At 33.1% G+C, this 57671-nt stretch carries 51 protein-coding genes (1 of these 51 running past the window's edge); 4 read left to right on the forward strand and 47 right to left on the reverse strand.

Annotated features, from left to right (window positions below):
- Nucleotides 1-862 precede the first annotated feature (862 nt).
- Nucleotides 863-1147, forward strand: coding sequence for a hypothetical protein (locus tag DR980_RS12380; RefSeq protein ID WP_113636619.1), 285 nt, complete (start codon nt 863-865; stop codon nt 1145-1147).
- A gap of 890 nt (nt 1148-2037) precedes the next feature.
- Here DR980_RS12380 and rfbC read toward each other — a convergent pair.
- From rfbC to recR, 31 genes are all read right to left on the reverse strand, one after another.
- Nucleotides 2038-2586 carry a dTDP-4-dehydrorhamnose 3,5-epimerase gene (rfbC, locus tag DR980_RS12385; RefSeq protein WP_113636621.1) on the reverse strand — a complete coding sequence of 183 codons (549 nt, stop codon included), beginning with the start codon at nt 2584-2586 and terminating at the stop codon, nt 2038-2040.
- A 411-nt stretch (nt 2587-2997) separates the two neighbouring features.
- Nucleotides 2998-5349 carry a GumC family protein gene (locus DR980_RS12390; RefSeq protein ID WP_113636623.1) on the reverse strand — a complete coding sequence of 784 codons (2352 nt, stop codon included), beginning with the start codon at nt 5347-5349 and terminating at the stop codon, nt 2998-3000.
- Between the two features lie 9 nt (nt 5350-5358).
- Entirely contained in the window at nt 5359-6132 is a 774-nt protein-coding gene (locus tag DR980_RS12395) for a polysaccharide biosynthesis/export family protein (protein WP_113636626.1), read from the reverse strand.
- Between the two features lie 541 nt (nt 6133-6673).
- Nucleotides 6674-8593, reverse strand: a complete 1920-nt coding sequence (locus DR980_RS12400) for a polysaccharide biosynthesis protein (protein WP_113636814.1) — start codon at nt 8591-8593, stop codon at nt 6674-6676.
- A gap of 431 nt (nt 8594-9024) precedes the next feature.
- Nucleotides 9025-10173: a DegT/DnrJ/EryC1/StrS family aminotransferase gene (locus DR980_RS12405; protein ID WP_113636628.1), complete on the reverse strand. Its 1149-nt coding sequence runs from the start codon at nt 10171-10173 to the stop codon at nt 9025-9027.
- Complete coding sequence (locus tag DR980_RS12410; RefSeq protein ID WP_244199300.1) at nt 10166-10786, reverse strand: acetyltransferase; 621 nt, start codon at nt 10784-10786, stop codon at nt 10166-10168. Before DR980_RS12410 ends, DR980_RS12405 begins: the two co-directional genes overlap by 8 nt.
- Nucleotides 10776-11378, reverse strand: coding sequence for a sugar transferase (locus DR980_RS12415; protein ID WP_113636630.1), 603 nt, complete (start codon nt 11376-11378; stop codon nt 10776-10778). Before DR980_RS12415 ends, DR980_RS12410 begins: the two co-directional genes overlap by 11 nt.
- Nucleotides 11371-12534, reverse strand: coding sequence for a glycosyltransferase family 4 protein (locus DR980_RS12420; RefSeq protein WP_113636632.1), 1164 nt, complete (start codon nt 12532-12534; stop codon nt 11371-11373). Before DR980_RS12420 ends, DR980_RS12415 begins: the two co-directional genes overlap by 8 nt.
- Nucleotides 12482-13678, reverse strand: coding sequence for a glycosyltransferase family 4 protein (locus DR980_RS12425; protein ID WP_244199301.1), 1197 nt, complete (start codon nt 13676-13678; stop codon nt 12482-12484). The genes DR980_RS12420 and DR980_RS12425 overlap by 53 nt, the downstream gene beginning before the upstream one ends.
- A 14-nt stretch (nt 13679-13692) precedes the next feature.
- A complete protein-coding gene (locus DR980_RS12430) occupies nt 13693-14805 on the reverse strand; it encodes an acyltransferase family protein (RefSeq protein WP_167400564.1) in 1113 nt (370 codons plus the stop codon).
- 501 nt (nt 14806-15306) lie between these two features.
- Nucleotides 15307-17193 carry an acyltransferase family protein gene (locus tag DR980_RS12435; protein WP_113636638.1) on the reverse strand — a complete coding sequence of 629 codons (1887 nt, stop codon included), beginning with the start codon at nt 17191-17193 and terminating at the stop codon, nt 15307-15309.
- Complete coding sequence (locus tag DR980_RS12440; protein WP_113636640.1) at nt 17193-18302, reverse strand: glycosyltransferase; 1110 nt, start codon at nt 18300-18302, stop codon at nt 17193-17195. Before DR980_RS12440 ends, DR980_RS12435 begins: the two co-directional genes overlap by 1 nt.
- On the reverse strand, nt 18299-19171 hold the full coding sequence (locus DR980_RS12445) for a glycosyltransferase family 2 protein (RefSeq protein ID WP_208630808.1): 873 nt from the start codon (nt 19169-19171) through the stop codon (nt 18299-18301). Before DR980_RS12445 ends, DR980_RS12440 begins: the two co-directional genes overlap by 4 nt.
- A 2-nt stretch (nt 19172-19173) precedes the next feature.
- Complete coding sequence (locus tag DR980_RS12450; protein WP_113636644.1) at nt 19174-20160, reverse strand: EpsG family protein; 987 nt, start codon at nt 20158-20160, stop codon at nt 19174-19176.
- Nucleotides 20161-20225: 65 nt separating this feature from the next.
- Complete coding sequence (locus DR980_RS12455) at nt 20226-21401, reverse strand: glycosyltransferase (RefSeq protein WP_113636646.1); 1176 nt, start codon at nt 21399-21401, stop codon at nt 20226-20228.
- A 102-nt stretch (nt 21402-21503) separates the two neighbouring features.
- Nucleotides 21504-22619: a glycosyltransferase gene (locus DR980_RS12460; protein ID WP_113636648.1), complete on the reverse strand. Its 1116-nt coding sequence runs from the start codon at nt 22617-22619 to the stop codon at nt 21504-21506.
- Nucleotides 22620-22631: 12 nt separating this feature from the next.
- Nucleotides 22632-23747: a glycosyltransferase family 4 protein gene (locus DR980_RS12465; protein WP_113636650.1), complete on the reverse strand. Its 1116-nt coding sequence runs from the start codon at nt 23745-23747 to the stop codon at nt 22632-22634.
- A gap of 230 nt (nt 23748-23977) precedes the next feature.
- Nucleotides 23978-25597, reverse strand: a complete 1620-nt coding sequence (locus tag DR980_RS12470) for a glucosamine inositolphosphorylceramide transferase family protein (protein ID WP_113636652.1) — start codon at nt 25595-25597, stop codon at nt 23978-23980.
- A 4-nt stretch (nt 25598-25601) separates the two neighbouring features.
- Nucleotides 25602-26591: a glycosyltransferase family 2 protein gene (locus tag DR980_RS12475; RefSeq protein ID WP_167400565.1), complete on the reverse strand. Its 990-nt coding sequence runs from the start codon at nt 26589-26591 to the stop codon at nt 25602-25604.
- A 12-nt stretch (nt 26592-26603) separates the two neighbouring features.
- Nucleotides 26604-27743, reverse strand: coding sequence for a polysaccharide pyruvyl transferase family protein (locus DR980_RS12480; protein ID WP_113636655.1), 1140 nt, complete (start codon nt 27741-27743; stop codon nt 26604-26606).
- Entirely contained in the window at nt 27743-28768 is a 1026-nt protein-coding gene (locus tag DR980_RS12485; protein ID WP_208630809.1) for a nitroreductase family protein, read from the reverse strand. Before DR980_RS12485 ends, DR980_RS12480 begins: the two co-directional genes overlap by 1 nt.
- Nucleotides 28769-28772: 4 nt before the next feature.
- Nucleotides 28773-30290: a lipopolysaccharide biosynthesis protein gene (locus DR980_RS12490; RefSeq protein WP_146779240.1), complete on the reverse strand. Its 1518-nt coding sequence runs from the start codon at nt 30288-30290 to the stop codon at nt 28773-28775.
- Nucleotides 30291-30769: 479 nt separating this feature from the next.
- Complete coding sequence (locus DR980_RS12495) at nt 30770-31777, reverse strand: mannose-1-phosphate guanylyltransferase (protein ID WP_113636818.1); 1008 nt, start codon at nt 31775-31777, stop codon at nt 30770-30772.
- Nucleotides 31778-31948: 171 nt separating this feature from the next.
- Nucleotides 31949-32296, reverse strand: coding sequence for a four helix bundle protein (locus tag DR980_RS12500; RefSeq protein ID WP_113636661.1), 348 nt, complete (start codon nt 32294-32296; stop codon nt 31949-31951).
- Between the two features lie 198 nt (nt 32297-32494).
- On the reverse strand, nt 32495-33778 hold the full coding sequence (locus DR980_RS12505) for a nucleotide sugar dehydrogenase (protein WP_113636663.1): 1284 nt from the start codon (nt 33776-33778) through the stop codon (nt 32495-32497).
- 380 nt (nt 33779-34158) lie between these two features.
- Entirely contained in the window at nt 34159-34629 is a 471-nt protein-coding gene (locus tag DR980_RS12510) for a UpxY family transcription antiterminator (RefSeq protein ID WP_317047937.1), read from the reverse strand.
- Between the two features lie 319 nt (nt 34630-34948).
- Nucleotides 34949-36340 carry a UDP-glucose 6-dehydrogenase gene (locus tag DR980_RS12520; protein ID WP_113636664.1) on the reverse strand — a complete coding sequence of 464 codons (1392 nt, stop codon included), beginning with the start codon at nt 36338-36340 and terminating at the stop codon, nt 34949-34951.
- Between the two features lie 117 nt (nt 36341-36457).
- Nucleotides 36458-37444: an SDR family oxidoreductase gene (locus DR980_RS12525; RefSeq protein WP_113636666.1), complete on the reverse strand. Its 987-nt coding sequence runs from the start codon at nt 37442-37444 to the stop codon at nt 36458-36460.
- Nucleotides 37445-37469: 25 nt separating this feature from the next.
- Entirely contained in the window at nt 37470-39938 is a 2469-nt protein-coding gene (locus tag DR980_RS12530) for a polysaccharide biosynthesis tyrosine autokinase (protein WP_113636668.1), read from the reverse strand.
- A gap of 16 nt (nt 39939-39954) precedes the next feature.
- Nucleotides 39955-40746, reverse strand: a complete 792-nt coding sequence (locus DR980_RS12535) for a polysaccharide biosynthesis/export family protein (protein WP_113636670.1) — start codon at nt 40744-40746, stop codon at nt 39955-39957.
- Between the two features lie 73 nt (nt 40747-40819).
- Nucleotides 40820-41440: a recombination mediator RecR gene (recR, locus tag DR980_RS12540; RefSeq protein ID WP_113636672.1), complete on the reverse strand. Its 621-nt coding sequence runs from the start codon at nt 41438-41440 to the stop codon at nt 40820-40822.
- Nucleotides 41441-41583: 143 nt separating this feature from the next.
- Between recR and DR980_RS12545 the strand changes: the two genes are divergently transcribed.
- On the forward strand, nt 41584-43092 hold the full coding sequence (locus DR980_RS12545; RefSeq protein WP_113636674.1) for a sodium:solute symporter: 1509 nt from the start codon (nt 41584-41586) through the stop codon (nt 43090-43092).
- A 99-nt stretch (nt 43093-43191) separates the two neighbouring features.
- Here DR980_RS12545 and DR980_RS12550 read toward each other — a convergent pair whose 3' ends face one another.
- Complete coding sequence (locus tag DR980_RS12550) at nt 43192-43557, reverse strand: CoA-binding protein (RefSeq protein ID WP_091173917.1); 366 nt, start codon at nt 43555-43557, stop codon at nt 43192-43194.
- 146 nt (nt 43558-43703) lie between these two features.
- Here DR980_RS12550 and DR980_RS12555 point away from each other — a divergent pair, with 146 nt between their 5' ends.
- Nucleotides 43704-44333: a MarC family NAAT transporter gene (locus tag DR980_RS12555; protein ID WP_113636676.1), complete on the forward strand. Its 630-nt coding sequence runs from the start codon at nt 43704-43706 to the stop codon at nt 44331-44333.
- A 61-nt stretch (nt 44334-44394) separates the two neighbouring features.
- Here DR980_RS12555 and ctlX read toward each other — a convergent pair whose 3' ends face one another.
- The 4 genes from ctlX to eno form a co-directional block, all read right to left on the reverse strand.
- Nucleotides 44395-45330 carry a citrulline utilization hydrolase CtlX gene (gene ctlX, locus DR980_RS12560; RefSeq protein ID WP_113636678.1) on the reverse strand — a complete coding sequence of 312 codons (936 nt, stop codon included), beginning with the start codon at nt 45328-45330 and terminating at the stop codon, nt 44395-44397.
- Between the two features lie 76 nt (nt 45331-45406).
- Nucleotides 45407-46321 (reverse strand): dimethylarginine dimethylaminohydrolase family protein, encoded by a 915-nt coding sequence (locus tag DR980_RS12565; RefSeq protein WP_113636680.1) that lies wholly within the window; start codon nt 46319-46321, stop codon nt 45407-45409.
- A 65-nt stretch (nt 46322-46386) separates the two neighbouring features.
- Nucleotides 46387-47670: a citrate synthase gene (locus DR980_RS12570; protein ID WP_113636682.1), complete on the reverse strand. Its 1284-nt coding sequence runs from the start codon at nt 47668-47670 to the stop codon at nt 46387-46389.
- 155 nt (nt 47671-47825) lie between these two features.
- The gene (gene eno / locus DR980_RS12575; protein ID WP_113636684.1) at nt 47826-49118 is read right to left on the reverse strand and encodes a phosphopyruvate hydratase; all 1293 of its coding nucleotides are present in this window, start codon (nt 49116-49118) and stop codon (nt 47826-47828) included.
- A gap of 374 nt (nt 49119-49492) precedes the next feature.
- Between eno and DR980_RS12580 the strand changes: the two genes are divergently transcribed.
- On the forward strand, nt 49493-50830 hold the full coding sequence (locus tag DR980_RS12580; protein ID WP_113636687.1) for an erythromycin esterase family protein: 1338 nt from the start codon (nt 49493-49495) through the stop codon (nt 50828-50830).
- Between the two features lie 81 nt (nt 50831-50911).
- Here the strand turns inward: DR980_RS12580 and carA are convergent, their stop codons facing one another.
- From carA to rpmD, 11 genes are all read right to left on the reverse strand, one after another.
- Complete coding sequence (gene carA / locus DR980_RS12585; RefSeq protein WP_113636689.1) at nt 50912-52012, reverse strand: glutamine-hydrolyzing carbamoyl-phosphate synthase small subunit; 1101 nt, start codon at nt 52010-52012, stop codon at nt 50912-50914.
- A 371-nt stretch (nt 52013-52383) separates the two neighbouring features.
- Nucleotides 52384-52869, reverse strand: a complete 486-nt coding sequence (rplQ, locus tag DR980_RS12590) for a 50S ribosomal protein L17 (RefSeq protein ID WP_113636691.1) — start codon at nt 52867-52869, stop codon at nt 52384-52386.
- 31 nt (nt 52870-52900) lie between these two features.
- Nucleotides 52901-53893 carry a DNA-directed RNA polymerase subunit alpha gene (locus DR980_RS12595; protein WP_039110214.1) on the reverse strand — a complete coding sequence of 331 codons (993 nt, stop codon included), beginning with the start codon at nt 53891-53893 and terminating at the stop codon, nt 52901-52903.
- Between the two features lie 21 nt (nt 53894-53914).
- Nucleotides 53915-54520, reverse strand: coding sequence for a 30S ribosomal protein S4 (rpsD, locus tag DR980_RS12600; RefSeq protein WP_113636693.1), 606 nt, complete (start codon nt 54518-54520; stop codon nt 53915-53917).
- 92 nt (nt 54521-54612) lie between these two features.
- A complete protein-coding gene (rpsK, locus tag DR980_RS12605; RefSeq protein WP_024981527.1) occupies nt 54613-54996 on the reverse strand; it encodes a 30S ribosomal protein S11 in 384 nt (127 codons plus the stop codon).
- Nucleotides 54997-55004: 8 nt separating this feature from the next.
- On the reverse strand, nt 55005-55379 hold the full coding sequence (rpsM, locus tag DR980_RS12610) for a 30S ribosomal protein S13 (RefSeq protein ID WP_091203660.1): 375 nt from the start codon (nt 55377-55379) through the stop codon (nt 55005-55007).
- A gap of 2 nt (nt 55380-55381) precedes the next feature.
- On the reverse strand, nt 55382-55498 hold the full coding sequence (gene ykgO / locus DR980_RS12615) for a type B 50S ribosomal protein L36 (RefSeq protein ID WP_008992256.1): 117 nt from the start codon (nt 55496-55498) through the stop codon (nt 55382-55384).
- A 12-nt stretch (nt 55499-55510) separates the two neighbouring features.
- Nucleotides 55511-55726: a translation initiation factor IF-1 gene (gene infA, locus DR980_RS12620; protein WP_007136545.1), complete on the reverse strand. Its 216-nt coding sequence runs from the start codon at nt 55724-55726 to the stop codon at nt 55511-55513.
- Between the two features lie 4 nt (nt 55727-55730).
- Nucleotides 55731-57077: a preprotein translocase subunit SecY gene (gene secY / locus DR980_RS12625; RefSeq protein ID WP_066081004.1), complete on the reverse strand. Its 1347-nt coding sequence runs from the start codon at nt 57075-57077 to the stop codon at nt 55731-55733.
- Nucleotides 57078-57090: 13 nt separating this feature from the next.
- Nucleotides 57091-57543 carry a 50S ribosomal protein L15 gene (rplO, locus tag DR980_RS12630; RefSeq protein WP_066081007.1) on the reverse strand — a complete coding sequence of 151 codons (453 nt, stop codon included), beginning with the start codon at nt 57541-57543 and terminating at the stop codon, nt 57091-57093.
- A gap of 11 nt (nt 57544-57554) precedes the next feature.
- Nucleotides 57555-57671: the 3' portion of a 50S ribosomal protein L30 gene (gene rpmD / locus DR980_RS12635; RefSeq protein ID WP_035668100.1), read on the reverse strand. 66 nt of this gene lie beyond the right edge of the window; 117 of the gene's 183 nt are visible here — the last part of the coding sequence; the start codon falls outside the window, past its right edge; it ends in the stop codon at nt 57555-57557.

Here is a 57671-nt window from a genome sequence, read left to right on the forward strand (position 1 = left end):
GCCGGGGCAAAACGAAAATTTCAAACAAAACGTCCTCGCTCACCACTCCTACCCCCGCCCTTAAATAAAAAGCATAAAAAACAACGAAAAAGTAAAGTGTCAGCAGTCCGCGAGTTGAGCTTAAAAAGCGAACGGCTCGGGCTGCGGAACGGCACTTTGAGGTAGTTTTTAAGCTTTGTATTTTCAGGCTTGATCTTTTGTTTCTTTTGCATCAAGGCAAAAGAAAAAGAACATCTTTAAATGCACTAAACCCTCTTTTTTTTCCTTTCCCAACCCTAAAGGGAGGGAAAAAGAAACACCAAGATATTATTTTAAAACGCACTAAACTTTCGTCTCCCTTTAGGGCCGGGGCAAAACGAAAATTTCAAACAAAACGTCCTCGCTCACCACTCCTACCCCCGCCCTTAAATAAAAAGCATAAAAAACAACGAAAAAGTAAAGTGGCAGCAGTCCGCGAGTTGAGCTTGAAAAGCGAACGGCTCGGGCTGAGGAACGGCACTTTGAGGTAGTTTTTAAGCTTTGTATTTTCAGGCTTGAAATCGAAGATTCATGAATACAAAAAAAACAATAGAAACCCGTGAATAATTTTTGTTTCTTTTGCATCAAGGCAAATCAAAGATTCAGTGAACACCAGTTAAAATAAAATTTTAGTGAACTAAAAGAAAAGATTATTCTTGAGTAAACTATATAGCGTTGATAACCCATGAATATCTTTTGTTTCTTTCACATCTCAAGGCAAATCGAAAATTCAGACACCCGAGCGAAGCGAATAGGCGAAGCAAACACCAGTTAAAGTAAAATTTTAGTGAGCTAAAGAAAAAATCGTTCTTCAGAAATAATAATAATAATAATAATTCCGTAAATGCTCTTCACACCACTCCTACCCACGCCCTTAAATAAAAAGCATAAAAAAACAACGAAAAAGTTAAGTGGCAGCAGTCCGCGAGTTGAGCTTAAAAAGCGAACGGCTCGGGCTGCGGAACGGTACTTTGAGGTAGTTTTTAAGCTTTTTATTTTCAGGCTTGATCTTTTGTTTCTTTTGCATCAAGGCAAAAGAAAAGAATATCTTTTTATGCAGCAACAGTTCTTAAAAAAACTCCTTTCTCCGCCCTTAAATAAAAAGCATAAAAAAACAACGAAAAAGTAAAGTGGCAGCAGTCCGCGAGTTGAGGACGAAGGACGAACGGCTCGGGCTGCGGAACGGCACTTTGAGGTAGTTTTTAAGTTTTTTATTTTCAGGCTTGAAATCGAAGATTCATGAATACAAAAAAAACAATAGAAACCCGTGAATAATTTTTATTTCTTTTGCATCAAGGCAAAAGAAAAGAACATCTTTAAATGCACTAAACCCTCTTTTTTTTCCTTTCCTAACCCTAATGGGAGGGAAAAGAAACACCAAGATATTATTTTAAAACGCACTAAATTTTCGTCTCCCTATAGGGCCGGGGCAAAACGAAAATTTCAAGCTAAAGGTCCTCGCTCACCACTCCTACCCCCGCCCTTAAATAAAAAGCATAAAAAAACAACGAAAAAGTAAAGTGGAAGCAGTCCGCGAGTTGAGCTTGAAAAGCGAACGGCTCGGGCTGCGGAACGGCACTTTAAGGTAGTTTTTAAGCTTTTTATTTTCAGGCTTGATCTTTTGTTTCTTTTGCATCAAGGCAAAAGAAAAGATTATTCTTGAGTAAACTATATAGTATTAATAACCCATGAATATCTTTTGTTTCTTTTGCATCAAGGCAAATCGAAGATTCAGACACCCGAGCGAAGCGAACAGGCGAAGCAAACACCAATTAAAATAAAATTTTAGTGAGCTAAAAGAAAAGTTTGCTCTTATTTTCTACTTTAAAATAAAAATCTTTAATACTACAATTTAAAGTCTCCTTATTACTACCAAAATAGTTAAATTCTAAATAATCGCTCCCTCTGCGACGGGCTTAAATAAAACTAAGATTTCATATCTTATTACTATTAACTTATCACAACGTTAAACTTTAAACGTTAAACGTTAAACTTTAAACGTTAAACTTTCAACATCTACTAAACCTCCCAATCAATAGCATCAAAACCCGGCAATATCAAATCCTTATCGGACACCAGTATTTCCTCGGGACGCAACTGCCAATCGATTGCCAAAGTAGCATCATCATAGCGAATCCCTCTTTCACTCGCTTTATCATATGCACCATCAACCTTATACAGCACGGAAGCCGTTTCGCTCAAAACCGAAAAGCCATGGGCAAAACCATGCGGAACCATCAATTGTTTTTTATTCTCAGCACTCAAAACAACACTAAAATGTTGTCCGTATGTAGCGGAATTTCTTCGCAAATCAACCACCACATCAAGAATTTCTCCTTGTAAAACACGAACTAATTTGGCCTGTGCAAAAGGATTAATTTGCAAATGCAAACCTCGAATCACCCCCCTGATGGAAAAAGACTGATTGTCTTGTATAAATTCATAAGCTAATCCATTTTCTAAAAATTTAGCTCGGTTATACGCTTCAAAAAAATACCCGCGCGAATCTTCAAAAACGGTTGGAGTAATTAGTATTAAATCTTGTATGGTTGTTTTTTCAAAGGTCATACTTAAATTATATATTTAAATGATTGGATGTGGTTCTCTATTTTTTAGAAACTAATATTTCCCTGCCAACAAACAGGAAAATAAAATAAATTTCGTTTGCTAAGATTTTAGCAATGATATAATAAATTATAAATAGTTCATTTGGAAGTACTAACGAAATCTATGACGGAATATATTGTAATAATATTTTTCAATAATAATAATAATAATAATAATAATAATAATAATAATAATAACAGAAGGAAATAGTAAACAGTACTACAAGTCAACCTTAGCTATATTTTTATGGACAACAAAAATGAAGTACAGCAAAGTGTACAACGAATAATTACTAAACTAAAAAAAGTCTACAAAATAAAAAATCTTGTAAACTTTTAGGTTGTACTGTCTTTGTAACAGTTTGTATAGAAATTAAAACACCTTTTTATACCATGGTTTTTTTTCCACTTTCACTCCATAACCATAGCCATAACCATAGCCTTTTGTCGAATCAGTATCATTGAGCAGCAAACACATATTGGGTAATTTTTGCTCTTTGTACAATGTATTAGGGATATTTAACATTCGTTTTTCTAAGAAATTAGCACGCGCGACATATATAAAACAATCAGCATACTTGGCAATTAATAAGGTATCAGTAACTAAGCTTACCGGAGCAGTGTCAACGATAATATAATCGTACTGGTTTTTTAGAGTTTCAAAAAGAGTATCCACTTTCTTATTCATCAATAATTCCGCAGGATTAGGAGGGATAGCACCGGCAGGTAGCACATGGAAATCTTCAAACCCATTATATTTAACAATCAAATCTTCCAAAATTAAATTTTTAGAAGACAAATAATTAGTCACGCCACGATCTGGCAAGGTCAAATATTCATCCAACCTTGGATTCCTTATATCCATTCCAATCAGCAATACTTTTTTACCGGAAAGTGCAAAAGTAGCAGCCAAATTAGCCGAAACAAAAGTCTTTCCTTCCCTAGGAAAAGTAGACGTTAAAAAAATAGTTTTGGCTTGACCATCAGGAACCTTACTGACCATAAATTCTAAATTAGTGCGAATGATACGCAACGCCTCCGCTGAACTGCTGCGACTTTCAGATTGTATCAGTTCCGATGGTGTATCTGATGTAGGTACATCTCCAATAAAAGGAATCAATGTTTTTCCCTCTAAATCCAAACGGCTTTTTATTTTTGTATCCAATAAATCTATTAAATAAACAATACCAAATGGTACCAAAAGTCCCAATAGTAAAGCCCCAAGATAAATAATACTCTTTTTAGGCGAAACAGGAGCTTTTGATCCTTTAGCTGCATCTACTACTCTGGCATTAGGCTCTGTAGCGGCTAATAAAATAGCTGTCTCTTCTCTTTTTTGAAGCAAATACAGGTACAATTCTTCTTTTACTTTTTGTTGTCGGGCAATGACTCTGAACTGACGTTCCTGAACTGGTATTTTGCCAATTTTACTATTAAACTGTCCTTCCTGACTGTTCAAATTTCTTTTTTGGATATTTAAATTAGACTGCATGCGACTCAAGCTTGACGCAACAGTTGATTTTAAAGAGGAAAGTTGATCATCTATTTTAATCACGGTCGGATTGGCCTCAGTAGCTGATTTTAAAATACGATTGCGATCTAAAACCAATTGATTGTAGGAACCAATCAACTCAGTTGCTTCTCCACTTACTATGTTAGTTGGTAACAAGTCTGATCTTTTACTTTTCTTAATAAAATCAAGCATTGAGGAAATAATATTCAATTGAATATCAGCTTCAACTCCTAACTTATCATATTCACTGGAGCTTTCTATAAAAAGCTTGGCTTCCGTCTCAATATCAGTTAATTGATTGCTGTTTTTAAAGTTTTCAACACTTTTCTCAACACCATCCAGTTCATCTGTAATTAAAGCCAAACGATTAGCAATAAATCTGGAAGTATTTTCGGAAATAAAATTCTTATCAGCTGCAGCATCGGCATTATAATTTTGAACCAAATTATCTAAAAAATCTTCCGCTTTTTCAAGTACGGGATCCACAAGTGAAAGTTCAACAATACTGCTCGTTTTACTCAATGGTGCAACAACCAATCTCGCTCTAAAACTTCCGGCTACATCTTCCAGCGGGCTGATAATGATCTGAATTGGCTGACTATTTTCTAAATAGGTAGTAGCATTCTTTAGCGATTTATTGATAACCAAAGTACTATATTTCGTGGCTATGGGTTGACCATAACTATATTCTTTCTTAGGTTGTAAAATGATTCCCTCACCGCTTAAATCGTCCAATGTAAACCTAGTAGCAGAAATGGGTGTAAATTGATAAGACCGCGCTTTCGAATAAAACTCTGATTTTTGATTTATAAAATTGACTACTATAGGTGCGCCTTTATATAGGTTTGTACTCAATATTTTTCCTTGGGCAACAAAGGCAACATTCAAATTCATTTTGCGAACCGTATTTTCAATTAAGGTTCTGGATTTGAGTATTTCAATCTCATTATCAATATTATTTTTCCCGCCTCCGATACCCATGTCAGCAAAAGCAGCTAGTTCAGAAGACAACCCGCCTTTCTTTTCGTCTTTCATCAAAATAGTGGTCGAAGCACGGTATTGAGGTATAGTATAGCGTAAGTAGAGATATGCTATAGAGAAACTGATGCATGCCCCTAAAACAAACCATTTCCAATGTGAAGCATATTGATCGAATATAGCCCTAATTTGAAAATCCTGTTCTGAAGTTTCATTTAACATATTATTTTCCATGAAAACGTTTTATTTTGAAGTAGTAATGATTAGTGTGGTCAAAGTAATCAAAATAGATAAGACCGAAAATATCAAGCCAGTACTCGGATTGACTGCTGCCCCATTTATTTTATTTTGGTTGGGCTCAACATAAACCACATCATTTTGAGCTAAGTAATAAAAAGGAGAATTCATAAACTGGGCTTTGGTAATATCTACCCTATTAAATGATTTGATACCGTCTATTTCACGAATAATTAAAATATTATCTCTTTTTCCATAAACACTCAAGTCACCAGCGAGAGTAAGAGCTTCAATCAAAGTAATTCGCTCGGATGCTATGGGGTAGGTACCAGGGGCATTAACTTCACCTTGCACTGAAACTTTAAAATTCGTAATGCGCAAACTGACAATCGGTTTTTTTATGTATTGAGATAATTTAGTATCTAATAAATGAAGAACTTCAGTTCTAGTGAATCCACTAACTTTAATCTTACCCAAAGTCGGAAAATCAATAAAGCCGTAGGCATCTACCAAGTAAACCGATCCCGAACCTCCAGCAGTTGCTGTCTCACTGGACGTATTTAAACTAAAAGCTTTAGCAATCTCAGGATCTTCAGCAAAAACTGCAATCATTAATAAATCATCGGGCTGTATTTTAATTTCATATGAAGGTGATTTCTCTTGTGCTCCCAAAGCATCAATGTCTTGGTAATAAATCATGTCTTTTTTCGAAGCGCACGAGAACAACAACACTATGAACAAAATTGGAAGTGTTCTTTGTAGTAAAAAAAAGTATTTCATGTATTTTTATTTTTTTTAGGGAGCAAATATAGACATTCCCTTATTGGTTATAATTAACTTTTCTTAATAATTTTAAATACGGTCCATGACACAATACAAAGCACTTTTTGGACTAAATTGATCTAAATTAACAGTTACTACATCAAAAAAGAATAAATATTTAGCAAAATAAAACTTCAAACCGCAAAACAGTCCGCAGAGCGGGCCAAATCTATTAATTTAATCAGTGAAAATCCGCCTAATCCGTATAATCTGTGGCAAAAAAACTTTAATAATTACAAACGGTACGCAGAGCGGGCCAAAACTATTTGTTTAATCAGTAAAATTCTGCCTAATCCGCGTCCCAAAAAAACATCCCTCAAACCACTAAACAGTCCGCAGAGCGGGCTAAACCTTTCTTTTTAATCCGTGAAAATCCGCCTATCCGTTTAATCCGCGTCCCACAAAAACAACTCATCAAATCACTACACAATCCGCATAGCAGACTAAATCACCTACCTTCAAGGAACAATAAAACCCCTCAAAGCTATCCCAGTAAAAATTAACCTTTCTCGTCTAACACTTCATAAACCGAATTCATACTTTTGAACTCAGGAACAATCTTTTTCATTTGCGAAACAATATTGTCATTACTAAACAAATCCGCTAAACGGATTAGCTCATTAATATCAGCGTGCAACGTCTCAAACTCTTCCTGAATTTCTTGCGCAATCATAATTTTAGCATGATGTGTTGGAATTGATTTTGAAGTATCATTGAGCAGCTCTTCATACAATTTCTCCCCTGGTCTCAGGCCAACAATCTGAATATTGATATCTTTTTCTGGAATAAATCCTGCGAGCTTAATCATCTTGCGAGCTAAATCAATAATTTTAACAGGCTTACCCATATCAAAAATATAAATTTCGCCTCCATTACCCATAGCTCCAGCCTCTAAGACCAGTTGACAGGCCTCCGGAATAGTCATAAAATATCGAATAATGTCTTTATGAGTAATCGTCAACGGTCCCCCTTCAGCAATTTGCTTAGTAAATAAGGGAACGACGGAACCATTTGACCCTAAAACATTACCAAATCGGGTCGTAATAAATTTTGTGGCAGCAGCACCTTTCTCCTGATGATCTCTCAGCTGTAAAGATTGCACATATTTCTCCGCTATTCGCTTACTCGCACCCATGACATTACTCGGGTTTACCGCTTTGTCTGTAGAAACCATGACAAATTTTTTAACCTTATACAAACAAGACAAGTCGGCTAAATTGCGAGTTCCTTTGATATTGGTAAAAATTGCCTGACAAGGATTCTCTTCCATCAGTGGCACATGTTTATATGCAGCAGCATGAAAGACCACCTGAGGCTTATACATTTTAAACACCATATCCATAGCCTCTTTATTGCGAATATCAGCAATTACGGTTCGAATTATTGCCGTTGTGGCGATACTTTCGGTCTCTAATTTTAAATGGTGAAGTGGGGTCTCGGCTTGATCGAGTATAATAATCTTTTTTGGATTAAAAGCGAGCACTTGCCGCACTATTTCACTACCGATGGAACCTGCTGCTCCAGTAATTAAAATCACCTTATCTTTCAATTGTTTTGAAATAGCCTTGTTATCCAGTACAATTGGTTTTCTTTCCAGAAGATCTTCAATTTGAATCGTTTTTACTTTTTGGGAAATCTCTTTTTGATTTTCCCAGTCTGAAATTAAAGGCACTGTAAACACCTTATAATTATACTCTAAACATTGATCAACGATAATGATTTGCTCTTCTTTAGACAAAGCTTTGTCAGCAATAATAACACTTTCTGCTCCAATGGAACGCATCATCGCTGGTAGCTTTTTCTTTAGAACCAAAATGGGTAAATCCAACATCCTTTTTGAACCATTCTGATTGTTTTTGTCTACAAAACCAACAATTTTAAAACGGGTTGGAGTTTCAAATTTCAATGCATTGGCTACTGATATGGCGTTCGCGTCGGTTCCATAAATTATTGTGCGAATCAGTTGATTATTATTTTTTTTCTCTGAAAAATAATGTTCAAAAGTTTGTTTAACCACAACCCGGTACAAAAATAAACCACAAAAAGAGAGGACAATATTAATAAAAAGAGCAGTGTTCAAATAGGGTTTTTGCTTAAGAAAAATTTGAGCTATCAAATTAAAAGCAAGAAAGATAATCAAAACAGAAATTTGAGAAAACAGCAATTTAACGGCATCAATGTTAGAGGAATGCCTAATGATACCCGAATAGGTTCGAAATAACCAAAAGAAAAATAAATTGATTCCAAATAAGGAACTTATAAATAGGATACTATATGGCGTGGTAATATAATCCAACCCCATTCCTTTAAAAATCAAATACGTAAAAAAGAATGAAAGCATCAAAACGAATAAATCAATGCATACGATTAGCCATCTGGGCAAATAGCCTAAATTATGCATATTGAATCTGCTATTCATTTTTGAAAAGATTTCAGAAATGAACTGTGTTACTTTTTTATTTACAGGAATGCTCAATGTAATTGGTGTTTTTTTTAAGTGATACGTTGTAAATGTTAAATTTGAATCAAATGTAAGTAAAAAAGCAATTACTACATCATTAGATGTTGTTCCAAAAAACGAATAATTTGGAAATAAAGTATGCGCTACTATTTATTAAAACAGAACTCTAAAGGTGCAATTAGATTCCAATGATAATTTTTAGTCCGTTTGGGTCATTTTCTCCCGAAGCCTTGGGAATAAAATTGTATGGAGAACAAGAAGAATTTCATTAAAACGGTTCTCAATGCATTTTTTATTCCTTCTTATTACACAAAAAAATACTCAACCTAACTTTTTTTAAAATTATACCCAACAATTAATAATAATAATAATAATAATAGAAATATGAATTACGCTTTCTTACCAAACAAATGCAACAAAACGCTTTTTATTCTGTTCCTGTCATCATCTGTCAGATTAGAACCAGAAGGCAGACAAAGTCCGTTTTCGAATAACGTTTCAGAAACTGTAGTACCATAATACGGATATTTCTCAAAAATAGGTTGCAAATGCATTGGTTTCCATAGCGGTCGGGACTCAATATTTTCAGCTTCTAATGCCAATCGCATCGTTTCCCTTGTCATGCCATTAGTTTTTTCAGGATCAACCAATATGGCACTCAGCCAATAATTCGCATAATAATCCGCATTAGGAACCGTAAAAACAGTTACACCCGGAATATCGTTAAAAATAGCCACATAAAAATCATGCATCGCTCTGCGATTTGCTACATGATCGTCCAAGACTTCCATCTGACCGCGGCCAATGCCGGCACATATATTACTCATACGGTAATTATACCCTATTTCACTGTGTTGATAATGTGGAGCGACATCTCTGGACTGCGTGGCAAAAAATATCGCTTTTTCTTTAAGCGCTGTTGTAGGAGTTACAATAGCTCCGCCGCCTGAAGTAGTGATGATTTTATTGCCATTAAAAGACAAAACACCAATGTCACCAAAAGTACCGCATTTCTCTCCTTTATAACTGCTTCCCAAAGCTTCAGCTGAATCCTCTAAAATAGGAATACTGTAGGCATCTGCAACAGCACGAACCGCTTCAATTTGATAAGGCACACCATATAAATGAACGGCGATAATGGCTTTGGGTTTGATTCCTTTTACAATTTCACTGATAATAGCTTTTTCTAACGCTACAGGACATAAATTCCAAGTATCTAATTCACTGTCAATAAAAACAGGAGTGGCACCTTGATATAATATAGGGTTTGCTGATGCAGAAAAAGTCATACTCTGACACAAGACAGTATCCCCTGCTTGCACCCCTAACAACACAAGTCCCAAATGAATCGCTGCTGTTCCTGAACTCAAAGCACCTACAGCCGAACCATTGGCCAAATACTGTTCTAAATCCTGTTCCATACCGGTTACATTAGGTCCCAACGGGGCAACCCAGTTGGTATCAAAAGCTTCTTGTACATACTTTTGCTCGCTTCCGCCCATGTGTGGAGAAGAAAGCCATATTTTTGATTTATTCATGTTCTTTGTTATATTTTATAATTTTACCTGGATTCCCTACCACAATGGCATAATCTGGCACATCATTAAGAAGTATTGCTCCTGCTCCTATTGTTACCCATTTTCCAATTTTAATTCCCTGAATAACTATTGCTCCTATTCCTATATGTGTACCTTCTCCAACTGTCACTCCTCCAGCCAAAGCTGCATTAGGCGAAACGTGGACAAAGTTACCAATTTTACAATCATGTTCAATTACGGCTGCAGTATTGATAATACAATGCTGTCCAACTACTGCATCAGCATTAATTATTGCTCCGGCCATAATCACGGAACCTGCACCAATTGTTGAAAATTCTGAAATGACCGCTGTAGGATGCAAAGCAATGTGGTAATCGCTAACAATTCTATGTACTATTTTTTTTCGAATGGCATTATCTCCAATCGATACTATAAACTTTTGCCCGGGTTCCTTGACAAAAGCACCGGAATAAATAACCGGAATTGTAAAAATTTGGTTCATTTTGGGAACATCGTCAATAATAGCGATAATAGCCTGTTTATTAGATTGCAAAACATCGATAATTACTTTACAATGTCCGCTAGCTCCATATAAATAAATATTATTTTCCATTAAATGGCTCTATTGTGGCGGTATCAGCCGCATTAATCCCTTCACTTTTGATGACTTTCAGAACAGTTTTAAATAGAATTTTTACATCTAAAATAAAGGAGAGATGATCGACATACCAAACATCATATTCAAATTTTTTATCCCATGATATTGCATTTCGCCCATTCACTTGTGCCCAACCGGTTATTCCCGGTCGAACATCATGCCTCCTTTTTTGAAAATCAGAATACAAATCCAGATAATGAACCAATAACGGTCTTGGCCCTATTAAACTCATCTCCCCTTTCAATACATTAATTAATTGGGGGATTTCATCAAGGGATGTTTTCCTAACAAAACTTCCTATGGGAGTCAATCGCTGGGCATCTGACAATAAATTACCATTTGCATCTTTATTGTCATTCATGGTTTTAAACTTAATAATCTTGAAAATTACCCCGTCTTTGCCCGGTCGCAACTGAAAGAAAAAAGGTTTACCTTGGTTTGCAAAAAATAAACCAACGGTAGCGAAGAAAAAAATTGGGCTTAATACTACTAAGCCAAAAAATGCAGCCAGACAATCTAAGACTCTTTTAAAAAAAGATTTATACATTTTGTTCTAATAGTTTATATTCTGATAAAATACCCTCCCATACAACTTGTTGTTCATAACGTGAAACAATCATTGCTCTGGCATTGCGTTGCAAATGACTGTAAAAATCACAATCGCTCATCATTTTCATCATCGCATCATGAAGTTCAGTAGTATTCTTTACGGGAACAATAACGCCATTTTGTCCATTAATGATAATTTCATTGCTACCGTTGATATTAGTGACTATACTTGGCAATCCCATGGCACCTGCCTGAAGCACAACATTAGGCAAACCTTCCCGATAACTAGGAAATGCAAGACAATCGCTAATGGCAAGATAAGGTCTTACGTCTTTTTGAAAACCAACTGAAATAATATTGGAATTGGATGCTATTTCTTGTTGTGTAGCTGGTGTCAGTGGATCTAATTCTGATTCAAAAGTCCCAACTAACAGCAACCTGACATCCTTAATTTCTGAAGATTTGTTTTTGAAAGCCTCAATTAATTCATTGATGCCTTTGTCACCTACCAAACGCCCTATGAAAATAAAAACAAAGTCACCTGCATTTATACCTAACTTACTTCTAAAATTCTGGTTTTGTTGCGGTGAAAAATTTTCAGGATTAAAATAAGCGGTGTCAATCCCGTTAGAACTACCGTTACCCAGCACTTTTAGTTTATTAGGTTTACAGAATTCTTCTTGAAGGATGATATCCTTTAGCCCAAACGAATTTGGATAAATTTTAGTGGCGCAAGCATATGTCGCTCTTTCAACGACATTTAACACTTTTCTTTTACCTCCCGTAGACTCTAATAATGGCAATCCAGCCACAGTGTGTAGCCGATGCGGAACCCCTGCTAATTTAGCAGCGAACATCCCAAGGGTTCCAGCTTTTGGAGTATGCGTATGTACAATAAATGGTTTTTCTTTTTTAAAAAAACAAAACAATTGCCACAGCGATTTTAAGTCTTGCCAAGGTGAAATCACTCGGGTCATCTCAATGGGTACTACTTTAATTCCTTCGTTTTTTGCTACATCAAATAATTCTGAATTCCCAGAAGACACTCCTATTACCTTATAATATTGTGATATAAAACGATGCTGTCCTTTCAGCAATATTTTAAGCGATAAAGGAACCGTAGTTACACGGATTAATTTTTGTGTTTTCTCCATTCTCCTTTCTTTTGTATTCTAACAATAAATGCTCCCAAACCATTTTTTGTTCATAACGAGAGGTAATAAACTCTCTCGCATTAAATTTCAGTATTTCGTACAAGCGCTTATCTTTCATGAGTTCCTGCATAGCCTGTTGGAGAGCCACCTTATCTTTTGCTTCAATTATTAAACCATTTATCCCTGGCTTTATAATTTCATTCGAACCATTAATATTGGTAACAATAGCAGGTAAACCCATAGCCCCAGACTGAAGTACAACATTTGGAAATCCTTCACGATAACTTGGAAACACTAAGGCATCACTAATAGCAAAATAAGTACGAACGTCCTTTTTAAAACCAACTGATAGTATAGCATCATTATTTTCTATTTCTTTCAAAGTTTGAGAATTCAAACGATCTAAATCTGATTCCAAAGGACCTACCAATACTAATTTTACGTTCTTGTTTTGGTATGTAACCTCCTTAAACACGGACACCAACTCATTGATTCCCTTATCGCCAACTAAACGGCCAACAAAAATAAAAACAAAATCATTACTATCAATACCCAGCTCTTTTTTTAAGTCTTCCCGTTCTGATAACAAAACCTGATCTTCAGAAAAATAAGCGGTATCTATACCATTTACATTGCCATTAGCAATAATTTTTAATGGTTTAGAGGTTATTTTATATTTAATCAAATCGCTTTTAACGCCCTCCCCTTCAGGGAAAATATCAGTCGCGCAAAAACAAATTAAGCAATCCATTAGGATTAAAATCTGTTGTAAAAAACCTCTTTTTTCGGGAAATATTAACCCGGTAAAAGTATGAATTCGTATTGGAACCCCCGCCATTTTAGCTGCCAACATAGAAAGCAGACCGGCTTTTGGTGTAATGGAATGTACAATCTGTGGCTTTTCTTTACGGAATAAAAAGTACAATACCCAAAGTGATTTTAAATCTTTCAATAGACTTATATTTCGTTGGATTTTAACATTTTCAGTGCGTACATTTTCACGCTCACGTACTTCATGCAAATGATGATCCTCTCCGGATACCGCAATGACCTCGTAGTGCTCGTTTAAAAACGACAACTGCCCTTTGAGAAGGTAATTTAATGACATCGCTACTGTAGCGGTACGGATTAGTTTAGTTTTCACTGATAAATATTATTTTATTTATTCGGTCTTGAAGCAGAACTTTTTACAACCGCAAAATTATTCTTCAATTTTATAAAATATTTTTCAAAATATTCATATGATATATAGGCTAATATAATTGAAGCCGAAATCACAGAACCATAAACCAAAAAAAGCTTATAATTCTCTTGAAGGTCTATGTATTTAAATAAATTCGAAAAAATAAAAATTATCAACATGTGGTAAACATAAATTCCATAAGATATTTTTCCAATAAAGTTAAAAAAGGGTAACTCTAGATTAATCAACCTATTTTTAACGTTGATTTGACCTACGATTAAAATTAAAGAAATAGCTGTAACTATAGTGGTATCAACAATAGAATTAATAAACTTAATATTAAAAGCCATCAGTATCATTATAATCCATGCCAAAAGTTGCGTGATTTTATTATCAAATAGTTTTAAAAAAAAAGTATTTTTTTCATAAAAAAGTATTGCTCCTAAGCCTCCTACCATCATACAATCAAATCTATTTACTATAGAAAAAATAGCACTATCCGAAAAAGGATATTTCCACCATAAAAAATACCTAATAACATTGATGACTATTACCGTAGACAAAATAATAGTAAAACTATTTTGTTTTGTTTTTTTTATCAACCATGGCCAAAATAAGTAAAACTGCTCTTCAACACCTATAGACCAAAAATGAGCAAGAAACGGCAAAGTAAATTCAAAAACAAAAGGGATATTTGCCGCAAAGAACAAATAATAAAAAAAAGCATCTAAGCCAATGTTTTCTCCTAGTGATAATATTATTAAAATACATACAAAAAAATACATATAATACACAGGCCAAATTCTTAAAACACGGCGGATATAGAATTTTCTAATACTAATTGGTGCTTTTTTCCTCTCGAGTAATAATAAATAGGTAATTAGAAACCCACTTAGCACAAAAAATATTGTAACTCCATTTGAACCCAAATTCCAACCATTCGGCAATCCGTTTTTATTTATTCCAAATAAATAAATTTTCACATTAAACCCATTAATCGACCCGGCGATATGGGAAATGACAACGGATAAGGCTGCAATCGATCTTAAACCGTTTAATCCAGAAAGATATACTATATTATTTTTCATTTGTTGATTCGTATAATTAAACATGTTTATCTTCTATAACTTGAATGACTAAAAATTAATTCTTTCTTGGCGAGTATCTTCTATTGATTGATAATAATCACTCTCTTTGAGTAATTTTTTAATTTCTACTGTCAATAATTTAGCATTTCCTTGTTCAAGTAGCGCACCAACATACCCACTATTTCAGATAAACCAAAAACATTAGTGTATACAAAATGTTTTGCTGAAGGCATACTTTAAATACTGGACAATGACAAACTCTAACATTTAGAAGACAGGACAACGAAATCTGCAGTTTTCAATAACTACTAAATATCTATACGTTGGACTAAAAATAAAACTCTGTCCTGTGGTTCCAAACCTCGTGCGCATTTTCTACTATCTTTATCTAACACTTTTCATCTACCAAAATTATTTTATACTCAAAGGCAAGAAGGTCATTGCTACTTTCACCGTTTTCTGATCTTTTCTCAAAAATTTTGTGTGTCAAAAAATTAATAATCAAAAATATTTGTTTTTTAACAAATAATCTACTATTTGATCTGTCCCATATTTTGTAAAATGGTTGTCATCGAACATATATGGAATATTTTTATTAGAATCAAATTTTGTTATTCCTTTCAAATTATATAAATCAACATAATTTTTATCAGGAATTATAGTTTTTAAAAAGATATTCATAAAAGCTGTTTCATTTGAAAAGTATTTCGAAAATTCATTGTTATCGTTGATTTTATTGAAAGCTACTACTCGCGGGAAAGTGGTTGTATATGATTCCGTCTGACCTAAAATTAAAAATTTGATACCAAATTTTGAATAATAGTTAGTCATTTCTAAAAGTTTCGTTTTAATTTCTTCTTTTTCATAACCCATAACGCTTTGTTTTGCCATCATCCAATGAACGGATATTAAAACTACATCAATATCCGATGCGTTTTTAGGAATAAAGTCACTGTATAAAAAACTCATTAAATCCCTTGAATCTTTTAAACCTTTAGGATTTGGAAAAGGAAATGTATAACCCGCACTAACTTCAATTAAATTATAATCTTTTAACTTTTCTCTCAAAGTTTGAGAAAATTGAGCTGAATGACTATCACCAATCAATAACATATTTTTTTTGCTCTTATCAATTTTCAAACATTTCTCTTTATTAAAATCTTTTATATTGTCTCCTCCTGTTATAAAACAACCACAAGGATTAAACTGCTTATCTTTTTCTGCCTTATGAGCTTCATTATAATTAGCTATTTCAAAGGTTGATGCATCATAAATTGACACTAACTTTGAAAACTTATTGGTTGGATAATAAAATAAATAAACGGACGACAACGAAATAATTAAAAATAATGGTATTATTACTTTATAAGTAGAAAAACTCTTGTTTTGCTCAATAAAATAAAACGACAATACAGAAAAAATTAAAGACAAAAGACACATTGGAATTATGTTTAGCTCATTAGCCACACCATAATACTTAAAAATAATATAAATTGGCCAATGCCACAAATACAAAGAATAGGATATATTCCCTATAAACTGAATTATTTTATTTTGGAACAATAAAAATTTAATATCCAATCCTAAAATAAAAAAGGTCGTAATTACAGGTATTAAAGTATATGCCGATGGCCAAATAAAACTCTCATTAATAAGCGGATTACAGAACATCAAAACTGTAAAACAAATGATTACCAGAGTTTTTTTCAGAATATCGGACATACTTTTCTTAAGGAAATCGCTATAAAGAAAAGCTAAACCACCGAACATCATCTCCCAAGCACGGGTAGGAAACATATAAAATGAAAAATTATTATGTTCTTTTGTAATTAAAAGAGTAAGAATAAAAGAAGCTAACAATATTCCAAAGTAAATTAATAAAAATTTTCTTCTAACAGATTTATATGTTTTTTTTAATAGTAATAAAACAAGTGGATATAGTATATAAAACTGCCATTCAACTGACAATGACCAAGTATGTAATAAAATATTGGCCTGTGAAGAAAGATCGAAATAATTGATATAAAGCCAATAATAAACATTTGAAATAAAAAAAAGACTCAAAAATGAATATTTACTGTTAAGTCGCGAATCACTTGCAAAAAAGAAAATGTTCGAAAGAAGGATAACAAATAATAACAAAACAAGTAACGCTGGCATTAATCTTTGTACCCTTTTTTCATAAAAAATCTTTAAACTAAAATTTTCTTTGGTAAAACCCTCTAAAATAATTTTAGACATCAAAAAACCAGAAATGACAAAAAAGACATCAACTCCCATAAAGCCACCTGTAAAAAAAGGAACTTTGAAATGGTATAAAACAACACTTAATACAGACAAAGCTCTCAGAGCCCCAATATCATATCTAAAAATTTTTATTTTGTTCATTATTGTAACGCTACTATTTTATATAAATCTATATGTTTTTGAATCATAACTTGGATATCATATTGCTTGGATTTTTCCTGACAGGCACGTACAACTGAATCATAGTACATTTTATCATCCAAGAGTCTTTCAATCCTCGTTGCCAATTCTTTTGCATTACCACATTCAAAAAGGACTCCTACTCCTGCTACAATATCCGATAAGCCCGGTACATCCGAAGCGACAAAAGGTTTTCCTGAAGCCATCCCTTCAATACTGGATAAGGAAAGCCCTTCATATTTAGAAGACAACACAACAATATCAGCCGTTTTTAAGAGTTGTGGAATGTCCATTCGCTGCCCTAAAAACAAAACTCTCCCTTGTAATCCCAATGCTTCTGTGAGTTCTTCACATTCTTTTTTTAATACACCATCACCTACCAAAATTAATTTGACTTCTGATGGCAATAATTTTAAGGCTTTTAATAATGTAGCATGATCCTTTGGTTCTCTGAATGAAGATACCTGAATTATTAGTTTATCATTTGTAGAATCTGTTTCAAAAAAAACCGTTTTAAAGTAAGGTTTAGAATCTTTAATTTTTTCAATCGATACTCCATTAAGTATTACTTTTATTTTATTTTTATTTATAAGCGTATGATTTCTAACAATATCAGCTACTTGAATAGTTATAGCCACAACTACTGAAAATTTTCTATAAATAAGTCTGTCAAAAAAACGGTATAAAAAGCTCCCTTCTATTCTTCTGTTAGAAACACTGTGCTCTGTAAAAATCAACTTACAGTCACTACCCCCCAATATTTTAGCCACAACGGTATAATACTGTGCCGGAAATAAATGCACGTGCACCACATCGTATTGTTTTAAATAAGGTCGTAATTTCCAAATGTGAGACAAAGCATAAATATCCTTGTAATTATCCGACTCTTTTAAAACGATTACTTTACAGCAATCTAAAGCTTTTAACGCTTTGATAAACTGATGGTTATTGTTCCAAAATACTAATACGTCCATATCGATACCTGCCTTACGGTATAATGGAATGGTATCCAGCAATAATTTTTCGGCCCCTCCTGTACCTAACGAATTTATAATTTGCAAAATTTTCATTTATTTTTTCTTAAATCATTTAAATACATAAAAAAACCGACAGGAAAGCCTATAACACTATTCATAATATTCACACTTTCTATTTTCTCTCTAATACCTTTATTGGAATTAAAAGAAAATCGCCAAAAATTGATGTTTGCCTTAATTTTTTGGGTAAAAGGAATATCATATCTTTCTAATTCCGAATAACAAAACATTGCTCCTAGAGGTGATTTCATCCTTATTTTTACGATATTAGAAGTTAATCCTCCCGGCAAATACTCCGTTGTGTAAATTCCTTTATTAAAAAATAATATGTTATATTTTTGAGCTATCCTGTTCCATACCAATGACTCGGCACAAAATTTTTCATTTTCAATCTCGGGAAATTGAAACTGCTTTAAAACATCTGTTCGGAACACCTCTACCAAATCGCCGGTAACGTTGTATTTGTATCGGATATCAAGAGAATTAGATCGTATTTCATCAAAATTAGAACTGCCAACGATTTCACCTGAATCGTACATTCTACGCCCTGCAACAGCCGCTATAGAAGGGTCTTCTTTTACCTTCTCATATTGATTAATCACCAATTCGAGCGCATCAGCCGGAAGAAAATCATCACTGTCTAAAATAAAGAAAAGAATTCCCTTAGCAAAAGATAGTCCTTTATTTATGGCATAGTGCTTGCCTTTATTTACCTGAAGATGATAAATTATAGCCAATTTATTTTCTAAAATACATTGATTTATGAATTCTTCAGTAGAATCCGAACTGCCATCATCTACTATTAGCCATTCAAAATTTTGATTTGTTTGCCTTAATAGACTGTTGTACAGTCTTGGCAATAAATTGGCTCTATTATAAGTGGGTGTAAAAACTGTTATCATTATTATCTCAGTATGTAAATTGTAAATACAATATTATAAATCAGAATTAATGCAATTAGTCTTGATTGCTTTTTAAACAATTGTTGATTTAATAACGGATACAAGAGTACAACCATATAAATATACCACGATAAATAGGCAAATCTATCAGAAAAGTTCGCTCGAATTACGAGTACCCAAAAAGCATTTGCAATGATATATGAATTATAGATAACAGAATATAATTTATCTTTATAATTCTTTTTAAAAATGTAATAATAGCCTGCTACAATTGGAATTAGACTATAGAGAATAAAGTCTATTCTGAAACCCATATTATAATCACTTTCCTGTTTTGTAAGATAATCTACAAATCGTTCATCCTCTACAAAAGATGCCATAACTAATTGTAGTTGAGCTCCAAAAACAAAACTAAGGGGTATACAGAAAATCCAGAAATAATAATAATATTTGGTTGCATTATATCTTCGAGCCAATAGTATAGCCGAAACAGGCAAGAGCATCGAATTATGAAAACCTACAGAAAGTAATAAAAAAAAGTAAAACAGCTTTTTATTATCAATCTTAGATAAGGCTAATAATAAAAAAGAAGAAGCCAATCCTGCCCTTACAGTATTTATCCCGTAAGCAAAAAAAACAAAATTGGTGATTAATCCTAGGAAAAGTATAAAATGGTTTCGGGTAATTTTCTTTGAGAAATAATAAAAATTTAATGTATAAATTAAAGATGTCAATACAAACCAAACTTGCACATTCATAAATAAGGTACAAAATTTCATATACGCTGAAAATAACTTGTCCTTTAAAACCATATTTAAACTGGCTTGCTGCAGTTCCCTATACTGGTCAAAGTATGAATCGCGATCCTCTACTTCATGTATAGGAAACGTCCCTATCAATAAAATTAGAGTCACTATATAAATGAAAGAAAGTCCGTTAAAAGAAGTGTATTTTAGATTGTTTTTTGTGAATATTGTTAATATTACCATAAAACTAAAAAATATTATTCCGAAATAAATGCTATTATATAAAGCTATATTGTCCAATGCGTATATTATTTAACCGAATTAAAAATAGCTTCTAACTTTTTTATCTCGCTTCTGTTATCACTAAGCTCTGATTCTAAAGCCGATATATATTTGCCTCTTAGTTTTTCATTTATCATCAATTCTTCTATTTTATCAGCCAAATCTTTAGCATTCATTTCACAAATACTGGCATTAACACGATTCGTAAACTGATCATTTACAGTAGAAAAATTAGTAACCACTATTGGTTTACATACTATTTTTGCTTCGTCCAAGGCAATTGATTTACCTTCAAACTGAGATGGTAAGACAAACATATCAGTCTGATTCAAATAAGGGTAAGGATTTGATTTTAATCCCATAAAAGTAATCTCATTGATTAAATCGTTTCCTTTTACTTTTTGACTATAATGTTCAGGATTATCTATTGCACCAATAAAATACCATTTGAATTTAATATTCTTTAATTTTAAAATAGACATTGCATCAATAGCAAAATCGGTTCCTTTAGCCTTACATACATGCCCAATAGTTAAAATACTAAAAACGTTTGCATCCAAAGGATCTTTAACTTCCAATTTAGATTTTAGTCTAATTTCGTCTATGGACACTATGTTTTCCATTAACTTAATTTTATTCGACTCCGAAGGAAATCGCTTCTTCAATGATTGTACACAGTGTGGAGAAACAGTAAATATATGATCTGCTTTAGGATAATACTTCTTGTCAGCGCTATAGTAATAGTCCCATTTTTCGTAGTCACTGTGAAAAAAAGTAATTTTTTTTATGGCATCAACGCTATCGATTAAATAATATAATAAATGTTGTCCTTGATAATCAATAGCCACATCATATTTCTTATTCATTTTGGGTATCAATTTTGACAATAGAATTCCTCCGTAACCTTTGTCAAATAAAGATATTAATATCTGAAATAATCTTAAAAAGAGTCGAAAAGGTGCTATAAATAATAACTTGGACAATGATTTTATATTAAGATGAAATATAGCATCTAATTCAGAAAATATAATTATATTCAAACTTTTATTCAAATCATTTTTAAGAATGCCATTATTAGATATTAATAAAAGATCTACATCATACTTCTCATAATCCAAATTATTCAATAACGTAACCGCACTCTTTGACACACCGCCACTCTCTAAATTACTCAATAAAAAAAGAATCTTTATCTTATTCATTACCTAATATTTTTTTCTTTTGGATAATGAAATCCTTTATATTAAACTCTAATCCTCTTTGAAAGGATAGTTTTTTGCTAATTTGCATTGCTTCAAATACATTTAAATACTTAATAATTTCTCAAATTCATTTACAGTTCGCTCAACACTAAAATCCTTCGCTCTTTGTAATCCTACTTCTTTGTAATGTAATCTTAAATCGTCCTCTTCAATCATTCTTTTTACTGCGATATAAATGGCTTCATCGTCGTGTTCACACAATAAGCCGTATTTGTTATTATCTATAATTTCTGTAGGCCCGGCAGTTTTGGTTGAAACAACTGGGACTCCCAAGGACATGGCCTCACAAACAACTAATCCAAAACCCTCATATGCTGAACTTAAAAGTAGCATGTCTGCATTTTTAATGTAAGGAAAGGGATTCCTGACAAAACCTATAAATTCAACTAAATCTTCTACATCTAATTTTTTTCTTAAAGCAAACAATTCTTCTTTTAATTCTCCATCACCAATAACTTGAAAACACACCTTTATCTGCTCTTTTTTAAATCGTGATGCTAATCGCATAACCCTATCCATTTTTTTGGGGTGCGTTAATCTGCCTACGGTAACAATAGTAAATAATTCATTGCTTTTGTCATATTCTTCGTTTGCTAAGTTTAGTATTTTAGCGACATCGATAGGATTATAGATTACCATTCTATTTGACGTGCAGGTGGGAAATCGTTTTTCAAAGGCATTCAATGCATCGTTAGAAACACAGACCACAGCATCCATTTTGTTGTAGGCGCATAGTTCTTCTTCTTTAGCAAACTGTTTGGCTTCGTATGGAAAATTGAACAAGTCACAGTGCACCCACGTAATTTTTTTTGCTTTGGTTTCCATTAGCGAATGCAGCTTCAAGGGAATTCCTTCTAAAAAACTGATTTCCGCATCATACTGCCTTGTGATTTTTTTTCTAAGCACATGGCGAAACATGCTATTATTTCCAAACCATATAGATAAACGGTACGCTATTTTGTAATATAAATTATAATCTTCCCAAAGTGGGATAATAGTAACTTGTTCTGGCACCTCAGGCAATAAAATGCCTTGATTTATTATCAAACAAAGATCTATTTCAAACTTAGCGTAATCTATATTATGCAAGAAATCGATTAAAACGCGTTCTGCCCCACCGGCATTTAATGGACCATACAGGAATAAAAATTTTTTCATTTTATAGATTATTTATCTAAGTACTTTACAATAAACATCTTTTACTTTGCTACACCAAATATCTACATCAAAAATAGCTAAATTAATTTCTTTCGTTTTTAAGCATAATTCATCAAGATCATTGGGAGTAAATAATATAACCTCTTCCATTTTGATACTTAAATCTTTTGAATTTAGCGACTCAAATACAAATGTCGACGGCTTATCAGCATTCCACATTGTTCCAGGTATATTAGACTGAATTACTGGAATGTTGTAAAATGTAGCCTCTAATATGGCAAAAGAAAATGTTTCATGAACTGATGTTGAAACATAACAATTAATTGAATTAAAAAAATCAGCAACATTGTCGGTTTCATCAATTAATTCCAACCAATCTGGAAAATTTCCACGAAAAAAATATTTTACAACTTCAACTGTGTCAACTCCTTTAGTAATTACAACTTTAAATTTTAAGTTCTTTTCGCTTAAGATTTGTGCAGCATTTAATAATACATCAATTCTCTTATCGATATTTCTTCCTCCAAAGGTGCCAAATACGACACAATCCGTCTTTAGCCGAGCATTTCTGAAAATTTTATTTGGCTGCCTAGCTCCATTAAAAATGACTTCAGTAATAAATTTTAAATTATTCCGATTACCAAAACGACTAACAAACTTAGACATTTCATCACTTACAGAAATAATATTTACTTTCCTTGCAAGATAACCATAATGATATTTAAAAATAATAAACTGATAGATCTTCTTTAAATTATTTGAATGGAAGGTGATTTTATTGTGTAAATGCCATATTACTTTTATATCATGACCATATTTTTTTAGATAACCATTTTTCGCAAAAGTTACAGGTATATCGTAGCCGTCAAAATGGGTATGAACTATATCCGGCTTAACTTCATTAAAAATAACTAGCAATTCATCAGAACCGTTAATAAAATCATCCATTGTGAAATAAACCTCATGATCATTCATGAATTGATTAATCCAAGAAGTTTTTTTTGTTTTCTGAGGAAAAACATAGACAAATTTACTGTTTTCACTATTCAACTCTTCTAATCGTTCTAGAGATTTAATAAAAGCCCCCTTATATGGTGCTGAAAACTGTGAACATTGTATAACTACCATATATTTTTAAATTTTAAATAAAAACAATCGAAAGCAAATTAATATATATAGAAAATATTAACACCTTAAAAAATCAGAACTTTTCAAGATGTTAATATTTTCTATCTAAAGTAATATTACTGAAAAAAAATATTACTTTTTTTTCTTAACAATATATATTATAAAACTATTTCATTCTTGCTAATAGCATTATATGACAGATTAACAAAAAAAAGAATAAAGTTTATAATTCAATATTTTTTGTAACAACTATCAAATACAAACATATTTTCTAATTGATGAAGATGATGAATTCCTATAACGTTTTTTCTGAAATCAGGCTCAACAACTGTCAACTCTTCTTCCTCATAGTTATTTAAATCTAAATTTATAATTTTAGAAAGGCGAAGTGCTCTTCCGTAAATACCAAATGTATTTACTTGATTAGGCCTCACATAACTATCATTCTGTTGGAAAATAGGACCTGCGTTTCTGCTTTTTCTACAATCCATTGAAACTGGATTCTGACGATGGCTATCTATTTTTTCTAATTTTAAACTATCTATTTGATAAATATATAAATCAACTCCTTTATTTAAAAACAACCATTTTTGATTGTTTTTATCTTTGAAGTAAGTAGCGTCTGCTATTTTCTCTCCTTCAAAAGCAGTTGAAAATAATTCCCACTTATCTGGAAATTGAACACATTTATAAATTTCTAAGCGTTTATTCCCGCCAGTTTCCGGAATCATAAAAATTTCATTATCTTCATTAAAAATACAAGGATAAGAAAGATGATAATCTTTAGTAAAAATATCATTTACATTTTCTAACGAAAAATTGCCATTTTTCATTTTTTTAATCTCTCCAACTGATATTTTACCTACCATATTTTTGTATGGCAAATTCTCGAAAAACACAAAATGTTTGTTATTATACTTGTATAAAAAAGGGTCCGCCCAAAAAACATCTTTAGGCATATCAATACTCGTTATTTTAGATAAATCTGCTTGTATAAATTCGCCTTCCCCTATATTCAATGTCCAACAATCTAATCTACCTAATGGAAATGTATTATGCATTTTATACTTTAATATATTTTTATAAAAATTAAACAGATATTTCAACAATGTAACATTAGTTAATTGATAATCATTATTATCTTCTATTAAATTCACTTCATATTTTCTATTTTTTTTATTTAATTCAGTTAAATTTTTTTGAATTAAAGCAATGCCTTTTTGTTGTAATTCTAATTGAGTTCTATAAAAACCCCAAAACCAATTATGATATGCGGTATCAATTATTATTCCATTTGGATACTCTGAATTATACTGCATTAAAGAAATAATACAATATTCTTCTTTTTTGGCAATCTCTTTTAAAGCATAAGGATAATCTGCTTTATTATTATTAGAGAAAAAAATTTGCAAAAACCCTTGTTCAGTACAGTCATAGTCTTTTGAATTAAACTCTAACCCTTGTAAATCAATGATTATTTCTAAATTAGCTTCTTTTATTTTTTTATAACTTTCTTCATTTAAATTTAATTTCCCATTTAATTCAACATTTTTCAAACATAGAATTATATCTAATCTATCTTTTAGTTGTTCTAGTAGTTTATTATTATTAGACTTTCCAAATAATATTTTTTCAATTTTTTCTTGTATGCCGTAAATAAAAAAAACTATTGAATTTTTAAAGAATGTCTTCTTTTTCGACTTGTTATCTTCTAACACATTTCGAATATCAATAATTGTAACTTCACAATTATTTGAATTAACTAAATTCATAATAAGAATTAACTCCCAATTTCTAAGTGAATTAATTTCCTTTGAAACAATTATTCCAATTTTTTTATATGTTTTCAAATTATTATTTTTTTAAAAAATTGTATAGCCTATAATAAATGTAAAGCCCCGTAAAACTTCTGAAATATAAAGCTGTTTTGTAAAAAGAATTAATACTGGATTCATAAATAAAGTTTCTGACATAAAAAAAATACATTGAATTAAATAATTCCTTCATCTCTTTTTTCTTTGTTATAAAGTTATTGCCTGATTCTTTGTGAAAAGAATTTGAGACTTTTTTTAGCAAAGTATCAAATAAAAATGGTTTTATTTTTTCTAAACTTTTATTTTTTCCCGCTATCTCTTGTAATTTAATCAAAAGCAATGGTAAATGATTGAAGTTTACATGATATCTGGAAGATGAAGACTCTTCATTTTTAACATAGTAATAACCAAAATAATTCAAAATTTGAATTTGATCTATATATTTCAAATATTCTAAATTGAACATTAAGTCTTCTTGATAACTTAATGTTTCTGAAAACTTAATATTATGTTTTATTAAATCATCTTTATAATATAATCTAGCACAAGGTGAACTAATTGACTCAAAAACTATTATTTCAAATAAATTTTCGTTATTTAGAATACCACTAGGAAATTTTTCAATCAATTTTGTAAAATCTTCACTTTTATTTTCGATCCCTCCTTCACTTACATTGACCATACCAGAAATGGGCCAAATTCCAATTTCAGCATATTGTAGATGCTGCTCTAAAAAATCAGGCTTTACATAATCATCTCCATCTATGAACATCAACCAATCGGCTTGGGCTTTAACTATACCTCTATTCCGGGTAGCGCTCACGCCTTGATTAGTATGGCTAAAAACGCGAATACGACTGTCTTGTTTCTCAAAAACGTTTAATAATTCTAAAGTTTTATCTGTAGAACCATCGTCAATTAACAACAATTCAAAATCTGGCATACTTTGACATAATAAGCTTATAACGCATTTCTTAATATGAGTAGCGATATTGTAACAAGGAATAATAATGGAAACTTTTGGACTCAAATTAATAAATGATTATTTTGTTAAACTTTGATGTAAAAACGCCGTAGACTGCTGTTTTAATTCATCCCAACGTTGGTTAGCAAAAGTAAAATCTACCGCTGATTTAACGATACTTTCAATATGTGTATCTTCTTCGTCAACAAGTCTGTCTTCAAGTTTAAACTCGCTTAAGAGAGAATAAAAACGAGACGCTCCCCTCTGTTTATTGACGATTGTTAAAAAAGGTTTATTAAAAATAATACAAAAAACAGTTCCGTGAAAAGAATTAGTAACAATGAAATCCGCTTGATCAAAAGCCTTTATCCAACCTTCTACCGAAGGATAAACCAATTCTTCAAAAGTACTCCCATGAGGATTTTCAGAACGGGAAATTGGCTGATTGATAAAAGAGTCTACATTGAGAATCGTTTTAGCATTTTCTATAATTCTTTTTATATTTACTGTTTCATCTAGTATGTACGAAAAAAGTCCTGATCTGTTGGGTATCTTTTTTTTATTAGCAACTTTTAGATAGTCTTCTTTGGTTAATAGCATAGTAGGATCTAATACCCATTCTGGAGCTAGTCCTAAATGTTGCTGACACAAATCAATGCCGCTTTTTTCCCTAACGGAGACTGAATCAAATTCTAGTGACAAGTCATTACATTTCTTTGTTTCCTCAGGAGTAAATTCCCATTCAGCTGTACCAAAGGAAGTAGCATAAACTATTTTTTTTATGCTGTTATTTCCTTGTAAAAAATCCAAGAAATAATTAAAAATATTTGGAGAGTATTTGGGTCTCCATGTTTGGTCACTGCCTACAATCACTATGTCGTATTTTTCTTCTTCAAAATGTTGTTTTAAAGAATAAGTATTATCAATTTCTTCGGTTAGATTAATATTATTTAATAAAAATGTATTATGACTATAAAAAATTTTTTTTTGCTCTGAAAAGGTCAGAACATTTTTATTTAAGATTTTTTTTAGAATTAATTTTTTCCAACCACTCAAAAGAATTTTAAATTTAGAATGAGGGTTTTGATTCACCCTATTAACTGTCTTGACATTGTATCCTATCACGGATAGATAATGAGTCAATGCAAAATTCTGAAGGCTTCCTCCATAATTTGCTCCTAACGGCTGTGTAAGTACTGCTATTTTTTTTTGTGTCATTATTTAAAACATATAAGATTTTCAGAATGGGATCGTCTTAATGAAAGTGTTGTTCTAAAGCTATCTTTAGCAATTCCAATCGGCACCATACAAATTATTTTTTCTGCCTCAGGTATCGCTATAATTTTACGTACTAATTGATCATCACTTTTTGTTTTTCCCCAATTTGCAGGACAATTAGCAATTTTGTAATAGTGAAGAGCGTATAATAAATTCATTAAATAAGCACCACCGTCAATGTAAAACTGATTTCTTTCGCCCACGGTATAATAATATTTCCGGTCATTTGTAAGCACTAATAATTGTGAAACATTATCTGTGTAACCAGCAAAACCAGCTTGAATCTCTAATACTTTCTCAATTTTGTCTTTATCTTCTAACAAATAAATATTTGAAGCCTGCCTGTTACAAACAGAAGGAGCTGTATTTGCTAAATCAATAACCTTTTTCAAAATACTACTCTCAATTTTTTCTCCTGTAAACTCCCTAACACTTTTTCTAGAGTGTGCAAAATTGTGAAAATCAGATTTAACATCGTTATAAAATGTATCTCTTATCCAGTTAATTTTACCACTAAAATCAGTTGTATAAGAATTACTTAAAATATTTTTATAGACATTATATTGTTCTAAAGTATATATCGTACTTATATCATAATTTGCTTTTTGATGCAATTCATAATATTCACACATAATCCTGTAAGCAGTTTTGATTTGATCTCTGTTCATATTAGCTTTAACTTCGCTATCATCTAACATCCTATGTAAGTTTTCGACTCTGTTTTTAGCAAATCCGCTTTTCATTTTTGTAAACAACATCCCTTTTTCAATAGAGTGATAATGTAAAATTAAATCCGCTTCTTTATTTTTAATGTCCTTCTTAGAAAAAACAATTGAATACTTTTTATACAATAAATAATCCTCAAAAAAATTTGAAATTAATTCATATCCTTTATAAAAGTTAGAATCTTTATAATTAACAATAGGTAAATATAATGGGCGTAAAATTTGTTTTATTTTTTTCATAAAATTATTTCTTAAACTTTTTTTCATTTAACCAGAAAAGGAATGATTTTTTTTCATTTTTACTTACACCCAATAAAATAATAGGAATGACTGTAAGTCCACAAATAACTACTGATTGGTAACATAATTCAAATAAGCTTGTTGCATTACTAAGTTTTGCAATATTAACTAAAATAAAGGTTGTTCCTGATACTAAAAGAACTTTCAGAAGAACTTTTAAATTAAAATCTTTTAAATTTAAACCCATCATTTTTTTTAAAAATAAAAGTCTAAAAACCAATGCAATAACAGAATTACCTATTAGCACCCAAAATGTATTAATTGGATTATTGGTGATTTTAAAAGTGAGCCAAATTGCAGGGAGTGTTAAAAATATAAAGGTTCCTACTACAATTTGGTACCACTTAATTTTACCAGTTGCTTGAGCACCAATAATCAGCGGATTTGCCAGTGTTTCAATTAAAGAATAAATCAAAGCAAGTTGAATAAATTCAATGGTGAATTGAGGCACCTTAGTCAGCCAAAGATTCATTATATAATCAATATTAGCCAAAAAAGGGGTAATTAAAATTAACATCGCAAAAAAAGAAAACTTCGCACTTTTGTACATCAAATTAAGTGAAGCTTCTGTATCTCCTTTCGAATAATTTTTTATTATCTGTGGGTTTACTGCAATTTGAAAATTTGAAATAAAATTACCTATAACACCTTGTACCATGAGCGTTAAACTATAAGACGCATTGGCAACAGGTCCGAAAAACAAATTTAAAAGGATGTTACTTCCCTGACCACGAGCTATACCAGCTATATTCCCAAATAAATTCCAACCCGAATAACTTAAAAGCTCTTTGTAATAAACTTTGTCATAATAAAAATGATAAACAGATTCTTTAAAATGTCTTTTACAATAGTATTTAAAAACAAATTGCATAATTAATGAAACAATAAAAGTAAGTATTGCATATAGTACGAGTTTATCTGCATTTAATTGCAATAATAGTAATACAATAACCAGCTTTAGAATTGTCTCTACTACACTTAGATATGCATAAGCTTGCATATGTTCTCTTGCCATTAACAAGGCGTTGTATGGCACCTGAATAACGCTCAAAAGAAATGTTAATATAGAAAATTGATAGACCCAATTCACAGCATATAATCTTTCAGTAGGAATATTCAATTTATAATTGATAAACCACAAACCTATAGTTTCACCTAAAATCAAGATAACAAGAGCTATAAAAATATGAATATTTAAAGTTGCATTAAATGTTTTTTGCAACTGTTCCATATCATTTCTCCCAATATCAAAGGACAGATAGCGCTGGGTAGCAGATGCCATGGCCGAGTTTAGGAAAGCAAACATTGTAACCATACCACCAACCAAACCATATATTCCGTAGTCTGATACTCCTAATGCATCTAAAACAAGTCGTGAAGTAAATAATCCGACCCCCATGGTTAAAAACATACGGAAGTATAAAAATAAAGTATTTTTTGCTATTGTTTTAGAACTAGACAATGTATTTATTTTGGTTATTTATTGTTATTTATTTTCTCAGACTATCCTAGAAAATCTATATTTTTGAAAGGTAAACAGTAATTAAAAATGTTTCCTTAAAATAAATCTTTAATGAATTTTTTTTTCTATTTATTTCCTTTATGAAAAATTAAAAAATTGCCTGCTAGATCCTATTTATAAACATTAGAGATAATTTCATCGACAAAATTGAAGAGAATTAATTGTCTACATAGCTACTTTCGTTAATAACTTTTCTGAAGAATAAATTTGGGAAGGATTATCATTCGGATTTATTAACAAATATGCTGCAGTTACAATTAAAACTATTTTTTTGAAAGGTTCATTTTCTAATGCTTTTTTAATTTTTAAAATTAGCAGGAAGCTGGTAATCCTAATTTGACAAATAACTATCGTGTCCAGTCGATAACTCTTGAAATCATTTCATTTATTGTTAAACTTTAGGTTTCATTCATCCAACATTACAACAACAAATCTGAATTTCCACGATCCAGTTCATTATACACACTCTTGACATCTTGAGAGAATTCTTTCTTCAATATCAAATTGGCAGTGGGTGTATACACAAAAATAGTATCTTTCACTCCAATAAAAGCAGTGTAATTAGTAGTCCCAATCACCATATTCCCATTTTCATCAACCGGATGACCAATAGTAACTAAATAATCATAAACAGATTCGAATGAACCCAAATCGGACCAAACAAAGGTCGAAGGAACTACTTTAATCTTTTTACTGCGCTCCATAACCGCATAATCAATACTGATCGACGGGATATCCAGCGATAAAGCCAAATCTAAATTGCCATTCGTATTATGCTGCCAGGCTATTTTAGATTTTTCATATACTTCAGGGGCAAACGATTGAAGTTCTTCCAAAAAAATACTTGCTTTAAAACAAAACATTCCGCTGTTCCAAAGAAAATTTCCTTTGGCTATGAAATCTCGAGCTGAAACTTGATTGGGTTTCTCTCTAAAAGAGATTACATCATCTCCTTTGCGTTCAATGTACCCATATCCCGTTTCTGGTTTGGTAGGTACAATCCCAAAAGTAACAATATAGCCTTGCGAGGCTTTTTCTATTGCTTCTTGGATGGCAGTTTCGTATGCTGCTCCATCGCTAATGATATGGTCAGATGGCGTTACAATCAAAATAGAATCCGGATCAGCGGCAAAAGCAGCAAATGCAATGGCTGCAGCAGTATTTCTTGGTGTAGATTCAATGATGTCAATATAAGAGGTTCCCATTTTTTCTAAAATTTTCCTACTCAAATGACAGTTATCAATATTCCCGACGACCATCATATTATCTGCTATATTGCGATTGCGATCTACGGTCATTTCAAATAAGGACTTACCGTCAAAAATATCTAAATATTGTTTGGGTTGGCTTTTACGGGACAATGGCCACAAGCGGCTTCCCACCCCACCGGTAAGAATGACATGCGTGATTGAATGTTTATTTTCCATATTATATTCGATGCTCGTTGTTCGTGTTTCGATGTTCGTTATTCGAGATTCGTTATTCGAGATTCGCATTTCGATGTTCAAAATTCTTGTTTCGATGTTCCTTGTTCGATAATCGTGTTTCGATAATCGCTGATCGTTGGACGAAAATCGATAGACGAAAATCGATTTTCGTTAAACGGATAACGATTTTATTAATTTATACAACATCATTTTTATTCTTGTACACAATTCAAATAGAAATACATAGTCAGCCTCTGTTATATAACCTAAATCTTTAGACAAGTACAAATGATAATTTGTTTCTTCTAAGGAGCCTTTTGCTATGTACAAGAACTGAATAAACTCTTTTTTATATTGTCTTGCCTGACCTTCAATTATATTTGTGGGAACACTACTTACGCTTCTTCTCATTTGACTCATAAGACCAAATTGTTCAGACTTTGGGAAGGACTGCGTAATTTTATAGACCTCTAAAGTGAGCTGATGAGCTAATTTCCAAACTTCCAAATTAGATTCCATATTTTATTCGGTACTCGAAATTCGGTACTCGAAAATCGCTATTTGAGATTAGTATTTCGATGTCGGAAATCGAAAAACGGTAAACGTTGGACAAAAACGTTAATCGATGGATGTTGTTCTTTTCTCGAAAATCGACAGACGACAGACGATGGACAGTAGTCGAAAATCGATGGACGTTAAACGTTAATCGAAAAACGCTTAAAGCTTCCCATCTGCAACATCCCCTAAAATCCCTTTTACATCATACAACAAACTGTTTTCATTTTGTAATGTAGAGAAATCAACGTTCAGGAATTGCTGGTGCGCCACACCTAAAACTACGGCATCAAATTTTTCTTCTGGTAAAACAGCAGTTGTTAGTAAACCATATTCATGCTGTACCTCTGATGAATTTGCCAATGGATCATAAATAGTAATTTTAATCCCATAATCAGCCAAAGCCGTGATGACATCCACAATTTTTGTATTGCGAACATCGGGACAGTTCTCTTTAAAAGTAATCCCAAGCATCAATAAGGTGGCACCATTTACAGAAATCCCTTTTTTGATCATCAGTTTTACCACTTGTGAAGCCACATAGTCGCCCATGCTGTCATTCAAACGGCGTCCTGCCAAGATAATCTCAGGATGATAGCCAAATTCCTGTGCGCGTTGTGCCAAATAATATGGGTCTACGCCAATGCAATGCCCACCTACTAATCCTGGTTTAAATGGAAGAAAATTCCATTTGGTTCCAGCAGCCTCTAATACGGCATGCGTATCAATTTGCATCAGGTTAAATATTTTAGCCAATTCATTGACAAAAGCAATATTGATATCCCGTTGGGAGTTTTCAATCACTTTCGCCGCTTCAGCTACTTTTATGGTCGGTGCCAAATGCGTTCCGGCAATAATCACTGATTTATATAATTCATCGACTTCCTGTCCAATTTCTGGCGTGGAACCCGAAGTGATTTTTAAAATTTTTTCTACAGTATGTTCTTTATCTCCCGGATTAATTCGTTCCGGCGAATAGCCAACAAAAAAATCAACATTAAATCGCAATCCGGAAACTTTTTCTAAAACGGGAACACATTCCTCCTCTGTCGCGCCTGGATAAACGGTAGATTCATAAATAACGATATCCCCTTTTTTCAAAACCTTTCCAACCGTTTCACTGGATTTATACAAAGGAGTCAAATCTGGCCGATTATTTTTATCAACGGGAGTGGGAACCGTTACAATATAATAGGTACAGTCAGCTATAGCAGCTATGTCAGTGGTACAATACAGACCAATTGAATCATTGGGTTCTTGTAACAATACTTTTTGTAAAACTTCGTCAGATACTTCAAATGTAGTATCGGTTCCGGATTGCAACGAAGCTACTCGGGACTGATTGATATCAAATCCAGTAACCGAATGTTTAGTCGCAAACAATCTGGCCAGTGGCAAACCAACATAACCCAAACCAATGACTGCTATTTTTTTTATGGAATTCATTTTTTAAATAATAATGCGAATACTTTCAATAAATAATAATAATTACCTCATTTTAATCCACCGCTTCGCGATTCTTACTCCCATAAATAGGCGCAGAAGCGAATTAAATTAAGAAGGCAAATATAACTAGAATAGAGTATTAAAAAGACCACTTCTCAGCGATTACGTATTAAAAAAATGCTATCATTTCAATATAAAAACACAATAGACTGACTATCAGTATTTAATATTTTGGATGTAGTGTTGTTTTTTCATTTTTTTTTAACAAAAGAAATATTTTACAACCGTTTGAGTAAGACAACTCTCTAAATGCAAAAAATAAATGCAATCGACTTTTTTTTCACTACCAAGTGAGTAGCAGGATTAAAAAACGAAATCGGCTACGACTTAATTTTCATTTTCAAAACACATCCCATGGATTCCAAAACCAACACATAATGCGTATTGGTCATGTCCTGAATCGTGGCTGTTTGTGCAGAGAAAGGACCTGATTCCAATTGTATGGAATCCCCAATTTGATAGGAGGCCACCGCAACATCAATAGTATCAGCGCTATTGAGCCATTTTTTTATAACGTTAATTTCTTCATCCCTTACAATTGCTGGTTTCCCTAACCAAAATAAGTAACGCACTACACCCACAGTATCAAAAACAGAATTCCTGTCACTTTCAGCCAACTGAACAAAAACATAAGAATTAAAAAGAGGCACTTCCACTTTTTTCTTTCTGTCAGACCATTGCCGCATTTGAGTGATCAAAGGACAATAACATTCAATTCCCCTTTTTTGTAATTGTTCCGCAACTTTCTTCTCCCATTTGGACTTTGTATAAACAACATACCAATTCATCATCTTCTTCTTGTTAGTATCACAAACGTATAATCCAGAATAAATTTTAAATAGGAAAATACGCTGTGCTTTATTCGCTAGTACGAGTCTTTTTTTTGCTATTTGTTTCTATAAAACAATTTTTCTCTTTATTCTTTATTCTTTCTTCTTTGTTCTTTGTTCTTTCTTCTCTTTCCTTTGTTCTTTGTTATTTGTTCTCTCTCCCTCTTAACCTCTTTGTTCTATATTCTTTACTCTATAATCTATTCTTTATATTCTTCACCCAACATACTCTTTCCCTCTAAACCTCTTTATTCTATATTCTTTACTCTAAATTCTCAAATCAAGAACCTATCGCCTGATACACAAACCCAATACCTCTTAGCTCAGCAGCATTCAGTACATTCCTCCCGTCAAAAATAAAAGCGGGTTTTTGCATCGAATCATATATTTTCTGCCAGTCGTACTGAGTAAACTCATCCCACTCTGTTAGTATAGCAATAGCATGTGCGTTTTGACAGGCTTCATAAGGATCCGAAAAAGAACTTACGGAGTTTGCATTTTGTTCCGCATTTCTGGTTTCCAAATAATTTAAATCATCCATGATTTTTTTGTTGGAAACTTTTGGATCATAAACAGCGATATTCGCATGTTCATTGATTAAATCATCCGCAACATAAATCGCCGCTGATTCGCGGGTATCATTCGTATCTTTTTTAAACGCCCAACCCAGGAACGTTATTTTCTTACCCGAAACCGTATTGTATAAGGTTTGCACAATTCTGCTGGAAAAACGTCTTTTTTGATGGTCATTCATGATGATGACTTGTTCCCAATAATCTGCAACTTCATGCAGACCGTATGTTTTTGCGATGTAAACTAAATTCAAAATGTCTTTTTGAAAACAAGAACCTCCAAAACCAACGGAAGCTTTTAAAAACTTGGAACCAATCCTGCTGTCCATTCCGATTGCTTTAGCTACTTCATTCACATCTGCTCCGGTTTTTTCACAAAGTTCCGACATGGCATTAATCGAAGAAATCCGCTGTGCCAAAAACGCATTAGCGGTAAGCTTAGACAATTCAGAAGACCAGACGTTAGTAGTCAATATTTTATCGGCAGGTACCCAATTAGAATATACAGCAACAAGAGCCTCAATCGCTTTTTTACCTTCCGCTGTAGTGTCACCTCCAATCAGAATTCGGTCTGGCTGCAAAAGATCAGAAACCGCAGTTCCTTCCGCTAAAAATTCTGGATTGGACAAAATTTGAAACTGCACTCCGTTACCGGTGTTATCAAGAATACTCTTAATCGCTTCTGCGGTGCGTACCGGAAGAGTCGATTTCTCCACAACAATTTTATTGTCTTTTGCTACACGGGCAATTTGTCGAGCGCATAACTCAATATATTTTAAGTCAGCTGCCATACCTTTTCCTTTTCCATACGTTTTGGTTGGCGTATTTACCGAAATAAAAATAATCTGGGCTTCATCGATGGCTTTTTCTACATCCGTTGAAAAAAATAAGTTTCTTCCGCGTGCTTCCGAAACAATTTTATCTAATCCCGGCTCATAAATAGGAATATTGGCAGTGTCTTTATCATTCCAAGCGGCGATGCGCTCTTCATTTAAATCAACAACAGTAACCTGTATATGTGGACATTTTTGAGCAATGACAGCCATCGTTGGACCACCAACATAACCAGCTCCAATGCAACAAATTTTTGTAATTTCCATTCTCTTATTTTTTCTATTCTCTAATTTAACTTCTCACGGTTAGCAATTTGCATCAAACACAATTTGCATCATCCATCATTCATAATTCATCATTCGTAAATTATAATTTATGATTGCTCATTCACGCAAATTCTCCCAATACCATTCTACCGCTACTTTCAATCCTTCCTGCATAGAATATTTAGGATTGTAACCTAATAAGGTTTTTGCTTTATCAATACTGGCCAACGAATGCGGAATATCACCCGCTCTGTTCGGACCATATTCAACAGTAACATTCCCTATTTTGGGATCATATTCGGCTAAAGATTCTTTCAGATAATCCACTAAATTATTCAACGTATTTCTATCTCCGTACGCCGTATTATAAACGGTATTAATTGCCTCCGGATTTTGTGTCAGCATCGCCAACTCATTCATTTGAATAACATTATCGATATAAGTAAAATCTCGGGAATAATTTCCATCCCCATTTATTTTTGGACTTTCATGTTGCATGAACTGCATCACAAACTTAGGAATCACAGCCGCATAAGCGCCATTAGGATCTTGCTTTCTTCCAAAAACATTAAAATACCGCAACCCAATCGTCTCCAAGCCATACGTCTTGCTGAAAATTTCAGCATACAACTCGTTCACATATTTTGTTATCGCATACGGAGAAAGCGGTTTCCCAATCACATTTTCCATCTTTGGCAAAGCTTCTGAATCCCCATAAGTCGAAGAGCTTGCTGCATATACAAAGCGTTTTACTTTTTCGTCTCTGGCTGCAACCAACATATTCAAAAATCCCGAAACATTCACATCATTCGTGGTAACCGGATCATTTATAGACCTCGGCACCGAACCTAAAGCCGCCTGATGCAAAACATAATCGACTCCTTTTACCGCAATGGCACAATCCGTTGCCTTACGAATATCCCCTTCTATCAAAGAAAAATTCGGATTATTTATAAAATCTTTTAAATTGTGTCGATGACCTGTTGCAAAATTGTCTAAACAAACCACCTTATACCCTTCCGATAAAAAATATTCACATAGGTTAGACCCTATGAATCCAGCTCCTCCAGTAATTAAAATCGCTTTTTGTTCTTCCTCTTTCATGTCGTTTTGTTTTAAAAGCTAACTACTACTTCGTTGGTTTTTTTAGTATCTTTTGAGCTACCTTTTGGTAAATACTTTTCGGTTTGTCTTCTTCATAATAGCCATTTGCATAGGTTCCATACCCATAGCCGTAACCGTATCCATAGCCATAACCCGTGCCATATTTCGCTTTGTTTTCTAAACCATTTAAGATAATGCTGGTATTGTTTAACTCCCCGCGTTTCACTCGATTGTTTAACAAAGTGATCATGTCCTTTTTAGTAAAATTCTGTCTGACAATATACAGCGTTACATCGCAATATTGTGCCAATTCTAACGCATCAGAAACCAAACCAACAGGCGGTGTATCCAATATAATATAATCGTACTTCTTCTTTAACTCTTCAATTAATTCTTTCATACCCTCACTCATAATCATCTCCGCCGGATTTGGCGGAATAGGACCCGATAAAATAACATCCAAATAAGGAATGTGAGTATTATTAATAATTTCATCAACTGTTTTTTGCTTAATTAAATAATTAACTACCCCAACTTCATTGGACAAGTTAAACTCAGAAGCCAGTTTAGGTTTTCTTAAATCCAACCCAATTACCACTGTTTTCTTTTCGCTCAAAGCAAATACTGTAGCGATGTTTATCGAACAAAAGGTTTTTCCTTCACCACTCACAGAAGAAGTAATCATCAACGTCTTAGCACCGTCTACATTTTGTTGTTTGTACAAAAACTGAAGCGACGAACGAATTGCTCTAAAGGATTCCGACAAAGCAGATTTAGGTTTATCATACACCGCTAAATTCGTATTTTCTCTATTGACTCCAACGACTCCAATCAAAGGGATCTTTGTCATTTTACTGATATCTTCCGTATTTTGAATCGAATTATTGATAAAGAAAACAGCAAAAACAAAAATCAACGGAAACAGAATTCCCAGAAATAATGCCAAAACATAATTAACGGAGGTTTTTGGACCGATCAATCCTCCTCCAACATCTTTTGCAGGATCTATAAAATGAACGTCGGATAAATTTGCTGCTTTAACAATATCCGCTTCGCTTCTTTTTTGAAGAAACGTACTGTAAATATTATCGCTTAAATCATACTTCCTTTTAATCTTAATAAGTTCTTGTTGATCTTCAGGAAGTTGTTTTATGGTACTTTCCGTTTCATTTATTTTACTGCTTACCATTGCTAGATCATATTGTAAAGCTGATTTAGCGGTTGCTATATTCTCTAACAATACATTTTTGACGGCTTCCATTTGGTTGTCAAAATCCTTGAATATCTTATCACTTTTTACCGCATAAGCCATTTCAGATCTTTGGGTCGACAACGCGATTAGTTTTGAAACATTAACAACAATATTTGGATCTTCAATTCCAGCTACGGAAGGTGCCGGCAGTTTCGCATAATTTACGCTGTTTTTCAGGTAGGACTTTAACGAGTTGTAATACGCCATTTTACGATTAACCTCGTCTTTTGTAACATCAAATGCCAAAATCTTTTCTGAAAATTTTGCTCCGCCCTCTTCAATATCGTAAATATTCTTCCCTTTTCTAAAGGTTTTCAGCTCGTTACCAGTTTCCTTAAGTTGGGATTCCATCGTAACTAATGTACTGTCGATAAAAGCTATTGTATTGGTTGCAAACTGATTCTTACTATCTAATTGCCTTTTGATAAGCATTTTAACAGTCGAATTCAAATATTCGACCATTCTTGCTTTATTGGTTCCTTGCATTCCTAAAGTGATAATTGAACCTCCTTTATCATCAGACTGCACACTTATCCCTTTGTATCCGGATACTGTTCCATCAAAATCATTGAACTGAACAAAATATTCGTTTCCTTTATAAAAACCAGGATTGTCATTGATTTGTAATTTCCAATTTAAAAAAGGTAAGGAAACTTGTTGCCCAACTTTATATCTTTTTACAAATTCACCAGTTTCAACAGCTGTGTTGCTGTATGAATTATTGGAATAGGTAACTATTGAAACGCTTGGGTTTTCAAATGGAATTCTGATTTCATATTCATTTTCACTTAAAAACTTGATTCCAATAAGTGTTCCCGCAAGTTGCCCTTTAGATTTATCAATGTTTACAGTGAAAGGAACAGCTCCATATGCATCGACTAAATTGTATTTGCCCTGGGAAAGATAACTTATATAATATTGTAGTTTATCTACTACCAACTCATTATGAGAACGGGATTGCAAAGTGGTTGAAATGGTCTGAACCTGATCCGAAGTACCGCCCCAATTAAAAACCAAACTCGTATTTGAGGTAAAAAGTGGATTGCTTTCTTCTTTTACGGCAATAAGGGTTTCCATACCGTAGATTTTTTCTTTACGAATATTAACCTGGTGGGCAACCGTGAAAGTAATTAACAGACTTATTAAAAACCACTTCCAATAACTTCCGATTTTTATTAAAAATCCTTTGAAGTCAAAACTGACTTGATTTTCAAAAATCGAAAAATCTTTTATATCTAACATTTCTTAATCTCGGTTTTTAATTTTTTAATAGCAAAAAAGTCGTTGTGGCTAATGACAACAACGTAATGATTGTTCCTAAGGATTCGATTCCCGTTTTTCCGGTTCCCCAAGTCTTTTGTTTGAGTGGCTTTATATACACATAATCGTTCGGTTGTAAATAAAAATAGGGCGATTTCATCACATTTATATCCGTAAGATCTAAATCATGCATTTCAACTCCTGTTGGTGTTTTTCGCATTATCGTAACCGCTTTTCTATCACCTGTTATCGTAATATCACCAGCATTTGCAACAGCTTCCATGATATTTACGTGCTCTTGAAATAAGGTTTTTGTACCAGGACCACTTATTTCCCCATTAATTGTATATCGGAAACCTGCCAATTTTACAGTCACAAAAATATTTGCTTCTTTATTGAAATATTCTGCCAATAATTGCTTCTCTAAACGCATTCGAACTTCATCAAGCGTGTACCCAATTACATTTAAATCACCTAAAACTGGAACTCTGATATTCCCATGATCATCCACAGTAAAACCATCAAAATATAATCCTGACTCCGACTTTCCTACCGCAGCACCTTCACTTGAAGGACTAAACATAGCTACTAGTTTAGGATCAATCGCTTTTATGGTAATACTCAAAACATCATTTATTTGCAAACGATACGGCTTAGTTTCTACTGCTGCAATGGTAGCTTCCTGTTGTGAACTATCTTTTTTCTGAAGATAGATTAAATCTTTGGTTGGGATACAAGAGGATAGCAACACACTAACAACCAACAACAAATAGAGTACGGATTTGCGCATTTTAAATATTTTTTAAGCGACAAATATAGCTTTTCATTTACGATTTAAAAAGCATCGCTATTTTTTAAATAGATTAATTATTTTTAAAAGATTTTTCGAATGGAACTCGATGCAATATACTGCGTCCCAAAGTAACTTCATCCGCATATTCTAGTTCATCGCCCACCGAAATCCCTCTAGCAATTGTTGATATTACTATTTCACAATCGGCAATTTGTTTGTAGATATAAAAATTTGTAGTATCACCCTCCATCGTGGAGCTTAAAGCAAAAATAATCTCGTTTACACTTCCTGATTTTACTTTTTCGACTAATGTAGTAATGTTTAATTGACTGGGACCAACACCGTCAATGGGAGAAATTTTACCTCCAAGAACATGATAAATCCCTCTGAATTGACCTGTATTTTCAATTGCCATCACATCACGAATATCCTCGACGATACAAATAATCTGGTGATTCCTGCTTTGATTTGCACAAATTTCGCACATCATACTATCCGAAATATTATGACAACTTGCACAATACTTAATATCCTCCCGCATAGTGACCAAGGCTTGCGATAAAAAACCTGTTTGCTCTTTAGGCTGCTTCAATAAATGCAACACCAATCGCAGTGCAGTTCGTTTGCCAATTCCTGGCAGCTGAGACATTTCGTTAACTGCTTTTTCTATTAATTTCGAAGAAAATTCCATAACTGCAAATGTAGCAATTTGTTTATTTGTTTAATCGGTTATTTATCGAATCGATTTGATGATTTGGCACATTTTCAAATAAACGAATTAACAATTATACCATTAAACAAAAAATCGTATTTTGGTCACATTAAACTCAAAAAATGACTCCATTCGCCATTCTATCACTAATTGTAATCTACTTCGGAATTCTTTTTATGATTTCGCATTTTGTAAGCAGAAAAGACAGCGGCAACGATGCTTTTTTCAAAGCTAATAAAAATTCCAAATGGTATTTAGTTGCTTTTGGAATGATTGGAACCGCACTCTCCGGTGTTACTTTTATTTCTGTTCCGGGAGAAGTTGGTTCTCCAAATGGGGAACAATTCAAATACTTTCAGTTTGTTTTGGGGAATGCAATTGGTTTTATCATAATTGCAAAAGTATTGCTTCCGCTCTATTACCGAATGAATTTAACTTCGATTTACGGTTACATCGAGCACCGATTAGGGATTTACTCATATAAAACTGCCGCAACTATTTTCCTGATTAGCAGAACCATTGGATCGGCATTCCGATTGTATCTTGTTGTGATTGTTTTGCAACGCTTTGTTTTTGACTTTTACGGAATCCCATTTGCCGTTACGGTTTTAATTTCGCTGGCTTTGATATTTGCTTACACGTATCGAGGCGGATTGAAAACCATTATAATTACAGACACTTTACAAACTTTTTTCTTAGTTTCATCTGTCTTTTTGACAATTTTCTTTATTTGCAGAAGTTTAAACTTAAATGTTTTCGAAGCTTTTGAAGCAGTAAAAAACAGCAATTATTCTAAGGTATTCTTCTTTGAGGATTTTGTGTCGAGTAAGTTTCATTTTGTAAAACAAATTCTGGGAGGAATCTTTGTAACTATCGCCATGGTAGGTTTGGATCAGGATTTAATGCAGAAAAACCTGAGTTGCAAAAACATTGGCGAAGCCCAAAAAAACATGTTTACGTTCACTGGAATATTTGTAGCTATCAATATCTTTTTCCTTAGCGTAGGTGCTTTACTTTATATCTATTCGGCCAAAAACGGAATAGAAGTACCAACCGATTTAGTTACTGGAAAACCCAGAACCGATTTACTGTTTCCCGAAATTGCGTTTAACCATTTAACGCTGATTCCATCCGTAATTTTCCTATTGGGATTAACAGCAGCCACATTTGCTACGACGGATTCCGCATTAACAGCGTTAACAACTTCTTTTTGTGTGGATTTTTTAGGAATGGATAAAGCCGAAAATCTAAACAAGCCAAACGTAGTTAGAAATAGGCATCTTGTGCATATTGTCTTTTCGTTTTTAATGTTTTTGGTGATAATATTTTTTAATGCTATTAATGACAGTTCTGTAGTGGGAATGATTTTCAGAGTGGCTTCCTATACATATGGACCGCTTTTGGGATTATATTGTTTTGGATTATTTGTGAAATCAAAAACAGTGAAAGACAAATTCGTGCCTTTCATTTGCTTATTATCCCCTGCTGTAACGTACTTTATAAGCGAAAATTCGAAGACTTTATTCTGGGGATATATTTTTGATAACGAATTGATTATCGTAAACGGGCTAATCACTTTTCTAGGATTGTTGTTGATTAGCAAAAATGCCACTTCTGAAACACGATTCTAGTTTTTAGCCCAGATAGCAGCGACATCCTTTTCTTGTTCCGTTTTTTTTTAACGGAACAAGAAAAGATAAAGCGTATAGCTGGAATAGCTCCTGAAAAATTTAATACTGATTGGTAGCTAACAAAACTAACGTACAAGCTACTTCTACTTTAATATCATTCAATTTCAACAACTGATAGAATTCTGGATTTTCAGTACCCGGATTGAAAATAACACGTTTTGGTTTTGCTTCGACGATATAATTGTAATAATCGCGTTGACGTGTTGGATTTAAATATAAGGTAACAGTATCGATATTTTTTAATGGAATGGCTTTAGTCTGGATTTTTACTCCGGCAACTTCGCCAGCATTTTGGCCTAATGCAAGAACGGAATGCCCTTTTTCTACTAACATATTTACGGCTTTGAAAGCGTAGCGCTCTGGTTTAGTTGTCGCTCCAAGAACCAATGTTTTTTTATTCTTTATCATTTTCTATAATTGTATTTGGCAAAAGTAATCAAAAAGGTTTATCCGTTTAGCAATTTTAAGGTTTACTTACACCTGCAATAAAAAACATTCGCCTAACATTAAAAAACAAAAAAAGAGTATTTTTACACTCTTAAAAATAAAATATGGATCTATTTATTTATCTTTTTGTTGCCCTTTTTTCCGTTCTAAATCCTATTGGTACCGTTCCTATTTTTGTGGGACTTACGCAACACGACTCTAAAAAAGAGCGTTCCAGAATTTCTTTATGGACGGCGATAAATGTATTTATCATTCTTATCGTCTCGTTTTTTATAGGCCAATATGTATTGCTTTTTTTTGGAATCAGTATTGATGCACTCCGAATAGCGGGCGGAATTATTATCGTGAGTTCCGGTTTTTCATTACTTTCCGGAAAATTTACTAAGAAACGAGGTATTAACAAAAAAGCAGAAACTGATGCGCAACAAAGGAATGACATTGCTTTGACACCGCTTGCAATCCCAATGCTTGCCGGCCCTGGTTCTATTTCTTTACTTATTGCTTTTTATCAGGAACACAATACAACTATGGAGATAATCATCTCTTCCATTGCTATTCTTGCCATTGCAGTAACCATATTTATCATTCTAAAAAGTGCTCATTATTTAGCAAAAATACTTGGAGCATCCGGAATTGTAGCGATATCAAGAATTGTTGGTTTTATTGTAATTGCGATAGGAATTCAATATATCGTAAGTGCCATTATCAATATTATAAAAGGGAATCTTTCCTAAACTTAAATTACAACTAGAAAAAAACCGGATATGATTTAAAATCTTATCCGGTTTTCTTTTTTTAATTTCTTGGCAAGAAAATCTCTGCCATCATACATCTGGCGCTTCCTCCGCCACAAGCTTCAATCGTATCCAGACTTGAACTCAAAATTTCAGCATGTTTTTCCAATTGCTCAATTTGTTTTGGAGTCAAACTTTGATGTGCAGCCGTACTCATAACCAAATATCGTTTGTCATTTACTCCACGAACTTCAAGCATATTCCCCGCAAAATTGTTCATTTGGGCTTCTGTAATCAAAATGATTTCTTTTCCATTTTCTTTCAGATTGTCCAAAACCATTTTGCGTTCTTTTTTATCATCAATACAATCCGAACAAATTACCGCAAAAGTTTCGCCTAAGCACATCATCACGTTAGTATGATAAATCAGTTTTCGCTCCGAATCAACCGTTTGAAAAGCTTCAAAAATCACTGGTGCATAATCAAAATCCTCACAGAATTCGATGAATAATTCTTCATCCGCTCTTGGAGATAATGCGCAATACGCTTTAGCATTTGCTCTGTCTAAAAGTAAACTTCCTGTTCCTTCTAAGAAAAACCCATCTTCTTCAGCGGAAGTGTAATCTATAATATTATGAATCACAAAACCTTTTTCTTCCAGTAAATCTAAAATTTCCTCACGACGTTCGTGACGACGATTTTCAGCAAACATTGGATATAAAGCTACGTCACCATTCTCGTGAAAAGAAATCCAGTTGTTTGGAAAAATACTATCCGGAGTATCTGGATTTAATGTATCATCAACAACGGTAACATCAACACCTACTGCTGTTAGTTTTTCGACAAAAGCATCAAATTCTTGTTGCGCTTTAGCATTTACAGTTGCGGGTAAAAGTCCGTCTAATACTTTTTGATAATAATTATTTACTGCCGTTTGTTCGTTCATTCTAAACGCAACCGGGCGAATCATCAGTATGGAATTTGTCGTTTGTTTCATATATTTTTTAGTTTAAAGTTTAATAGTTTAAAGTTTAATGTTGATCAACATTAAACTTTAAACCTTAAACAAATATTTAATCTCTAATTAAAGGCAAAGTAGAACATCGCAACAATCCTTCTTGTTTTGCGATTTCTGCGTATGGAATTTCTTCTACGACAAAATCGTTTGTGCGCAACCAATTGTTAAGTCTGGTAAAATTTCTTTCCGAAACAACAACATTCGTATCGATTGAAAAAATATTGGAATTCATATTATACATTTCGTCTCTGGTAATATGGAATAAGTTTTCCTTTCCAAACAGATTTACCAGAAACAAATAATCTGCCTCTTCACGGAAACCATTTTTGTAGATAATTCCTTTGTCATTCCCAACAGGTTGAAAACAACAATCTAAATGCAATGCATTGTCACGAGCTTCAATTTTAGATTTTACCAAATCGAATTCTTTGACAATCTTATTTGGAAACAAATCTTTTATGTATTGTACTCCTTGTATATTCGTTCTTGCCGTAATGTAATCTTTGTAGTCACTCCCTTTATAGGTTCCAATGAAAATATAATCGTTCCACAACATAACATCACCACCTTCTATATGCACTTTCTCTGGAGGACGAACTACTTTTTTAGGATTAATTTGGTCAATTATATATTGGATTGCATCCAGTTCGCGTTCTCTGTCTGGTAAAATATTCGATTTTACAAAAACATCATCAATCACGAAACCAATGTCTCTGGTGAATATCTGATTGTAATTTTCAATCATTTCCGGACGATAAACAGTCACATTATATTTTTTTAGTACAGCATTAAATGCTTCCATTTCATCAACCATATCTTTCTCGACTGGATAAGTCCCTGCTAAAATATGTTCTAATGATTTAGGATCATAGGCTTCTTCCTCCTTTGGCGTAGGTCCATTATTAACTGCTGAACCCAGAACTACTGCTCGGAGTCTTGAAGTTTCATTCTTTATATTTAACTCTAACATGTATTTTTAGCTTTTGGCAAATATAAAAAAAGCTCCACAAATTAGTGAAGCTTTTTAAACTGATTTTATCTTTTATCTGTTGGCACAAAATCCCTTAAAGGGTGCCCCGTGTAAACTTGTCTTGGCCTTCCGATAGGCTCTTTATTTTCACGCATTTCTTTCCATTGTGCGATCCAACCCGGTAAACGACCTATTGCAAACATTACAGTAAACATATCTGTAGGAATTCCTAATGCTCTGTAAATAATTCCAGAATAAAAATCTACATTAGGATATAAATTTCTTGATTTGAAATATTCATCTTCTAAAGCTGCTTCTTCAAGTTTCTTTGCAATGGCAAGAATTGGATCTTCAACACCTAAAGTTGCTAAAACTTCATTAGCTGCTTTTTTGATGATTTTTGCTCTTGGATCAAAATTCTTGTAAACTCTGTGACCAAAACCCATTAAACGGAAAGGGTCATTTTTATCTTTGGCTTTAGCCATATATTTATCAGCATCTCCACCATTTCTGTGGATTTCTTCTAACATTTCAAGAACGGCTTGATTAGCTCCTCCGTGTAATGGTCCCCAAAGTGCAGAAACTCCAGCAGATATTGAAGCAAATAATCCTGCGTGAGAAGAACCCACCATTCTTACAGTAGAAGTTGAACAGTTTTGCTCATGATCTCCGTGAAGAATAAACAATTTATCTAATGCATCGATAACTACTGGGTTTGCCGTGTAAGGTTCTGTAGGTAATTCAAACATCAAACGCATGAAGTTTTCTACATATCCTTTTGTATTATCGTAATAATTCAAAGGATAACCCATGCTTTTTCTATACGTCCAAGTTGCTATAACCAGGAATTTACCCATAGTTTTACAAACCGCTTCATACATTTCTTTTTCATTATCAACATTCACTGATTTAGGATTGAATGCTGTCAATGCACTTGTCAAAGCTGCTAAAACACCCATTGGATGTGCTGTTTTAGGAAAACCATCAATGATGTTTTTCATTTCTTCATTGACCAAAGTGTATTTTCTAATATCCGTTTCAAATTGCGCTAACTGCTTAACAGTTGGCAATTCTCCAAAAATTAAAAGATACGATACTTCAAGAAAATCTGCTTTATCTGCTAAATCTTCAATAGAATAACCTCTGTAACGAAGAATTCCTAACTCTCCATCTAAAAAAGTGATGTCACTTTTACAAGATCCTGAATTTTTATAGCCCGGATCTAGTGTTATTATACCGGATAAATCACGTAATTTGTTAATATCGATGGCAACTTCATTTTCACTTCCTACAATTATAGGCAGTTCAATTTTCTTTCCATCAATTTCTAATGTTGCTGTTTTTGACATAATATATTTGAAAATAAACTTTTAAAATAATAATTTCTCAAATCTAAGGAATTAAACACTAATTAAAAAGAGAATAACACAATGAAATTGTTAAATATTATACAAAAAAGCCACTCACACAAGGCGAATGGCTTATAAAAAAATATCGTAAGAATTTATTTTATTTTAAAAGCGGCCTTACCAGGGAAATACGCTGAATTCCCTAACTCTTCCTCAATTCTCAATAATTGATTGTATTTAGCCATACGATCTGAACGAGAAGCTGAACCAGTTTTAATTTGGCCACAGTTTAACGCTACTGCTAAATCAGCAATCGTGTTATCTTCTGTTTCTCCTGAACGGTGTGACATTACTGAAGTATAACCTGCATTTTTAGCCATATTCACAGCTGCAATCGTTTCAGTCAAAGTTCCAATTTGGTTCACTTTAATAAGAATTGAATTAGCGATACCTTTTTCGATACCAGTTGACAAGCGCTCCACATTAGTAACGAATAAATCATCTCCAACTAACTGGACTTTATCACCAATTCTTTCTGTAAGCAATTTCCATCCATCCCAGTCATTTTCATCCATTCCATCTTCAATAGAAATAATAGGATATTTAGCTGCTAATTCAGCCAGATACTCCACTTGTTCTTCAGAAGATCTAATTTTACCTGTTTCTCCTTCAAATTTAGTATAATCGTATTTTCCGTTTACATAAAATTCTGCAGCAGCACAATCTAAAGCAATCATGATTTCATCCCCAAAAGTATATCCTGCATTTTCAACAGCTTTTTTGATTGTATCCAAAGCATCTTCAGTTCCTCCAGCAAGATTTGGTGCAAAACCTCCTTCGTCACCTACAGCAGTAGAAAGTCCTCTGTCATGTAATACTTTTTTCAAGCTGTGAAAAATTTCAGTTCCCATTTGCATGGCATGTGAAAAAGAAGTTGCTTTTACCGGGAAAATCATGAATTCTTGAAATGCAATAGGGGCATCAGAATGAGAACCTCCATTAATAATATTCATCATTGGTACAGGCAACGTATTTGCCGAAACACCACCTACGTATCTGTATAATGGCAATCCCAATTCGTTAGCAGCAGCTTTGGCAACAGCCAAAGAAACTCCTAAAATTGCATTTGCTCCTAAGTTTGATTTATTTGGAGTACCATCTAAATCAATCATCGTTTGGTCGATTAGATTTTGTTCGAAAACAGAAACTCCTACCAGTTCTTCAGAAATAATGGTATTCACATTTTTCACCGCATTCAAAACTCCTTTTCCAAGAAACGCTTTTCCTCCATCACGTAATTCAACTGCTTCGTGCTCTCCAGTTGAAGCCCCAGATGGTACTGCAGCTCTTCCTAAAACACCATTGTCTGTAATTACATCTACTTCTATTGTAGGATTTCCTCTTGAATCAAAAATTTGTCTTGCGTGAATCTTGATAATTATACTCATAATACTAAAATTTAAATTTTGAATTACAAATATATTCTATCTTTTGGAATGATTTTATGAAAATAATGAATGTTATTAACGAAAACGTTATAATTTTTTTACAAACAGAACATTTCAGCTTTTTAAGGAATTTATTTTTACAGTATCCGTTATTTTTCTGTTTTTTATTTAAAATAATTACTGCACAGATACTAAAATTTAATAATGTCATTTAAAATTAAAAAAAATGATTAAAAGATAAATTTAACATTATCAAAATACTGATTTTCAGTTATATAAACTAATTTTATAGTGTTATCTAAATAGACATAAAACTGTTTTATATCCTGCTTTCTAAAGAATATTTAAAGTATTAATTTTTAAATTAAAATCTGATGGAAACATTGAAAACAGCCCAAAACAATATTAATCATGAAGAGATTACTTCATTATTAAAAAGAACTTCTTTACCTTTGGAAAACGCTACCGATTTAGATCCGCTAATGAATTATATCGGAGACGCAAAATATGTACTTTTAGGAGAAGCCTCACACGGAACCCACGAATATTACACTTGGAGAGCAAAGATTACACAACGTTTAATTCAAGAAAAAGGATTTTCTTTTATAGCTGTCGAAGGTGATTGGCCAGATTGCTATCGATTAAATCGTTTTGCAAAAGGATATTTAGATTCCGGTAAAGATATTTTAAGTGTACTCAATGAATTTAAAAGATGGCCAACATGGATGTGGGCAAATTGGGAAATTGCAGCATTCATAGACTGGCTCAAGGTTTATAACGAAAGCTTTCCTGCTGATGAAAGAATAGGTTTTTATGGTCTGGATGTATATAGTTTTAGAGAATCCATGAATTCCATAATTCAATTTTTAGAAAAAAACGATCCAAAAGCCTTGGCAATAGCAAAAACTGCAATGAAATGTTTTGAACCTTACGGTAAAGATGAGGGACAATCTTATGCAAGAGCTTCTTCTTTTATTCCAGAATTATGCGAAAAAGAAATCATACACATGCTTAACGAAATTCTTAGAAACGTTCCTAATTACAATCATGATTTAGAGAATGTTTTAAGCATAGAACAAAATGCTTTCGTGACCAGAAATGCCGAAAAATACTATCGAGCCATGATAAAAAGAGGTTCAGCTTCCTGGAATATTCGTGACGAACATATGGTTTCCACTATAGACAGGCTAATGAAATTCCATGGAAAGGATGCTAAAATTATCATTTGGGAACATAACACTCATATTGGTGATGCCCGTGCTACAGATATGGCATCTGAAGGAATGGTAAATGTGGGACAATTACTAAGGGAAAAATATGCTACAGACGGTGTTGTTGCAGTGGGATTTGGATCATATAAAGGCAGTGTGATTGGAGGAAGAGAATGGGGAGATTCTATGCGAAAAATAAAAGTTCCAGAAGCAGTTGAAGGAAGCTGGGAACATGCTTTTCACATTGCAAACAATGGACAAAATAGATTATTATTAATGAATAAGGTAAAGGATGAGAAATGTCTTTCATCGCTCATAGGTCATCGTGCTATAGGAGTTGTTTATAATCCAGAACACGAAAGATTTGGAAATTATGTTCTTACAATACTACCAAAAAGATATGATGCTTTTATATTTATTGATAAAACTAACGCTTTACATCCCATAAATATTGAAGTTAATGGGAATCAAATCCCTGAAACTTATCCTTTCGGTATGTAAACTATTAAAGAAAAAAAATGGGTTTGACTTATTTAAAAGTCAAACCCATTTTTATACCTAATATTGGAAGAAATCCAAATATTAACCTTTTATGTTCTCAATGAATTGATCAAATAAGTACGATGAATCGTGAGGACCAGGACTTGCTTCCGGATGATATTGAACGGAAAAACAGTTTTTATTTTTCACACGCATTCCTGCAACCGTACCATCATTTAGATGAAGATGTGTAATCTCTAAATCAGGATGATTATCTAATTCTTCTTTATTAACTGCAAAACCATGATTTTGTGAAGTAATTTCACCTTTTCCGGTAATGATGTTTTTCACGGGATGATTAATTCCTCTGTGTCCGTTGAACATTTTATAAGTCGAAATTCCATTGGCTAAACCAATGACTTGATGTCCCAAACAAATTCCAAATAAAGGCTTATCCTTTTTAAGAATTTCTTTGGCTACTTGAATCGCTCCAGAAAGTGGCTCTGGATCACCAGGTCCATTGGATAAAAAATATCCATCCGGGTTAAAAGCAGCTAAATCTTCATAAGAAGAATCAAAAGGAAATACTTTGATGTAACAATCTCTTTTTGCCAGGTTACGAAGTATATTTGTTTTAATACCTAAATCAAGTGCTGCGATTTTATAGGTAGCATTTTCATCCCCAAAAAAGTAAGGTTCTGTTGTTGAAACTTTAGAAGCCAATTCTAAACCTTTCATGTCTGGAACCTTTGATAATGCAATTTTAAGTTCTTCAATAGGAGTTTCATCTGTACAGATTACAGCATTCATAGCTCCGTTGTCACGAATATAACTTACAAGTGCACGTGTATCTACATCAGAAATACATATTAAGTTTTGTTTGATAAAATAATCTTCTAAACTCCCCGAAGCATCTTCACGAGAATAATTGAAGCTGAAATTTTTACAAACTAATCCAGATATTTTAATGCTTTGTGATTCAACTTCTGAATCGTTTACACCATAATTTCCAATATGGGCATTGGTAGCTACCATTAATTGACCAAAATAAGAAGGGTCAGTGAATATTTCTTGGTAACCTGTCATTCCTGTATTAAAGCAAACTTCTCCAAAAGTAGTTCCACTTATTCCAATAGATTTTCCGTGGAATATAGTTCCGTCACTTAATAGAAGAATTGCTTTTTGTCGTGTTGTATATTTCATGTGTAGTTAAATATTTTGCAAATTTAATTCTTTAAAACAGTGAATCCAATGTTTTTTAAAATTTTATGTTTCTCAAGTCTTCTTGTATTAGGGAAAAGTTTTAAGGTAGGCCTGATTACTTCACTTAGCTTCAATTTCCATACGAGTTCATTAACTTCGTTTGAAGTGTAAATCCCTTTTTATTCTTTAAAAGAAAAGATTACTTCACTTAGCATTCATTTTAAGCGGAGTTCAGTGAACTTCCTTTGCAAATGAAAGTGGGACAATTAGTTCTTAAAAACTCGAAATGTTATGCTCCGAAAAAATCAAAAAAAAAAGGATAAACTATAAATAGATTATCCTTGATTTTTATTGAATGATTATTTTCATAATTACTCAGCAGTCTCAGTAGTTGTTTCAGTTTCAGCAGCTGGAGTTTCAGTAGCTTCATCTTTCTTAGCTTTACCACCACGACGGCTTTTTGCTTTTTTAACTTCTTTTTTACCACCATTGTAAAGTTCGTTGAAATCTACTAATTCGATCATTGCCATATCAGCATTATCTCCTAAACGATTTCCAACTTTAATGATACGAGTGTATCCACCTGGACGATCTCCTACTTTGGCAGCTACGTCTCTGAACAAGTCAGTTACGGCATATTTGCTACGTAAGTAAGCAAAAACGATACGACGATTGTGAGTCGTATCTTGTTTTGATTTTGTTATTAAAGGCTCAACGAATTGTTTAAGCGCTTTTGCTTTAGCAACAGTAGTGTTAATACGTTTGTGCTCGATAAGAGAACAAGCCATATTAGCTAACATAGATTTTCTATGCGCAGTCTGTCTGCTTAAGTGATTGAATTTTTTTCCGTGTCTCATTGCTATGTAAATTTAAACCTTGCGGCTTAGATTATTCTTTATCTAGTTTGTATTTTGCTAAATCCATACCGAAGTTCAAATTTTTAACTGCAACAAGTTCATCAAGTTCAGTTAAAGATTTTTTACCAAAATTACGGAATTTCATTAGGTCATTTTTATTGAACGATACTAAATCACCAAGTGTATCAACTTCAGCCGCTTTCAAACAATTTAATGCTCTAACAGAAAGATCCATATCAACAAGCTTAGTTTTAAGCAATTGTCTCATGTGCAATGACTCTTCATCATATGATTCTGTTTGTGCAATTTCGTCAGCCTCGAGTGTAATTCTTTCGTCAGAAAACAACATGAAGTGGTGAATTAAAACTTTTGCAGCTTCAGTAAGAGCATCTTTAGGATTGATAGAACCATCAGTTTTTATTTCAAAAACTAATTTTTCGTAATCTGTTTTTTGCTCTACACGGAAGTTTTCAATAGCATATTTTACATTTTTTACCGGAGTAAAAATTGAATCTGTAAAAATAGTTCCAATTGCAGCATTCTGCTTTTTGTTCTCTTCAGCAGGAACATAGCCTCTACCTTTTTCGATTGTTAAATCGAAATTAAGTTTGATTTTACTGTCTAAATTACAGATAACTAGTTCTGGATTCAAAACTTGGAAACCTGAAATAAATTTTTGAAAATCACCAGCTGTTAATTGGTCTTTACCTGAAACAGAAATAGTAACTGATTCATTATCGATGTCTTCAATTTGACGTTTGAAACGTACTTGTTTAAGATTAAGGATAATTTCGGTAACGTCTTCAACAACTCCTGAAATAGTAGAAAACTCATGATCTACACCTTCAATGCGAACAGATGTAATTGCATAACCTTCTAATGCTGAAAGCAAAACTCTTCTAAGTGCATTACCAACAGTCAATCCGTAACCAGGTTCTAAAGGTCTGAATTCAAATTTACCTTCAAAATCGGTTGAATCGATCATGATAACTTTATCGGGCTTCTGAAAATTAAATATTGCCATAAATTTCGACTAAGTCAATTATTATTTGTTGTACAACTCTACGATTAATTGTTCTTTAATGTTTTCTGGGATTTGAAGTCTCGCAGGTACAGAAACGAAAGTACCTTCTTTGATATCATTATTCCAAGTAATCCATTCATAAACATGACTTGAATTAGATAAAGAACGTTCGATAGCTTCTAAAGATTTAGATTTTTCACGAACTGCAACTTTATCACCAGGCTTAAGGTGGTAAGAAGCAATATTTACAACATCACCGTTAACAGTGATATGTCTGTGAGAAACAAGTTGTCTCGCTCCTCTTCTTGAAGGGGCAATACCCATTCTAAAAACAACGTTATCTAATCTTGCTTCACATAATTGTAAAAGAACTTCACCAGTAACACCTTTAGTAGCTGATGCTTTTTTGAATAAACCTCTGAATTGTTTTTCTAAAATTCCGTAAGAATATTTAGCTTTTTGTTTCTCCATTAATTGGATAGCAAACTCAGATTTTTTACCTCTTTTTTTAGCCATCCCGTGTTGTCCGGGTGGATAATTTCTTCTTTCGAAAGCTTTGTCGTCTCCGAAAATTGCTTCGCCAAATTTACGGGCGATTCTTGTACTTGGACCAGTATATCTTGCCATTTTAAATTGTTTAAGATTGAGGTTATGAATTCAGGTCTTATCCTTCAATAACCGATATTCAATCTAGGTTATACTATGATTATTTTTGAGTATTAAACTCTACGTCTTTTTGGAGGACGACATCCGTTGTGAGGCATTGGAGTAACATCGATAATCTCTGTAACTTCAATTCCACCGTTATGCAAAGAACGGATAGCAGACTCACGTCCGTTTCCTGGTCCTTTTACATAAACCTTTACTTTTTTAAGTCCAGCTTCAAGAGCTACTTTACTACAATCTTCTGCTGCCATTTGGGCTGCGTATGGAGTATTCTTTTTAGAACCTCTAAAACCCATTTTACCAGCTGAAGACCAAGAAATAACTTCACCTTTTTTGTTTGTCAAAGAAATGATGATATTGTTAAAAGTAGCAGAAATATGAGCTTCTCCCGTTGATTCAACGATAACTTTACGTTTTTTTGCAGTTGCTTTAGCCATATTACTTATTATTTAGTTGCTTTTTTCTTGTTTGCAACAGTTTTTCTTTTACCTTTTCTTGTTCTAGAGTTGTTTTTAGTTCTTTGTCCTCTTAATGGAAGACCAGTTCTATGACGGATACCTCTATAACATCCAATATCCATTAAACGTTTGATGTTTAAAGAAACTTCAGAACGTAATTCTCCTTCAATTTTAAAAGTTGATACGGCCTCACGAATTGCTCCGATCTCGTCATCATTCCAATCTTGAACTTTTTTATCTTGGCTAACTTGAGCTTTCTCTAAAATCTCAACAGCTCTACTTTTTCCTAATCCAAAGATATAGGTAAGTGCTATAACACCTCTCTTGTTTTTTGGGATATCTACCCCTGCTATTCTTGCCATAATTATCCTTGTCTTTGTTTAAATCTAGGATTCTTTTTGTTTATTACGTACAATCTCCCTTTTCTTCGCACAATTTTGCACTCGGGACTTCTCTTTTTTACTGAAGCTCTAACTTTCATTTTGAATATCCTTTAATATCTATAAGTAATTCTTGCTTTTGACAAATCGTAAGGGCTCATTTCTAGTTTCACTTTATCACCAGGTAATAATTTGATGTAATGCATACGCATTTTTCCAGAAATATGGGCGATTACAATATGTCCATTCTCTAACTCTACACGGAACATCGCATTTGATAATGCTTCAATGATTGATCCGTCTTGTTCTATTGCTGATTGTTTTGCCATAAAGTTAAGCTACTGCTTTTCTATTTTTACCACTTTTCATTAAACCATCATAATGCTTATTCAACAAGTATGAATTGATTTGTTGCATCGTGTCTATGGCAACTCCAACCATAATTATTAATGAAGTACCTCCAAAAAACATTGCCCAAGATTGTTGAACATCCATAACACTCACAATTATTGCTGGGAACACAGCGATTAGAGCAAGAAATAAAGATCCTGGAAAAGTTATTAAAGACATCACTTTGTCAAGATAATCAGAAGTTTCAACTCCCGGTCTGATACCTGGAATAAAACCACCACTTCTCTTTAAATCATCAGACATTTTATTAGTAGGAACAGTAATGGCAGTATAAAAGAAAGTAAATACAATAATTAAAGTTGCAAATACTAAATTATACCAAAAACCAAACATATTACTAAAAGCGCCAACGATAGATTGTGATGCATCCGATTTAGACAACCCGGCTAAAGCAGCTGGTATGAACATAATTGCTTGAGCAAAGATAATCGGCATCACCCCTGAAGCATTAAGCTTTAAAGGAATCCATTGTCTATTGCCATTCAACATGTCTTGTTCGAAATCACCTGATGTTGTACGACGAGCATATTGGACAGGAATTCTTCTAACTGCCATAACTAAAAGTACACAACAAATAATAACCAATAACCAGATGATGATTTCGATAACTAACAACATTGGACCACCATTATTATTGGTAACCCTTGTTGTAAACTCTTGAATAAAAGCTTGAGGTAATCTAGCCAATATACCAACCATAATCAACAGTGATATACCATTTCCAATTCCTTTATCAGTAATTTTTTCTCCCAACCACATGGCAAAAATTGTACCTGTAACTAAGATAACTACTGAGGAAAATAAGAATTCAAAAGAATTGAATCCCAATAAAAATGCATTACTAGGTAACGTTCTGTACAAATTGTAGATGTAAGTTGGACCTTGAACTAAAGTAATTCCAATTGTCAACCAACGAGTAATTTGATTAATCTTTTTTCTACCACTCTCTCCATCACTTTGTAGTTTTTGCAGATAAGGAATAGCAATTCCCATTAACTGAACTACAATAGAAGCAGAAATATAAGGCATAATACCTAAAGCAAAAACGGAAGCTTGTGAAAAAGCACCTCCAGTAAACATATCAAGAATTGAACCAATTCCTTCTTTTGTCTGCCCAGCTAAATTACCTAATTGAGTAGCATCAATACCTGGCAGGGTCACTTGTGCCCCAAAACGATAAACCAAAAGTAAACCTAATGTTATTAGGATTCTATTCTTAAGTTCTTCGATTTTCCAAACATTACTTATTGATTCAATAAATTTCTTCATCTTAATTGAAAAATTACATTGTTACAGCTTCTCCTCCAGCAGCTTCAATAGCGGCTTTTGCAGTAGCAGTAAATTTGTGAGCGGTTACTTTTAATTTTGCTGTCAATTCACCTCTACCTAAAATCTTAACGATTTCATTTTTAGTAGCTAAACGATTAGCAACATAAACTGTCATATCAACAGTATCTTTAATAACACCATTGTCAACTAAAAGTTGAAGTGTATCAAGATTTACACCTTCGTAATCTTTACGATTGATGTTTGTAAAACCAAACTTAGGCACACGTCTTTGAAGTGGCATTTGCCCACCTTCAAAACCAATCTTTTTAGAATAACCAGAACGAGATTTTGCTCCTTTGTGACCTCTTGCAGAAGTACCACCTTTTCCAGAACCTTCTCCTCTACCTAATCTTTTATTTTGATTGTGTGTAGAACCTTCAGCAGGTTGTAAGTTACTTAAATTCATAACAGTATTTGTTATTTAGTTTCTTCAACAGAAACTAAGTGTTTAACTTTATTTATCATCCCAAGGATTGTAGGGTTTGAATCATGCTCTACAACTTGTCCCATTTTACGTAGACCTAAAGCTTCTAA

Origin of the sequence: Flavobacterium psychrolimnae (assembly GCF_003312425.1) — a bacterium.
Lineage (GTDB): Bacteria > Bacteroidota > Bacteroidia > Flavobacteriales > Flavobacteriaceae > Flavobacterium > Flavobacterium psychrolimnae.

Excerpts from the sequence above, each read along its gene's own strand:
- DR980_RS12380 (WP_113636619.1), top strand. The coding sequence starts at position 863 with ATGCTCTTCACACCACTCCTACCCACGCCCTTAAATAAAAAGCATAAA.
- rfbC (WP_113636621.1), bottom strand. The coding sequence starts at position 2,586 with ATGACCTTTGAAAAAACAACCATACAAGATTTAATACTAATTACTCCA.
- DR980_RS12390 (WP_113636623.1), bottom strand. The coding sequence starts at position 5,349 with ATGGAAAATAATATGTTAAATGAAACTTCAGAACAGGATTTTCAAATT.
- DR980_RS12395 (WP_113636626.1), bottom strand. The coding sequence starts at position 6,132 with ATGAAATACTTTTTTTTACTACAAAGAACACTTCCAATTTTGTTCATA.
- DR980_RS12400 (WP_113636814.1), bottom strand. The coding sequence starts at position 8,593 with ATGAATAGCAGATTCAATATGCATAATTTAGGCTATTTGCCCAGATGG.
- DR980_RS12405 (WP_113636628.1), bottom strand. The coding sequence starts at position 10,173 with ATGAATAAATCAAAAATATGGCTTTCTTCTCCACACATGGGCGGAAGC.
- DR980_RS12410 (WP_244199300.1), bottom strand. The coding sequence starts at position 10,786 with ATGGAAAATAATATTTATTTATATGGAGCTAGCGGACATTGTAAAGTA.
- DR980_RS12415 (WP_113636630.1), bottom strand. The coding sequence starts at position 11,378 with ATGTATAAATCTTTTTTTAAAAGAGTCTTAGATTGTCTGGCTGCATTT.
- DR980_RS12420 (WP_113636632.1), bottom strand. The coding sequence starts at position 12,534 with ATGGAGAAAACACAAAAATTAATCCGTGTAACTACGGTTCCTTTATCG.
- DR980_RS12430 (WP_167400564.1), bottom strand. The coding sequence starts at position 14,805 with ATGAAAAATAATATAGTATATCTTTCTGGATTAAACGGTTTAAGATCG.
- DR980_RS12435 (WP_113636638.1), bottom strand. The coding sequence starts at position 17,193 with ATGAACAAAATAAAAATTTTTAGATATGATATTGGGGCTCTGAGAGCT.
- DR980_RS12440 (WP_113636640.1), bottom strand. The coding sequence starts at position 18,302 with ATGAAAATTTTGCAAATTATAAATTCGTTAGGTACAGGAGGGGCCGAA.
- DR980_RS12445 (WP_208630808.1), bottom strand. The coding sequence starts at position 19,171 with ATGATAACAGTTTTTACACCCACTTATAATAGAGCCAATTTATTGCCA.
- DR980_RS12450 (WP_113636644.1), bottom strand. The coding sequence starts at position 20,160 with ATGGTAATATTAACAATATTCACAAAAAACAATCTAAAATACACTTCT.
- DR980_RS12455 (WP_113636646.1), bottom strand. The coding sequence starts at position 21,401 with ATGAATAAGATAAAGATTCTTTTTTTATTGAGTAATTTAGAGAGTGGC.
- DR980_RS12460 (WP_113636648.1), bottom strand. The coding sequence starts at position 22,619 with ATGAAAAAATTTTTATTCCTGTATGGTCCATTAAATGCCGGTGGGGCA.
- DR980_RS12465 (WP_113636650.1), bottom strand. The coding sequence starts at position 23,747 with ATGGTAGTTATACAATGTTCACAGTTTTCAGCACCATATAAGGGGGCT.
- DR980_RS12480 (WP_113636655.1), bottom strand. The coding sequence starts at position 27,743 with ATGACACAAAAAAAAATAGCAGTACTTACACAGCCGTTAGGAGCAAAT.
- DR980_RS12485 (WP_208630809.1), bottom strand. The coding sequence starts at position 28,768 with ATGAAAAAAATAAAACAAATTTTACGCCCATTATATTTACCTATTGTT.
- DR980_RS12495 (WP_113636818.1), bottom strand. The coding sequence starts at position 31,777 with ATGGAAAATAAACATTCAATCACGCATGTCATTCTTACCGGTGGGGTG.
- DR980_RS12500 (WP_113636661.1), bottom strand. The coding sequence starts at position 32,296 with ATGGAATCTAATTTGGAAGTTTGGAAATTAGCTCATCAGCTCACTTTA.
- DR980_RS12505 (WP_113636663.1), bottom strand. The coding sequence starts at position 33,778 with ATGAATTCCATAAAAAAAATAGCAGTCATTGGTTTGGGTTATGTTGGT.
- DR980_RS12510 (WP_317047937.1), bottom strand. The coding sequence starts at position 34,629 with ATGATGAATTGGTATGTTGTTTATACAAAGTCCAAATGGGAGAAGAAA.
- DR980_RS12520 (WP_113636664.1), bottom strand. The coding sequence starts at position 36,340 with ATGGAAATTACAAAAATTTGTTGCATTGGAGCTGGTTATGTTGGTGGT.
- DR980_RS12525 (WP_113636666.1), bottom strand. The coding sequence starts at position 37,444 with ATGAAAGAGGAAGAACAAAAAGCGATTTTAATTACTGGAGGAGCTGGA.
- DR980_RS12530 (WP_113636668.1), bottom strand. The coding sequence starts at position 39,938 with ATGTTAGATATAAAAGATTTTTCGATTTTTGAAAATCAAGTCAGTTTT.
- DR980_RS12535 (WP_113636670.1), bottom strand. The coding sequence starts at position 40,746 with ATGCGCAAATCCGTACTCTATTTGTTGTTGGTTGTTAGTGTGTTGCTA.
- recR (WP_113636672.1), bottom strand. The coding sequence starts at position 41,440 with ATGGAATTTTCTTCGAAATTAATAGAAAAAGCAGTTAACGAAATGTCT.
- DR980_RS12545 (WP_113636674.1), top strand. The coding sequence starts at position 41,584 with ATGACTCCATTCGCCATTCTATCACTAATTGTAATCTACTTCGGAATT.
- DR980_RS12555 (WP_113636676.1), top strand. The coding sequence starts at position 43,704 with ATGGATCTATTTATTTATCTTTTTGTTGCCCTTTTTTCCGTTCTAAAT.
- ctlX (WP_113636678.1), bottom strand. The coding sequence starts at position 45,330 with ATGAAACAAACGACAAATTCCATACTGATGATTCGCCCGGTTGCGTTT.
- DR980_RS12565 (WP_113636680.1), bottom strand. The coding sequence starts at position 46,321 with ATGTTAGAGTTAAATATAAAGAATGAAACTTCAAGACTCCGAGCAGTA.
- DR980_RS12570 (WP_113636682.1), bottom strand. The coding sequence starts at position 47,670 with ATGTCAAAAACAGCAACATTAGAAATTGATGGAAAGAAAATTGAACTG.
- eno (WP_113636684.1), bottom strand. The coding sequence starts at position 49,118 with ATGAGTATAATTATCAAGATTCACGCAAGACAAATTTTTGATTCAAGA.
- DR980_RS12580 (WP_113636687.1), top strand. The coding sequence starts at position 49,493 with ATGGAAACATTGAAAACAGCCCAAAACAATATTAATCATGAAGAGATT.
- carA (WP_113636689.1), bottom strand. The coding sequence starts at position 52,012 with ATGAAATATACAACACGACAAAAAGCAATTCTTCTATTAAGTGACGGA.
- rplQ (WP_113636691.1), bottom strand. The coding sequence starts at position 52,869 with ATGAGACACGGAAAAAAATTCAATCACTTAAGCAGACAGACTGCGCAT.
- DR980_RS12595 (WP_039110214.1), bottom strand. The coding sequence starts at position 53,893 with ATGGCAATATTTAATTTTCAGAAGCCCGATAAAGTTATCATGATCGAT.
- rpsD (WP_113636693.1), bottom strand. The coding sequence starts at position 54,520 with ATGGCAAGATATACTGGTCCAAGTACAAGAATCGCCCGTAAATTTGGC.
- rpsK (WP_024981527.1), bottom strand. The coding sequence starts at position 54,996 with ATGGCTAAAGCAACTGCAAAAAAACGTAAAGTTATCGTTGAATCAACG.
- rpsM (WP_091203660.1), bottom strand. The coding sequence starts at position 55,379 with ATGGCAAGAATAGCAGGGGTAGATATCCCAAAAAACAAGAGAGGTGTT.
- ykgO (WP_008992256.1), bottom strand. The coding sequence starts at position 55,498 with ATGAAAGTTAGAGCTTCAGTAAAAAAGAGAAGTCCCGAGTGCAAAATT.
- infA (WP_007136545.1), bottom strand. The coding sequence starts at position 55,726 with ATGGCAAAACAATCAGCAATAGAACAAGACGGATCAATCATTGAAGCA.
- secY (WP_066081004.1), bottom strand. The coding sequence starts at position 57,077 with ATGAAGAAATTTATTGAATCAATAAGTAATGTTTGGAAAATCGAAGAA.
- rplO (WP_066081007.1), bottom strand. The coding sequence starts at position 57,543 with ATGAATTTAAGTAACTTACAACCTGCTGAAGGTTCTACACACAATCAA.